The organism is Kluyvera intermedia (assembly GCF_021440345.1).
GTDB lineage: Bacteria > Pseudomonadota > Gammaproteobacteria > Enterobacterales > Enterobacteriaceae > Kluyvera > Kluyvera intermedia_A.
On sequence record NZ_JAKCNS010000048.1, the window covers coordinates 1 to 57020 of the forward strand.

The following is a 57020-nucleotide window of genomic DNA, read 5'->3' on the forward strand; positions in this document are numbered from 1 at the left end:
GAGGGCTGGGGTGAGGGTTTAGCGCGGTGCCTTACCCCCTTCGCCCGGCACAACGCAGAGGGAAAAACTACGCCTCGTCTTCACACTCCGCTTCCAGCTGCGCAAAACCGCCATTCCCTTCCCAGCCTTCAAGACGCTGATAAACCACTTCCACCGCCTCTTTAATCGCCTGGGTCATCGGGTAATAAAAACCGACGATATCCGGCTGAATGCCGAGGAAAATCACCTCCCCCACATCCTCTTTAAGCTGGTCGATAAGGTAGTTCAGCGGCATGTTGTGGGTGGTCATCATAAACATCTCGGCGATGTCGTCCGGATCGATAATCCGTATTTCGCCGGGATTGAGCCCCATATCGGTGGCATCCACCAGCAGCAGGCGCGACGGATTCAGCTCGCGAATAGCGACGATATCATTCTCCGGCGCGCTGCCGCCATCGATCACAACCCACGCCCCTTTCGGCTGGGCCGCGCACATTTCTGCCAGCAGCGGGCCCGCGCCGTCATCGCCCATCATGCTATTGCCGACACAGAGTAAAACGTCAGTCATGGTCATTCCTCAATCGTTAAAATTCAGTCGCGCAGGCGACGCACCATCAGATAGATAGCGCTCTCCTGGTGGATGGCGTGCAGCATATTGAGCATCGACTGGCTCCACTCCTTCTGCGCCGGCGTTTGTGACGCACGCGCTTTATCAAACGCGTTCGCCAGCATCGACACGTGGTTGCTGTCGATAACAATTTCGCCGTACTTCGGCACGCCTTCCATTTTTCGCCGCGCCGTACTGCCCGCCTCCAGCGTGCCAATCCACGCCAAATACTCGTCCCACGGGCAGGTCAGCGCGGCTTCGAGGCAGTCGATGACCCCGAGGTGGTGGCCAATCGCCAGGCTGTAATAAACGACCTGCTGCGCCTCATCGGGCGTGGCATCGTTCTCATCAATAAATTTACGGCTCAGTTGACTGAACACCACCTGTTCGCTCATCGAATACGTGCCTCTTCTACTACGTGACTCAGTTGCGTGACGATTTCCGTCAGACGCGGATCGTTTTCCGTGGTCAGCCATTGCTGAACCTGGGCATCGCCCTGGTTCAGACGCAGCATATAGTCATCGGCAATCTGGCGACCATAGCGGTATCCGGCCAGACGGCGCGCGGCGCGATCAATCTGCACGCGCAGCGGCTGGACCATATCCGGATGCAGAATTTCTGCCGGCTGTGCGTCCAGTTCACCCGGCGCACGGGCGTGGATTTTCTGCTCCAGCAGGCCCAGCGCCATGGCGAAACCGTACAGCGTCGCCGCAGGGGTTGGCGGGCAGCCTGGGATATACACATCGACCGGCACGATTTTGTCAGTGCCGCCCCAGACGCAGTACAGGTCGTGGAAGATACCGCCGCTGTTGCCGCAGGCCCCGTAGGAGATACAGATTTTTGGGTCCGGCGCGGACTGCCAGGCGCGCAGCGCCGGTGAACGCATGGCGCGGGTCACCGCCCCGGTAAACAGCAGAATGTCAGCGTGACGCGGCGATGGCACCACTTTGATACCAAAGCGCTCGGCATCGAACAGCGGCGACAGCGTGGCGAAAATTTCGATTTCACAGCCATTACAGCCGCCGCAGTCTACGCGGTAAACGTAGGCGGAACGTTTGATGTTTTTTAACAGCGACGCTTTCATGCTGGCGATAGACTCATCTACCGTCATCGGCACCGGCATGCCGTTGTCGTCGCGTGGCCCGATTAGGTTGCTCATCAGATAGCCCCTTTCATGTGGCGAGTCAGGTCAATACGGTCGGAAGGCACCAAACATTTCTGACGCTTACATTCCGGGCAGGTTTCAAAGCTCTCGCGGTGGTTTTCCGCGCGGCTGTCGCCATTGTGTTTGAGGAGCGCAATGGCGTAATCAATCTCTTTTTGCACCGCAAACGGACGCTGGCACACGCGGCAGTTGCAGATATCAAAGCGCGACTGCTGGAGGAAATCCTCTTTCTTCCACACCGCCAGCTCATACTCCTGCGACAGCTTGATGGCCGCCGTCGGGCACACTTCTTCGCAGCGACCGCAGAAGATGCAGCGGCCGAGGTTGAACTGCCACGCCAGTTGGTTGGTCACGCGGTCGGTTTCCACCGTCAGGGCGTTTGACGGGCAGGCGTTGACGCAGGCCGCGCAGCCAATGCACTGCTGCGGGTTGTGCTCCGGCTTGCCGCGAAAGTTTTTATCAACCGGCATCGGCTCCAGCGGATAGGAGGATGTCGTGACGCCGGTTTTTATGGCTTTTTTAATAAAGGTAAACATAGTTGCTCCCAGCTTGTGTGCGGTGTTTTACCCTCACCCTAGCCCTCTCCCTACAACGGAGAGGGGACAGAACGGCGTAGCCAGTAAATACGCACGCGCTCTGCCCTTCCCCCTCGCCCCTATGGGGAGAGGGTCGGGGTGAGGGGCCCTCACACAAAGGCCCAATTATTTCAGCGGCGAGTTCTTACGCTCGATGCTGTAGCGCTCAAGCTCTTTGTACGGCACGACCTTGCTCTTTTTCTTACGCACATCGACCACGGTCATGCGGTCGGTACAGGAGTAGCAAGGGTCGAGGCTACCGATAATCAGCGGCGCATCGGAGACGGTGTTCCCGCGCAGCATATAGCGCAGGGTCGGCCAGTTGGCGTAGGTCGCCGCGCGGCAGCGCCAGCGGTACAGCTTCTGGTTGTCACCGGTCATGCTCCAGTGGATATCGTCACCGCGCGGTGCTTCGGAGAAGCCCAGCGCAAAGCGGTTTGGAATGTAGGTGAAACCTTCCACCGCCAGCGGGCCGCCAGGCAGGTTATCGAGGCCGTAGTCAATCATGTTCAGCGCGGTGAACACTTCGTTGATACGCACTTTCAGGCGCGAGATAACGTCGCAGCCCTGCTCGCTATGCACTTCCATTGGCAGCAGACCGTAACCGACAAACGGGTGATCGGCGCGGGTGTCGCGGGCGTGGCCGCTGGCGCGAACCATCGGGCCGACGTTGCTGAAGTCACGGGCAATTTGCGGATCCAGACGGCCGATACCGACGGTGCGCTGTTCCATATTTGGCGTGCTGAGCAAAATATCCACCAGATCCTGCACGTCGCGGCGCATCTGCTGCGCCAGCTGACGAGTCTGGATCATGTCATCTTTCAGGAAGTCACGACGGATACCGCCAATCAGGTTCAGGCCATAGGTTTTACGCGCACCGGTGAGGATTTCCGCCATTTTCATGGAGGCTTCACGGACGCGGAAGAACTGCATAAAGCCGGAGTCGAAGCCGGTGAAGTGACAGGCCAGGCCGAGGTTCAACAGGTGCGAGTGCAGGCGTTCAACTTCCAGCAGAATGGCGCGGATCATCTGCGCACGTTCCGGCACCACGATGCCCATCGCGTTCTCGACGGAAGTGGTATAGGCGGTGCTGTGGGCAAAGCCGCAGATGCCGCACACGCGGTCGGACAGGAAGGTCACTTCGTTGTAACCCATACGGGTTTCCGCCAGTTTTTCCATGCCACGGTGGACATAGAACAGACGGTAGTCGGCGTCGATAATGTTTTCGCCGTCAACAAACAGGCGGAAGTGGCCCGGTTCATCGGAGGTCACGTGCAGCGGGCCAATTGGCACCACGTTGTTTTTCTTGGTGCCCAGTTCGTTGATGAACTCGTAGGTCTCGGCATCGGTCGTTGGGGCCGGGCGCTGGCGATAGTCCATGCTGTCTTTACGCAGCGGATACAGCTCGTCCGGCCAATCGTCCGGCAGCACCAGACGACGTTCGTCCGGCAGGCCGACCGGGATCAGGCCGTACATATCGCGCACTTCACGCTCGCCCCATACCGCCGCCGGCACGCGCGGCGTGACGGACGGGTATTCAAGGGTGTTAGCGTCAACTTCTACGCGCACGGTTACCCAGCATTTGGTGCCGGTTTCCATCGACAGCACGTAGTAGACGGCGTAATGACCGTTCAGCTTACGTTCATCGTTGCCGAATAACACCGACAGCCAGCCGCCCTGCTGGTAGTAAAGAAACTCGACGACTTCCGGCAGGTAGTTGACCTTCACGGTAATCGTTAACTGGTCTTTGGTCTGCCAGGCTTCATCCAGCACTACGCCAGGAAAGGCCTGGTGCAGCGCAGCGAGGTAGTGTTGACCCACTTTTTCTTCAGACATGCTCAAAACTCTCTTATCACGCCACCAGCAAGGAGACGAATGCTAAAAAGGCCAAACCGAACCCGGTCCAGGTGATGCGGCCGGTGATATCCAGACGCAGACGCGCCATGCTGTTTTCGAACAGCGCAATAATCAGCACGCCAACCACCAGCTTGACGATGGCGGCAATCACCGCCAGCACCAGACCGCCAACGCTAAAGCTGGTCATCTGGCCCCACGGGATAAAGACGCCAACAAACATTTGCAGCACCACCAGCTGTTTCAGGCTAATGCCCCACTTCAGCACGCCGAAACCGCTGCCGCTGTATTCAGACAGCGGGCCTTCCTGCAGCTCCTGCTCCGCTTCCGCCAGATCGAACGGCAGCTTGCCCATTTCGATAAAGGTGGCGAAAGCGCAGGCGCAGAACGCCAGCACCAGCGGAATGCTGCGGCTGGCCGGCCAGTGGTAGATGGCGTCGGTGATATTGCTGATATGGGTTGAACCGGCAACCAGCGCCGCCACCCACAGACCCAGCAGCAGCATCGGCTCGACCAGCACGCCGAGCATCGCTTCACGGCTGGCGCCAATGGCGGTGAACGGGCTACCGGTATCCAGCCCGGCAATGGCGAAGAAGAAGCGCGCCACGGCAAACAGGTAGATAAGCGTAATCAGATCGCCCAGACCCGGCAGCGGTGAGGCTACGGTCACCACCGGCAGCGCGGTGGCGATAGTCAGCATCACGCCAACCATCACAAACGGCGTCAGGCGGAAGACCCAGCCGGAAGCGTCCGGGCCAATGCTCTGACGGCCCAGAAGTTTGATGATGTCGCGATACTCCTGCATCACGCCCGGCCCACGACGGTTATGCAACCGTGCGCGCAGCACGCGGGTGATGCCGGAAAGCAGAGGCGCGACGGCAAACAGCACCAGCGCCTGCAATAAAGCAAATAAGACCGTCATGTTCAGGCTCCTTGAGAGATGACAATCACGACCAGCACCGCCAGTTCAACCAGCGCCAGACGGGCGAGCAGCGGTGCAGCCGCCGCGTTCTGCCAGCCCGGAACCAGGGAGACCGGGTTGAGCCACTGGCGCAATTTCAGTACCGGGGCAAAGGCCTGTTTTACCGGCATAGCAAAGCCGTGTGCGGTAATGACCATTGACTGTTCGTGGTCGTAACCACAGACCCAGGCCGCGCCGCGGGAACGGCTTGGCAGGCGGTTGCCTTTGAGCAGCGCAAGAATAATGAACGGCAGCAGCGGACAGGCAATCAGCAGCAGCGTAATCATCGGCTGAGAGACCACGGTGTGAGCGGTTTCGATAGGCAGCGGTACGGCGGTACCCAGCAGCGGCAGCAGCCACGGCGCGGCAACACCGCCGATGATGCACAGCAGCGCCATCACCACGGTGCTTGCCGCCATCAGCAGCGGCGCGCAGCAGGCGTTTTCCGCCTCTTTAGTGCGCGGTGCGCCAAGGAAGGTCACGCCATACACTTTCGCCATACACATCACCGCCAGTGCGCCGGTAATTGCCAGGCCAACGGCCAGCAGCGGCCCCAGCAGGCGGCCGACAAACGCGCCGCTATTGCTCAGTTTGAAGAAGGATTGATAGATAACCCACTCGCCGGCAAAACCGTTCAGCGGTGGCAGTGCCGCCATCGCCATCAGGCCAACCAGCATCGCCAGTGAAATCATCGGCATGCGTTTACCAATGCCGCCCAGCTTCTCGATATCGCGATGGCCGGTACGGAACCAGACCGCGCCCGCGCCGAGGAACAGCGTGGTTTTAAACAGGCTGTGGTTGAGCAGATGATACAGACCACCCACCAGACCTAGCGCCACCATCACCGGCTGTTGTAATGCCAGACCGGTAACGCCCACGCCTAAACCGAGCAGGATGATGCCGATATTTTCCAGGGTGTGATACGCCAGCAGACGCTGGATATTGTGTTCCATCAGCGCGTACAGGCCGCCGACGAAAGCGGTAATCATGCCGAGAACCAGCAGCGCAATGCCCCACCACAGCGGCTGCGAGTTGCCCAGCAGCGAAATGGTCAGGATACCGAGCAGCCCGACTTTCATCACCACCGCGGAGAACAGTGCCGCCGCCGGTGCGCTGGCGTTGGCGTGCGCCTGAGGCACCCAGCCGTGCAGCGGGATAATGCCAGCCAGCAGGCCGAAGCCGAGCACGCACAGCACCCAGATATCAGAACCGATTGGCAGCATCTGCGCGCGTTCAGCCAGCAGCGCCAGATCCAGCGTGCCGTAGCGCTGCCACAGCAGTAGGCAGGCAATCGCCAGCAGAAGAGTGCCAAGACGACCCAGTGCAAACCACAGTTTGCCGGAGGTGATGCAGCCGGTCAGGAAGGCACCGCACAGGGCCATGATTTCGGCCATCACCACCATGGAGCCAAAGCTTTCCGCAACGATCGCGCAAACGGCGGCCGCCAGCAGCACGTTGACCAGCAGGCCATTGTTTTTCACGTTCGGATGACGATGCCAGTCGATGTTGTACAGGCTCACGAACAGCCCGCACAGACCTAGCGCAATCAACCACACCGCGTTCAGCGGCGTGACCACCACGCTGTAGTGCACCAGCGACAGTTGGCCGATGACCGGAAAGGCGTGAATCAGCACCTGAATCCCGGCCAGCGCCGCGCACAGGCTACCCAGCGCACCGCCAATCCCGGCCACAAGACCGCTCAGGGATTTCTTGAACGACAGCAAAAAGGAGAGCACTGCGGCAAAAGCGAACCACGCTACCGCGCTATTGATTAGGGTCATCACGCTCATTTCACCTCTCCTTGTTGCGTCTGGAACAGCGACAGATCGCCTAAATCGGTGTGGAAGGTCAGCTCGCGTTTACGACGGCTGGCACGGGCGATGTCGGTGTTATTGACCAGGTGCAGCGCTTTCGTTGGGCAGGTTCGAACACAGGCCGGCCCTTGCTCATCGAAATGGCACAGGTCGCATTTCACCGCGATAGCACGTACGCCAGGCACCCAGTCCAGCAGCGTACTGACGCGTGCCGGAGCCGGCGGCGCAGGCAGCGCTTTCGGGGAGTTGGCATTCGCCGGGATGTCCAGTGGGCGACTGCCGGAAAATTCAATGGCGCCAAACGGGCAGGCAATGCCGCAAAGTTTGCAGCTCACGCACAGGCTTTCGTTGAGCTGTACGGCCCCATCAACGCGGGTAATGGCATTTACCGGGCAAACCCCGGCACACGGCGCGTCTTCGCAGTGGTGACACATCTGCGGCGCGGATTCTTTTTCATTGAGCATTACTCTAAGCCGCGGCATTGATTGCAGGCCGTGATGGCGATGCGTTTCCGCGCAGGCCGCTTCACAGGTACGGCAACCAATACAGACGGTAGAGTCAGCAATTACAAAACGATTCACCAGGTCTTCCTCAGGTGATAGTCATTTTTGACGAAATCATGCAGAGCAGGTGTCATTTCGACACCCGTCGACACACCGATAACTCAGGCGAGATTTGCCCGTTGAGGTTCACGTGCCAACTGGCCGAAATTGACCGGGCTGTCGCTCTCAAGCGCGGCATACAAGGTGTTGTATACCGGAGAAATTTTATCCAGGTAGTGTTCCAGTACCTGCTCGCGGTCGCGGATATTGACGGTCCCGTCGATAAAGCCGCTGGTGTTAAGCTCGGCGCGTGCAACGCACTCTTTATTCAGGCCATCACGCGTTTCTACGTAGTACTCCACGGTGTGGCTGTTAAAGCCTTCGGACAGGCTCACGGACACCACAAAGTGCTCGAACAGCACGAAGCTCAGCTCTTTCTCCGGCGCGCAGTTCATGGCGTGATGCAGACGCGCTTTTGACAACGTGATCCCTTGAACCAGAGAGTTACAGTACACGCGCCATTGATCCTGATGGCGGCGGTGACGATCGGCGATAAAGTCGGCCTTCTCGCTAATTTCCCAAATAGTCATGTCGGTTACCCGGTTAATAGAAACAAGCCTTCTAAGCACTTTTCATGCCATATTTTTAAGATGCTGATTTTAATAATTTTTATATAAATGACATGTCTGCGGTGACATGTCATTTCGTCAAAGTGACATCGTCATCGACAGTCTTTAACGCACCATTTCAATCTCTGGCATCGTTATTGCATTACGTCTGCGAGTAATGAAAACAGGAGGCGTCATGCACGAAATTACGCTCTGCCAGCGCGCGCTGGAGATTGTTGAACAGCAGGCCGCGCAGAACGGCGCAAAGCGCGTTACCGGCGTCTGGATTAAAGTCGGCGCGTTTTCTTGCGTCGAGACCAGCGCGATGACCTTTTGTTTTGACCTGGTGTGCCGCGGCACGCTGGCTGAAGGCTGTGAACTGCACGTTGAAGAGCAAGAGGCGGAGTGCTGGTGTGAAGCCTGTCAGCAGTATGTCCAGCTGGTGTCGATACATGTGCGCCGCTGCCCGCAGTGCAACAGCGACAACCTGCGCATCGTCGCCGACGACGGTTTACAGATTCAGCGAATTGAAATTGATCAGGAGTAAAGTATGTGTAGCACCTGTGGTTGTGCCGAAGGCAACCTCTATATAGAGGGCGATGAACGTAACCCGCATTCCCTGTTCCGCAGCGCCCCCTTCGCACCGGCAGGCCGTCCGGCCCTGTCGATTACCGGCGTTCGAACCCAGGAATTCCAGCCGCAGGCGGCCGATAATGGCGACCTGCACTACGGTCACGGTGAAGCCGGGACCCACGCGCCGGGCATGAGCCAGCGGCGGATGCTGGAAGTGGAAATCGACGTGCTGGATAAAAACAACCAGATTGCCGCCCGTAACCGCGCGCGCTTTGCCGCTCGCGAACAGCTGGTGCTAAACCTGGTTTCCAGCCCGGGTTCCGGTAAAACCACCCTGCTCACCGAAACCCTGATGCGCCTGAAGGACAGCGTGTCCTGTGCGGTCATCGAAGGCGACCAGCAGACGGTCAACGATGCCGCGCGTATTCGCGCCACCGGCACGCCGGCCATTCAGGTCAACACCGGTAAAGGCTGTCACCTCGATGCGCAGATGATTGCCGATGCCGCGCCGCGTCTGCCGATGGAAAGCAACGGTATTCTGTTTATCGAAAACGTCGGCAACCTGGTATGCCCAGCCAGCTTTGACCTTGGCGAACGCCATAAAGTGGCGGTGCTGTCGGTCACCGAAGGCGAAGACAAGCCGCTGAAATATCCGCATATGTTTGCCGCTGCCTCGGTGATGCTGCTGAACAAAGTCGATCTACTGCCGTACCTGAACTTCGACGTCGAGCAGTGCATCGCCTGCGCCCGTGAAGTCAATCCGAATATTGAAATCATCCTTATCTCCGCCACCAGCGGCGAAGGGATGGATACATGGTTAACCTGGCTGGAGACGCAGCGATGTGCATAGGCATTCCCGGACAAATCTCCGCCATTGACGGCGTACAGGCAAAAGTCGACGTTTGCGGGATTAAGCGCGACGTCGATCTGACGCTGGTCGGCGCGGTGGACGAAAACGGCCAATCGCGCATTGGCCAATGGGTGCTGGTACACGTGGGTTTTGCCATGAGCATCATTAACGAAGAAGAGGCGCGCGACACCCTGGCGGCGCTGGAAAATATGTTTGAAGTCGAGCCGGACGTCGGCGCGCTGTTGTTCGGTGAGGAACGGTAATGCGTTTTGTTGATGAGTACCGTGCACCGGAACAGGTGATGCAGCTTATCGCGCACCTGAAATCCCGCGCGCAGCAGCTGTCCTATACCGCCGAGCGCCCGCTGCGCATTATGGAAGTGTGCGGCGGTCATACCCACGCGATTTTCAAATTCGGCCTCGACCAGCTGCTGCCGGAAAATATCGAGTTTATCCACGGCCCTGGCTGCCCGGTGTGCGTGCTGCCGATGGGGCGTATCGATACCTGTATTGAAATCGCCAGCCATCCCGAGGTGATTTTCTGCACCTTTGGCGACGCCATGCGCGTCCCGGGGAAAAACGGTTCGCTGATGCAGGCCAAAGCGCGCGGTGCGGATATTCGTATCGTCTATTCGCCGATGGATGCGCTAAAACTGGCGCAGCAAAACCCGGATCGCAAAGTGGTGTTCTTCGGTTTAGGCTTCGAAACCACCATGCCGACCACCGCCATCACGCTGCAACAGGCAAAAGCGCACAACGTCAGCAACTTCTTCTTTTTCTGCCAGCACATTACGCTCATCCCAACGCTGCGTAGCCTGCTCGATCAGCCGGATAACGGCATCGACGCGTTTCTCGCGCCGGGGCACGTCAGCATGGTTATCGGTACCCACGCCTACGGATTTATTGCCAGCGACTATCATCGTCCGCTGGTGGTGGCAGGCTTTGAGCCTGTCGATCTGCTGCAAGGGGTGAACATGCTGGTGGAGCAAAAAATTGCCGACCACAGCTGTGTTGAAAACCAATACCGCCGCGTGGTGCCGGACGATGGCAACCTGCTGGCGCAGCGGGCGATTGCCGAGGTCTTTGCGGTCAAAGGCGACAGTGAATGGCGCGGCCTGGGGTTAATTAATGATTCCGGCGTACAGCTGACGCCAGCCTATCAATCCTTTGATGCCGAAGCGCATTTTAAACCGCAGCCGCAGCGCGTGTGCGATGACCCGCGCGCCCGCTGCGGTGACGTGCTCACCGGGCGCTGTAAACCGCATCAGTGCCCGCTGTTTGGCGCGACCTGCAATCCGCAAAGCGCATTCGGCGCGCTGATGGTCTCCTCTGAAGGAGCCTGCGCCGCCTGGTATCAATATCGCAGTCAGGAGGCAGAAGTATGAACAGCATTCAGTTAGCCCACGGCAGCGGCGGCCTGGCCATGCAGCAGTTGATCGACAGCCTGTTTATGAAGGCCTTCAATAACCCATGGCTGGCAGAGCAGGAAGATCAGGCGCGAATTTCGCTGGCCACGCTTACCGCCCACGGTGACCGACTGGCGTTCTCCACCGACAGCTACGTTATCGACCCGCTGTTCTTCCCCGGCGGCAACATCGGCAAGCTGGCCGTGTGCGGCACCGCCAACGATGTCGCGGTCAGCGGCGCCGTTCCGCGCTACCTCTCCTGCGGTTTTATTATTGAAGAAGGGCTGGAGATGGCGACGCTCGAAGCGGTGGTCAACAGCATGGCGGCTACCGCTAAAGCTGCCGATATTGCTATCGTCACCGGCGACACCAAAGTAGTGGGCCGCGGCGCGGCGGACAAGCTGTTCATCAACACCGCCGGAATGGGCTCAATTCCGTCAGACATTCACTGGGGCGCGGCAACCTTAACCCCCGGCGATGTGCTGATTGCCAGCGGTACGCTCGGCGACCACGGGGCCACCATCCTCAACCTGCGCGAACATTTGGGGCTCGACGGCGAGCTGCAAAGCGACTGCGCGGTGTTAACGCCGCTGATTCAGAGCCTGCGCCCGATTGCTGGCGTCAAAGCGCTGCGCGACGCCACCCGCGGCGGCGTTAACGCCGTAGCTCACGAGTTTGCCGCCACCAGCGGGTACGGGGTTGAAATCCACGAACAGAATTTACCGCTTAAGGATTCTGTGCGCGGCGTGTGCGAATTATTAGGACTGGACGCGCTTAACTTCGCTAATGAAGGTAAACTGGTCATCGGCGTTAGCCGGGAAGCGGCCGATGAAGCCCTGGCAACACTGCGCGCCCATCCTTTGGGCTGTGATGCCGCTATCATTGGCGAAGTCACTGAACGTCGTGGAGTACGCGTTGCCGGGCTGTACGGCGTGAAACGGACATTAGACCTCCCTCATGCGGAGCCGCTTCCCCGAATTTGTTAACAGACCTCTCAAGGTCTGAATTTTATTATTATTATTAAACCTTATGGATTTCGCGCAGCAGGAATCCGCCGCTCAGCGAAACCCGGAGCAGCCAATCCTTGCCGCGCGAAATACGGCGGGTTTTATTATTTCTTGCGCCCCATGTGGCGCATTTATAGGCAAGCAACATGTCGTATACACCGATGGGCGATCTCGGGCAGCAGGGGCTGTTCGATATTACCCGGACGCTTCTCCAACAACCCGATCTCGCCGCGCTCAGCGAAACGCTGGCACAGTTGGCGAAACAATCTGCGCTAGCGGACAGCGCGGCCATCATTCTGCTACAGCCGGGCAACCAGCGGGCGGGCTATTATGCGACGCGTGACGCCGGCATTACGCTGGCCTACGAAGACGATAATCTGTTGGCTAACGGCCCCGTCAGACGTTTACTGTCGCGTCTCGATGCGCTGCACTGTAGCTACAGCGAATTCAGCGAAGCCTGGCCGCAGCTGGCCAAAAGCGAGCTTTATTCCCCATTCGGCCACTATTGCCTGCTGCCGCTGGCGGCCGAAGGGCGCATTTTTGGCGGCTGCGAATTTATCCGCCAAAACGACCAGCCGTGGACGGAAAAAGAGTACCAGCGCCTGCACACCTTTACGCAAATCATCGCCGTCGTCACCGAGCAGATTCAAAGCCGGGTGACCAATAACGTCGATTACGATCTGCTGTGTCACGAGCGCGATAACTTCCGCATTCTGGTGGCTATCACCAACGCCGTGCTGTCACGTCTGGATATGGACGAGCTGGTAAGCGCGGTGGCCAAAGAGATCCACTACTACTTCAATATCGACGCCATCAGCGTGGTGCTGCAAAGCAACCGCAAAGGCAAGCTGAACATCTATTCGACGCACTATATCGACGTCAACGATCCGGTCCACGATCAGAGCGAAGTCAATGAGTCAGGCACCCTGACCGAGCGGGTGTTCAAGAGCCAGGAAATGCTGATGCTCAATCTCAACGAACAGGACAAGCTCGCCCCGTACGAGCGTCATTTGTTTGAGATGTGGGACGATAAAATCCAGACGCTGTGCCTGCTGCCGCTGATGTCCGGCGACAAGATGCTCGGCGTATTGAAGCTTGCCCAGTGCGATGAAAAAGTCTTTTGCGCCGCTAACCTCAAGCTGCTCAAGCAGATTGCGGAACGCGTGTCGATTGCCGTCGATAACGCCCTCGCCTATCAGGAAATTCATCGCCTGAAGGAACGTCTGGTGGACGAAAACCTGGCGCTGACCGAACAGTTGAACAACGTGGACGGCGAGTTTGGTGAAATCATCGGCCGCAGCGAGGCGATGTTCAACGTCCTCAAGCAGGTTGAGATGGTGGCCCCCAGCGACAGCACGGTGCTGATCCTCGGTGAAACCGGCACCGGGAAAGAGTTAATTGCCCGCGCTATCCACAATCTGAGCGGACGTAACGGCCGCCGAATGGTGAAAATGAACTGCGCCGCCATGCCGGCCGGCCTGCTGGAGAGCGATCTGTTCGGTCACGAACGCGGCGCGTTCACCGGCGCCAGCACCCAGCGCATTGGCCGCTTTGAGCTGGCGGATAAAAGCTCGATGTTCCTCGATGAAGTCGGCGATATGCCGCTTGAGTTGCAGCCAAAATTGCTGCGCGTCTTACAAGAGCAAGAGTTTGAACGGCTGGGCAGCAACAAGCTGATCCAGACCGACGTTCGTCTGATCGCCGCCACCAACCGCGATCTCAAACAGATGGTATTGGATCGCGAATTTCGTAGCGATCTCTACTACCGCCTGAACGTTTTCCCGATCCACCTGCCACCGCTGCGCGAACGTCCGGAAGATATCCCGCTGCTGGTGAAAGCGTTCACCTTCAAAATTGCCCGCCGTCTGGGGCGCAATATCGACAGCATTCCGGCCGAAACCCTGCGTACGCTCTGCCAGATGGAATGGCCGGGTAACGTCCGTGAGCTGGAAAACGTCATTGAGCGGGCAGTGCTGCTGACCCGCGGCAGCGTCTTGCAGCTGTCGATGCCTGAACTGGCGTTTGCCAGTGAAGAGCCAGAAGCTGCGCCGGTCGCCGAGGCGGCAAAAGAAGGTGAGGACGAATATCAGCTGATCGTTCGCGTACTGAAAGAGACCAACGGCGTTGTCGCTGGTGCCAAAGGCGCGGCGCAGCGGCTGGGGCTCAAGCGCACAACATTGCTCTCCCGAATGAAACGCCTGGGCATTGATAAAGATGCACTAATGTAATGGCTGTGGCTATACTGACCGCTGATTCGATAAACAGTGAATGGAGGCAGTATCGTATGGCAGTTTCAGCACGTAACCAACTCACCGGGATCATTAGCGCAGTCGCCACCGGCGCGGTCAACGACGAAGTCGAACTGACCCTGCCGGGTGGGGCAAAACTGGTCGCTATCGTCACTCACAGCAGTAAAGAAGCGCTGGGTCTGGCCAATGGTAAGGAAGCCATTGCCCTGATTAAAGCGCCGTGGGTGACCCTGGCGACCGAAGACTGTGGCCTGAAGTTCTCCGCCCGCAACCAGTTTGCTGGCCAGGTCACCCAGGTGACTGAAGGCGCGGTCAATGCAACGGTACACATCAAAGCCGATGCCGGTTTTGATATCGTGGCGGTGATCACCAACGAAAGTCAGCACGAGATGAAGCTGGCTGCCGGCAGCCGCGCCATTGCCTTAATCAAAGCTTCGGCCATTCTGCTGGCGACCCGCGCGTAATCTGCTCTCCGCCGGAGAAGGCATTTTCGCCGCCTCCGGCACGGTGTAGCGCCAGCTTAATGGCGCTGCGCCTATTTCTCCCCTCAGCGTTATCTGCTCAGCCGCACAGCGTTTCGTTTCTCTATTTATGAAACACCGTTTTGTGAATCATTTCGCGTTCTCCCCGTTTAATGAATGATAAATAAGCGTTTTCCCTGGGAGATGCTTATGATTCGCTTACCGCTGGCCGCCACCATGGCGCTGCTCTTTTCCGCCCAGACGGCCTTCGCCGCCCTGCCCACATTCACATTCTGGCCCGGCGGCGAAGCGCCGGGCGCGAAAAACAGCCCGGTCAGCTTCTCGTTGGTAGAGCGCAGCAAAGACCCCACGCTGCCCGACCGTGCCGTCAGCGGCATTCGCGCACCGGAAATTACCGTTTACGCCCCTGAGCGCCCTAACGGCGTGGCGCTGCTGGTTACCCCTGGCGGGTCGTACCAGCGGGTAGTGCTCGATAAAGAGGGCAGCGATTTAGCCGCCCCGTTTAATGCCCAGGGCTATACCCTGTTTGTGATGACCTACCGGATGCCGGCCGATGGCCACGCTGAGGGCGCAAACGCCCCGCTGGCGGATGCCCAGCGAGCGATGCGTACGCTGCGCGCCCGCGCTGGGGAGTGGAACATCAATCCGCATCGGATTGGCGTGATGGGCTTTTCAGCGGGCGGACACGTGGCGGCAAGCCTTGAAACGCGCTACGACGAGCCGGTGTATACCCCGCTCGATGCCATCGACAAGCACAGCGCCCGGCCTGATTTCGTGGTGCTCGGTTATCCGGTCATTTCCATGGATAAAGCCATCGCCCATCCTGGCTCACGCAAGGCATTGATTGGCGACGCGCCGAACGCCGGGCAAATCAAACGCTACTCGCCGGAGCTGAACGTAAACGCGCAGACGCCGCCAACCTTCATCATGCACGCGGTTGATGACCCGTCGGTGCCGGTGGATAACTCACTGGTGATGTTCAACGCCCTGCGAGCCCATAAGGTACCAACGGAGCTGCATCTGTTCGCCGAAGGCAAGCACGGTTTTGGTATTCGTGGGGCGAAAGGGTTGCCCGCCGCCGCGTGGCCGCAGCTGGCCATGCGCTGGATTGCCTCACTGCCATCGTCCCCTCAGGGCTAACGCGGCAATCCTATCCCGGCCGAGCGCAGCGACGCCGGGTCTTTACCCAGACAAAACTTAGATCCCACTTTTCATTTTTGATCACAATAATCCAGTAAATCGCCCCATTCTCTTCTGTCTCCCGCCGCCGCATTTGCCTACCGTAGAAGCCATAGGAAACGTCAGGTTAATCTCCCGAGGAGCCAGCACCATGAGCCATAGAATTCAGCGACTGAAAGACGCCCTGTTTGCCAATCCACGCGAAATCTCCCTCGAACGCGCCGTGTTGTATACCGAAAGCCATCGCCAGACCGAAGGCGAGCCGGTGATTATCCGCCGCGCCAAAGCCACCGCGCATATTCTCGATAACGTCGCCATCAGCATTCGCGACGATGAACTGATTGCCGGCAACCGCACCATCAAACCGCGCGCCGGGATCATGTCACCGGAGATGGACCCCTACTGGCTGCTAAAAGAACTCGACCAGTTCCCGACCCGCCCACAGGACCGCTTTAATATCAGCGACGACGACAAGCGCCTTTACCGCGACGAGCTGTTCCCGTACTGGGAACAACGCTCGATGAAGGATTTCATTAACGCGCAGATGACCGACGAGGTGAAAGCCGCCGTCAGTACGCAGATTTTCAGCGTGAACCAGACCGATAAAGGCCAGGGCCACATCATCATTGATTATCCACGCCTGCTTAATCACGGGCTTGAGGCGCTGGTCTGCGAGATGCAGGCGCATCTGCATCAGCAGCCGGATAACGTGTTTTATCACGCGGTGTTAATTCTGCTCGAAGCTTCCCAACGCCATATCCTGCGCTATGCCGCGCTGGCTGAAGAGATGGCGGCCACGTGCGATGAGCCGCAGCGCCGTCAGGAGCTGGAAACCATCGCCCAGGTTTCGCGCCATAACGCGCAGAAGAAGCCGCAGAACTTCTGGCAGGCCAGCCAGCTGTTCTGGTACATGAACATCATTTTGCAGTATGAGTCCAACGCCAGCTCCATTTCGCTGGGCCGCTTTGACCAGTACATGCTGCCGTTCTGGCAGGCCTCACTAAACCACGGTGAAGACCCGGCGTTTATGCAGGAGCTACTGGAATCATTGTGGGTGAAATGCAACGACATCGTACTGCTGCGATCCACCAGCAGCGCGCGCTATTTTGCCGGCTTCCCGACCGGCTACACCGCCCTTTTAGGCGGCCTGACCGAAAACGGGCGCAGCGCAGTCAATATCCTTTCCTTCACCTGCCTCGACGCCTATCAAAACGTTCGTCTGCCGCAGCCTAACCTTGGCGTGCGGGTCAACGAACTGATTGACCGGCCGTTCCTGCGCAAAACGGCAGAAACCGTGCGCTTAGGCACCGGCATTCCGCAAATTTTTAACGATGAAGTGGTGGTGCCCGCGTTTCTCAACCGCGGCGTGTCGCTGGAAGATGCCCGCGATTACGCGGTGGTCGGCTGCGTGGAGCTGTCAATTCCTGGCCGCACATACGGGCTGCACGACATTGCGATGTTCAACCTGCTGAAGGTGATGGAAATCGTCATGCTGGAGCACGAGGGCGATAAAGAGATCGGCTACGACAGCCTGCTGGCAAGCATTCGCCATAAAATCCAGCACTACATTAAGCTGATGGTGGAAGGCAGCAACATCTGCGATATCGGCCATCGCGATTGGGCGCCGGTACCGCTGCTCTCCTCATTCGTTGAAGACTGTATCGCCAACGGTAAGGACATTACCGAAGGCGGCGCGCGCTACAACTTCTCCGGCGTCCAGGGGATTGGGATTGCCAACCTTAGCGATTCGCTGCACGCGCTGAAAGGCATGGTGTTTGACCAGCAGCGCATGAGCTTCGACGAACTGCTGGCAGTGCTGAAGGCCAACTTCGCAACGCCTGAAGGGGAAAAAGTTCGCGCCCGCTTGATTAACCGCTTCGAGAAGTACGGTAACGACATCGACGATGTCGACAACATCAGCGCCGATCTGCTGCGTTTTTACTGCAAAGAAGTGGAAAAATATCGTAACCCGCGCGGCGGGCAGTTTACACCGGGTTCGTATACCGTATCAGCGCACGTGCCGCTTGGCTCAGTGGTCGGTGCGACGCCGGACGGGCGTTTTGCTGGCGAACAGCTAGCGGATGGCGGCCTGTCACCGATGGTCGGTCAGGACGGCCAGGGGCCGACGGCGGTGCTGAAATCGGTGAGCAAGCTCGACAACTATCTGCTCTCTAACGGCACGCTGTTGAACGTCAAATTCACCCCGGCAACGCTGGAAGGCGAGAGCGGCCTGAACAAACTGGCGGATTTCCTCCACGCCTTTACCAAACTGAAGCTCCAGCATATTCAGTTCAACGTGGTGAATGCCGAGACGCTGCGTGAAGCCCAGCAGCGGCCGCAGGATTTTGCCGGGCTGGTGGTTCGCGTGGCGGGCTACAGCGCCTTCTTTGTCGAGCTGTCGAAGGAGATTCAGGATGACATTATCCGCCGCACCGCGCATCAGCTGTGAGGTGATTGAAACGCGCGCCGACACGGCGCGCATTTTCAACATCCAGCGCTATTCATTAAACGACGGCCACGGTATTCGCACGGTGGTCTTTTTTAAAGGCTGCCCGCATCGCTGCCCGTGGTGCGCCAACCCCGAATCCATCTCACCTAAAATCGAGACCGTGCGCCGGGAAAGCAAGTGCCTGCACTGCGCCACCTGCCAGCAGGACGCCGAAGAGTGCCCCTCCGGCGCATGGGAACACATTGGCCGCGATGTGACGCTGGCATCCCTTGAGCGGGAAGTACTAAAAGACGAAGTCTTTTTCCGCGCCTCCGGCGGCGGTGTCACGCTCTCCGGCGGCGAGGTACTGATGCAGGCCGAATTCGCTACCCGTTTCTTACTGCGCCTGAAGCAATGGGGGATTCACACCGCCATCGAAACGGCCGGCGACACCTCCCCTCACCGCTTTCTGCCGCTAGCGCAAGCCTGTGATGAAGTGCTGTTCGATTTGAAAATCATGGATAGCGAAACGGCGCGGCGCGTCCTGAATATCAACCAACCGCGCGTGCTGGAGAACTTTCGCCTGTTGGTCAACGAAGGGATCCACGCGATCCCAAGATTGCCACTGATCCCCGGATTTACCTTCAACGAGGACAACGTCGCGCAGATTCTGGATTTTCTGGCGCCGTTACCGGTGAATGAGGTTCACCTGCTGCCGTTCCATCAATACGGCGAGCCAAAGTATTCGCTGCTGGGCAGCGAGTGGGCAATGGCGGGAATTAAAGCGCCGGAGCCTGAAGAGATTGCGCCTATTCAGGCGATGGTAGAACGGGCGGGATATCGGGTTGTGGTTGGCGGGTAAGCCTTTGTGCACATCGACAGCCTATGATTTGGCCTCTTCTCCCTGAACAAGGGAGAAGAGGCCGTCTGAATCTGAAGGTCATTCCACGTCCAACAGCCATTTCTGTGCCGGCGTTAAGCGGCTGGCGGTTTCCGGCGTTAGCCAACGGCGCTGATCCTGCTGGGCGGTGTCAGCCCGGTCAATATACAAACCGTGCAGCACACGGCGGCGTGAACCTTCGCGGTTGGTGGTGCCACCGTGCCAGGCGTGGGCGTTATAAATCATCACGCTGCCCGCCGGGGCTTCAAAAATCACTTCATCGGGATGCGGTAATCCGACATCTTCCAGCACCTCTTCCGGCAGCTCCGGGCGCAGATGGGTGGCCGGGATTATTCTCGGCGCGCCGTTGGCAGCGTAGAGATCGTCAATGGCCCAGATGGTATTAACCAGATGCACCTTCGGGAAGTCCGGGCGCGGCTTTTTCCAGTCGGCGTGCAGCGGCTGATGGCCGCCGTTGTATAACGCTTCGCGGGCATTGAGGCTGGAGATTTTAAACTCACCCTCAAAGATATAGCGACACGCCGAGAGGATCAGCGGATGTGACCACACCTTTTCCCATATCACACCTTTGTTCACCAGGTTGGCGACGCGGGTGGCGGTCTCCTCCTGATGGTGTTCAACCGCCAGGTTCTCCCCTTCTTTCTCTACCAGCAAGTCGATGCGTTCGCGCATCGCCGCCAGCCAGTCGGCGTCGGCCACGCCGTGCACAATCGTGTAGCCCTGGGTATCCAGTTCGTGTTTCATCGTTGCCGACAGTTCGCCGTTGGCGCCCAGTGCATCCAGCCAGAATGCCGCTTGCTTGTCCATATCGCCTCTCTTTTGTTAACCATTTCACAACATGTATGAAAAGTTACTGCACGCGGCGGCGGCATTCTGTATGAGATAGCTACACAACACTGGATTTTTGTGTACAGCAAAATAAAGTGTGATGAGATTCAAAATCCAGAATAATAACCAGGACATGAGCATGTCAGAGCAATCCCTCGTCCCCGTGCTGGAGCAGCTATTGCAACAGCAGGGAGAACTTGTCGTGCGTTTCCCGCAAACCGCCCAGCCTGCGCCAGAGCTGGCGATGAGCCTGTCATTTCCCCGTCTTGAAATTGTGCTGGAAGGTGAGTTAGCCGATGGTTGCCTTACCGCCCCACTCGGCCCGCTTCAGGCGCTGTATATTCCCGGCGGCCGCTGGAATGCTCCGCAGTGGCAGGGGCCGGCCACGACGCTAAGCATTTTATTCAGCAAGCAGAAACTGGGGTTCAGCCTGCAGCGCTTTGACGGCCAGAAATTCGTCGAGATCCGCAAGCAGCACGTCGCGCGCTTAGGACCGCGCGTGGGGTCATATCTTTTGCTGGCGCTCAATGAGCTGGCGATTCGCCCAGTGATGCCGACGGCGCAGATTGTCCTGAGCGGGCTACTCAGCCACTGCATCGATCAGCTCACCCATCTGGCGGATACGGTGAGTAAAAGCAAAGAGCTGTTTATGGCGATTCAGGAGTATATCGACGAGCACGCCGCCGAGGCGCTCAGCCGGGAGACGGTGGCGAAGAAATTCCACATTACCCCGAACTATTTGTCGCACCTGTTTCAGAAATCCAGCACCGTCGGGTTCAACGAATATCTGACCGCCGTGCGCCTGGAGCTGGCGAAGAAATTACTGCGCGGGTATGAGATGAAAATCAAAGAGATTGCCCATCACTGCGGCTTTGAGGACAGCAACTATTTTTGCCGGATTTTCCGTAAGCACACGGCGCGTTCGCCGTCGGAGTACCGCCGCCACTGCCGCACGATGTAGGCGTTATTTTTTCGGTCGATACTTTTCCGGCAGTTCCGGCACAGGACGCCGGTCGTCAATCAGATGGCGAATGGTGAGAATCGGATGGCGCCAGAGCATTCGCGGCCCCGCCCAGCGCATAATTTGCTTCATCTCTTCGCGCTTAGCAGGCTGGTAGCAGTGTACCGGGCACTGTTTACAGGCCGGTTTTTCTTCACCAAAGACGCATTTATCCAGGCGTTTATCGGCATACTCGTTCAGCGCCTGATAGTGCGCGGCATCGTTTTGCGCATCCGGGCAGCGACGCTGATACAGCGTAATCATGCTGCGGATTGTCAGTTTTTCACGGTCGATGCGTTTGCCTGCCATAGCCTGTTCCTCACCAATAAAGATGCATTAATAATACCCTTTATAAGCGTAAAACGCAGCCGCTTTATCCCGCCGGTTTGTCGACGTGGCCTAAGGTTTTTTCCGGGAAGCAGATATCGCGCACCCGCCGTTTTAGCTCCGCGGCGTCGGGGAAGCCGTCGTCACGCTTGCGATCCCAAATCAGCTCATCGCCAACGGTTATGGTGAAAATCCCCCCGGTGCCCGGTATCAACGTTACCGACGCAATATCGGTACTGAAGGTGTGCAGCAGCTCCTGCGCCATCCAGCTGGCGCGCAGCATCCAGTTGCACTGGGAACAGTAGGTGAGCGTAATTGCGGCTTTCTGCGTCATGTTGTTCTCGCAAAGGATGAAAAGCATAAGTGTAAACAAATTGTTTCATATGCCGAGATTAATTTGCAAACTTTGTTGCAAATGATAATACCTATCATTACTATTCGCACAAACAAAAAGGAAGACGTCGAATCGCTTAAGGAAAAGCAGATTTCTGGAAGTAACGAGTGAGCCAATACTAATAACGATGAAGGCATGGCAACTATGTACAAATCCATTCAATCAGAGGCGTGGTGCAAGAAAAGCCTACTGGTAACCTCTTTGCTCGCAGCGATTTATCAAACTTCCGCGGGCGCGGCTGACACACAGGACAAAACTGCCGTCGTTGACAGCGCAGAACAGATGACCGTCACAGCACCGGCACCGGTACTGAAACCGGGCAGCCAGCACGCCGTCAGCGCGCAGGAACTACAGGACAAGGGAGCCAACGATTTTGGTTCTATCATGCGTTATGAACCGCTAATCGGTGCTACCGGCGCCAGCGGCGGATCCGGTAATGGCAAAAGCGGCTTTGACCGCGGTGGCTACACTGGCTATAACATCCGCGGTCTGGAAAGTAACCGCGTCGGCATCGACGTTGACGGCATTGCCCAACCGAACGCCACTGGACGTAGCTACGTCAGCCGCGCCGGGCTGAATTCCTTCGGCATTGGCCGCGACTACATCGACCCGTACATGTACGGCAGCGTCGATATTCAGTCCGGGGCGACCGATACCGAAACCGCCAACACCTCTATCGGCGGTAATGTCTCCTTCCAGCCTAAATCGGCTGATGACTATCTGCATCCGGGTAAAACCACTGCCTTTAGCTATCGCAGCGACTATGACTCCGCCGATCGCAGCTGGCATAACGGCCTGACGGCTGCGGGTGGCGATGAAACGCTGCGCGGTATTTTTGTCTACAGCCGTCGTGACGGCCAGGAAACGACCACCAACAGCGCCAACCTTGATGCTTACCCAGCCAACTGGCACTCCGATGCGTTTATGACTTCCGGCATTTGGCAGCCAAACGATCAACATAAGCTGACCAGTACCCTCGACTACTACCATAAAACCAACCATACGCACTACGATGTCTGGGACAACGCCGGCGACAGCACCATCGGTAACGCACAGCAGACCAGCCAGACGCGCCGTTGGGGGCTAAGCCTGAAGGACGACTGGATGCCGATGAACGACTTCATCGACAGCATGTCGACCAAGGTTTACTACCAGCATACCGAAGCGCACGACCGTACCTACATGCCGGACAGCACCAGCGGCAATATGGAAACGGTATATTCCAATTACGATACCGACACCTGGGGCATGCAAACCGCGCTGGCAAAAAGCGTGGGCCGCCACGATCTGAGCGCCGGTTTTAATGCCAGCACCACCAAGACCCAACGTCCGTTTAGCCAGTCGCCGATCCCAAGCGTTTACAGCGAAATCATGCAGCCGGAAGCAGATAGCCGCGACTACACGATAGCCGGCTTCCTGCAAGATCAGATCAACTTCGATCTCGATGGGCACAACTTTGCGGTGATCCCTGGCGTTCGCGTCGTCCATCAGTCAACCAAGCCGGAGAATCTCTCCAGCCTGACAACCAACAGCACCGTGCTGACCGAATCCTCAGTGTCGACGCTGTACGGTAAAAACTCAGACACCCAGGCGCTGCCGTCACTGACTTTCCAGTACGACCTCACGCCGCGCATGATGACCTATCTGCAATACAAACGCGGCGCTGAGTTCCCGAACACCAGCCAGCTGTACGGTTCATGGAACCTCGGTTCAAGCTATGCGGGACGCGGCCAGTACGCTCTTATCGGCAATACCGATCTGAAAACCGAGACCAGCGATAACTTCGAGTGGGGTATGAAGGGCGAGGTCACGGAAGGGATCACCATGCGTACCGCGCTGTTCTACAACAGCTACAAAAACTTTATCGCCTACACCCGCTACACCCGGGCGAACAACCCAAGCCAGTTCACCAACGTACCGTCCAATATCTACACCATTTATCAGGCAGAAAACCGCGATAAAGCCTATATCTACGGCGGTGAAGTCAGCGCGAAGTTCAACTTCGGCACCTGGTTTGAACAGGTGGACGGTCTGAGCGCCACGCTTGCCTACGGATACAGTGAAGGCCAGTCGAAGTCCAGCTACTACGGTGATAAATACGTTGATCTTGATAGCGTTGCGCCAATGAAAGCCATCGTTGGCGTGGCGTGGGATGATCCAGCTAAACGCTACGGTACTGCGCTGACCGCGACCTTCGTTAAAGGCAAGCGCGCCACCACCACGAACCGTGAAAGCTATACCAACACCGGTAGCGCGCTGACGGATTCCACCAGCGAATACATGCGCGTACCGGGCTACGGTATGCTCGACTGGACAGCTTACTGGCGTGTGACCAAAAACGTCCGTCTCAACGGCGGCGTGTATAACCTGACTGACCGTAAGTACTGGGACTACCTGAGCAGCCGCAACATTGAAACGTCCACCAATCAGGACGCCAATGATAAATCGCTGGCGGTGATTCCGGGCCGTACCTGGCAGTTGGGCGTCAACGTCGATTTCTGATAACAACATAACCAAAACCTGCCCCCGGCCATTGGCCGGGGAAATAATAAGGAAGAGAGCTATGCAAAATGCACCAACCGAACTGTGGCAGCGCTATCAGACCGTCAAGACGAGCGGAGCCGCCAAATACGCCCGCGATATCGCGGCGGCAATGGGGATCAGCGAAGCCGAGCTAACCTCCGCACGCGTTGGCCACGATGCCAAACGCCTGCAGGGCGAAATCCGCGACATTTTAGGCGCACTGGAAAACGTGGGCGAAACCAAATGCATCTGCCGCAACGAATATGCGGTGCATGAGCAGGTTGGCGCCTTTACCAATCAGCAGCTGAGCGGCCATGCCGGCCTGGTGCTGAACCCACGCGCGCTCGATTTACGGCTGTTCCTGCATCAGTGGGCCAGCGTTTTCTACATCAAAGAAGCCACCGCTCGCGGTGAACGTCAGAGCATTCAGTTCTTCGACCACCATGGCGATGCCCTGCTGAAAGTCTATGCCACCGACAATACCGATATGGCCGCATGGGGCGAAGTTCTGGCACGTTTTATCAGCGCAGAAAACGCGCCGCTGGTCCTGAAAGCGAAAGAGGCCGTGACGTCTACCGCTCAGGCCGATGCGCAGACCGTCGATCAAGAGTGGCGCGCCATGACCGACGTTCATCAGTTCTTCATGCTGATGAAACGCCACAACCTCACTCGCCAGCAGGCCTTCGAACTGGTGGGCGACGACCTCGCCTGCAAAGTGCCGAACGACGCGCTGGCTCAGGTACTGAACGCCGCGCATCAGGAAGGCAACGAGATTATGGTTTTCGTTGGCAACACCGGCTGCGTGCAGATCTTCACCGGCAATATTGAAAAAGTCGTACCGATGGAAGGCTGGCTGAATATCTTCAACCCGAACTTCACTCTGCATTTAATGGAAGAACACATTGCGGAAACCTGGGTAACGCGCAAGCCAACCGTTGACGGCCATGTCACCAGTCTGGAACTGTTTGCCAAAGACGGCACCCAAATTGCTCAGCTGTTTGGTCAACGTACCGAAGGACAGCCGGAGCAGACCCAGTGGCGCGCCCAGGTTGACGCCCTGACGATAGAAGGACAGCCAGCATGAGACGCCTGCTTGCCCTGATTGCTGCGCTTCCTCTGATGGCCTTTGCCACCGCGCAGGAGAGAATTATCACCCTCGGCGGCGACGTCACCGAGATTGTCTACGCACTTGGGGCAAAGTCAGCCCTTGTCGCACGCGACAGCACCAGTCAGTGGCCGTTGGAGGCGGCCGCGCTACCGGACGTCGGTTATCTGCGTCAGCTCAATACGGAAGGCATCCTTTCCCTGCGCCCAACGCTGGTCCTCGCCAGCAGCCAGGCGCAACCGTCGCTGGTCCTACAAAAGGTCGAGGACAGTAAGGTGAAAGTGGTGAACGTGCCGGGTGGCTATGATGCCGCCGCGATAGAGGGCAAAATCAGCGTGATTGCCAATGCGCTTGGCAAACAGCCGCAGGGGGAAACGCTTCGCCAGTTGCTGCAAGCAGAATTTGCGAAGATCCCAACCCAGCCGCTGAACAAGCGGGTGCTGTTTATCCTCAGCCACGGCGGCTCCGGTGCGCTGGTTGCCGGTCAGCAAACGGCGGCGGACGGCGCGATTAAACTTGCCGGGCTGCAAAACGCCATGCAGGGGTTTGACCACTATCGCACCATGTCGCAGGAAGGGGTGATTGCCAGCCAGCCGGACCTGGTGGTTATCTCTACCGATGGTCTGCAAGGCATGGGTAGCGAAGCCTCGCTGTGGAAGCTGCCGGGTCTGGCGCAGACGCCTGCCGGTCGTCATAAACAAGTTCTGGTGGTGGACGATATGGCCCTGCTCGGCTTTGGCCCGCGCACGCCGCAGGCGCTGCTGCAGTTACGGCAAAAAGCGGAGCAGCTACCCTGATGTTCGCTACCGTCTCCCGTCAACTGTGGCTGATGGCCATTTTGCTGCTCGGCCTGACGCTGTTTGCCACCACGCTCGGCGCAATGCGCCTGCCGCTCGCCAATCTGTGGAGCACTGGCGATGAAGTGTTGCGCCATATCTGGCTCACCATTCGCCTGCCGCGCGTCCTGCTGGCATTGTTGGTGGGCAGCGCGCTGGCGCTCTCTGGCTGCGTGATGCAGGGGCTGTTCCGTAACCCGCTTGCTGACCCCGGACTTTTGGGGATCAGCAGCGGCGCGGCGCTGGCGGTTGCTTTCTGGCTGGTGTTGCCGATATCCGTCCCGGCGATTGTGGCGCTGTATGCCCCGATGCTGGCGGCGTTTATCGGCAGCCTGGCGGTGATGGCGGTCATTTTTGTCCTTAGCAAATCGGGAGACAGTTCGCTCTCTCGCCTGCTGTTGGTCGGAATCGCCATTAACGCCCTGTGCAGCGCGCTGGTGGGCATGCTGTCGTGGATAAGCAACGACGCGCAGCTGCGCCAGCTGTCGCTATGGGGTATGGGCAGCCTGGGACAGGCCGAGTGGTCAACGTTGCTGGTTGCCGCCACGCTGATTATCCCCGCATCGCTGGTGGTGTGGTGGCTTGCCACCCGTCTCAACCTGCTGCAATTAGGGGATGAGGAAGCGCATTATCTCGGCGTTAACGTGCGTCTGATTCAGCGGGTTTTGCTGCTGTGCAGCGCCGTATTGGTCGCGGCGGCGGTCGCCATCAGCGGCGTGATTGGTTTTATTGGCCTGGTTGTTCCACACCTGATGCGCATGTGGCTGGGGCCGGACCACCGTGGATTGGTCCCGGGCTCGCTGCTGGCAGGGGCGATTTTATTGCTGATTGCCGATACCCTCACCCGCACCGTTGCCGCTCCGGCGGAAATGCCGGTGGGTCTCTTGACCAGCGTGCTCGGCGCGCCGTGGTTCCTGTGGCTTATTTTCCGCCAGCAGAGGTCTGTTCATGGATAATCATTACAGCGCGCACTCGCTAGCGTTGCGCCTGGGTAAACGCCGGGTCATCGACGACGTTTCGGTAGAACTACGTCGTGGCGAAGTCACCGCGCTGATTGGCCCCAATGGTGCGGGTAAATCAACGTTGCTGCGCCTGCTGACCGGCTTTTTATCTCCCGACAGCGGTGAACGACGCATTGAAGGCCGCCCGCTTGATGAGTGGTCGGCCAACGCCCTCTCCCGTCGCCGCGCGGTGATGTTGCAACGCACGCAGCTGAACGCCAGCTGGCCTGTCGAAACGGTGATCGCCATGGGGCGCGCGCCGTGGGGGAACGAGGTGGATAGCGCGTTAATCCAACGGGTGATGGCCGAAACCGGCTGTAGCCACCTGGCGGGACGTCTTTACCCTGCTCTTTCCGGCGGCGAACAGCAGCGCGTGCAGCTGGCGCGCAGCCTGGCGCAGCTGTGGCATGACGATGGCCCGCAGGGCTGGTTGTTTCTGGATGAACCCACCTCAGCATTGGATCTATTCTATCAACAGCACCTGCTGCGACTACTGAAAAAACTCAGCCGCCGTAATGAGCTGCACGTATGCATCGTGCTGCACGACCTTAACCTCGCCGCGCTGTGGGCCGATACCATCTTACTGTTGCATCAAGGAAAACTGGTTGCTCAGGGCACACCGCAGGACGTTATTCAGCAATCCGTCATCCATCGCTGGTACGGCGCGGATATCAGCATGGGCCAGCACCCGGAAGCGGCTGTCCCACAGGTCTATCTCGCCCCTTAATCGTCCGGGCGCCTGGCTGCGCCCGATAATTAGTACCGCCAGTCATTATTTATTTTTTTATTAAGTGCAGTCTATACAGCATTTTATAAGTATGTAGAAATAAGCAATCGTGACCAATTTCACAAATGAATACATAGCTAATAGACAAATAAAATAATTACCATAATGTATGGTCTGTCTAATGGAGAACGTACATTATGAACAGCCTAAATAAAACGTATAAGATTTCAAAATGGTTTAATATTGACAATGTTATTGTCAATCACCGTCCTTAACTCCTCGAACGCCTCCGCCTTAATATCACGCCAGGCAGATTAACCGTCTGTTTGTGATACCCCATACGAATTTTATGATTCTGAGCTCGCTACAGAGATTTTCTTGCGCGTGTATTTTACATGCCTGAGTAAATTATTGCTGTGGTTCGTCAGGAGTCAGGAATTAGCATTCGTATTACGCGAAATTAATGGTTTTCATTATCGATGAATACCTGCGGGACGACTGCGTCTAAAAAAGATTAAGGATTAAGCCATGAACAATTTTAAACATCTGCCAGAACCTTTCCGTATTCGTGTCATTGAACCGGTAAAACGTACCACTCGCGAACACCGCGATAACGCGATTGTTGAAGCCGGGATGAACCCCTTCCTGCTGGACAGTGAAGATGTTTTTATTGACCTGCTGACCGACTCCGGTACCGGCGCGGTAACGCAAAATATGCAGGCAGCGATGCTGCGCGGTGACGAAGCCTATAGCGGTAGCCGCAGCTATTATGCGCTATGTAATGCAGTAAAAGATATTTTTGGCTACCAATATACTATTCCGACTCACCAGGGGCGCGGGGCCGAACAGATTTATATTCCGGTATTAATTAAAAAGCGCGAACAGGAAAAAGGCCTCGACCGTAGCAAAATGGTGGCATTCTCCAACTATTTCTTTGATACCACTCAGGGCCATAGCCAAATCAATGGTTGTACCGTGCGTAACGTTTATATTAAAGAGGCCTTCGATACTTCAGCACGCAATGATTTTAAAGGCGATTTCGATCTCCAGGGTTTGGAAAATGGTATCGAAGAAGTCGGGCCAAATAATGTCCCTTATATTGTTGCGACCATTACCTGTAACTCGGCGGGCGGCCAACCGGTTTCATTGGCTAACCTGAAGGCGATGTATAACATTGCGAAGAAATACGATATTCCTGTGGTAATGGACTCCGCACGCTTTGCCGAAAACGCCTATTTCATTCAGCAAAGAGAGCCGGGGTATCAGGATTGGACGATTGAGCAAATCACCCGTGAAACCTACAAATACGCCGATATGCTGGCCATGTCAGCGAAGAAAGATGCGATGGTGCCGATGGGCGGTCTGCTGTGTATGAAGGATGACGGCTTCTTTGACGTCTATACCGAGTGCCGCACCATTTGCGTAGTTCAGGAAGGTTTCCCAACCTACGGTGGTTTGGAAGGTGGGGCAATGGAGCGTCTGGCCGTAGGCTTATACGATGGGATGGGCCAGGACTGGTTATCCTACCGTATTACGCAGATTCAATATCTGGTTGATGGCCTGGAAGCCATTGGCGTGACCTGTCAGCAGGCGGGTGGGCACGCGGCGTTTGTCGATGCGGGTAAACTGCTGCCGCACATTCCGGCCGATCAGTTCCCTGCCCAGGCGCTGGCCTGCGAGCTGTATAAGGTTGCCGGGATCCGCGCCGTAGAAATTGGTTCATTCCTGCTCGGCCGCGATCCGAAAACCGGTAAACAGCTTCCATGCCCGGCTGAATTACTGCGTTTAACCATTCCGCGCGCTACCTACACCCAAACGCATATGGACTTTATTATCGAAGCATTCGAGCATGTGAAAGAGAACGCTGCGAACATTAAAGGCCTGACCTTCACCTATGAGCCGAAAGTATTGCGTCATTTCACCGCAAAATTAAAAGAAATTTAACCTTCAATAACTCCAATGGCTATATCTCTGATATAGCCATTTTGGATTCTGGCACCTGGCATTATTTCATTCCTGACACAACATCAACTTAATCGTTATTATTAAGGGAAGGCCATGGACGAAGATTCGAATACAAAACATTCCTCCTTCTGGGGAATTATGGTCATTGCCGGCACCGTCATTGGTGGCGGGATGTTTGCTTTACCGGTTGACCTTGCCGGAGCCTGGTTTTTTTGGGGCGCATTTATTCTAATAATATCCTGGTTCTCAATGCTTCACTCCGGATTACTCTTATTAGAAGCCAACCTCAACTATCCGGTCGGCTCCAGTTTTAACACCATCACTAAAGATCTCATCGGCAATAAATGGAACGTCGTCAGCGGTATCACAGTTGCCTTCGTGCTGTATATTCTCACTTATGCCTACATCTCAGCCAATGACGCCATTATCAGTGAAACTATCGCCATCAATGCGGGAACGCACGTTAACCCACGTATTGTCGGTATAGGCAGCGCCATCTTTGTCGCTAGCGTGCTGTGGGTCAGTTCGCTGGCGGCAAGCCGCATTACGTCCTTATTTCTTGGCATTAAGATCATCGCTTTTATCGTTGTCTTTGGTTCCTTCTTCTTCCAGGTCGATTATTCAATTCTCCGCGATATCGCCGCGCCAGAAAACAACAGCAGTTACTTTCCTTATATTCTGATGGCCGTTCCGGTATGTCTGGTATCGTTCGGTTTTCATGGCAACATTCCCAGCCTGATTATTTGTTACGGCAAAAGAAAAGATAAACTGATTAAAAGTATTATATTCGGTTCAACGCTGGCGCTGGTTATTTACCTGTTCTGGCTTTACTGCACCATGGGGAATATTCATCGCAGTAACTTTAAAGAGATTATCGCCTCTGGCGGCAACGTGGATTCGCTGGTGAAGTCCTTCCTCGGAACCAATCAGCACGGCGTGATTGAGTTCTTCCTGCTGATTTTTTCTAACCTGGCGGTGGCCAGTTCATTTTTTGGCGTCACGCTCGGGCTGTTCGATTATCTCGCCGATCTGTTCAAAATGGGCAATACGCCGTGGGGCAGATTTAAGACGCTGTTATTGACCTTCTTGCCACCGGCAGCGTTGTATCTCATTTTCCCGAACGGCTTTATCTACGCCATCGGCGGCGCCGGATTGTGCGCCACCATCTGGGCGGTCATTGTTCCCGCCTTCCTGGCGCTGAAATCACGCGAGCGATTCCCGGATAAAACCTTCACCGTCTGGGGCGGAAAAGCCATTCCTGCGGTGGTCATTGGGTTTGGCGTGATGGTGATTCTGTGCTGGTTTGGCAGCACATTGAACCTGCTGCCGCGATTTGGTTAACAAGATGCGCTCTCGCCGGGAGGCGAGAGCGGCCGATTACTTCTGAATCAGATAGCGAATGGTTGGCCCATCCTGCTGAATGTCCAGCACCGTGTAGCCATGGTTTTTGGCATCCAGCGGGATGTTGTTAATCGACTGCGGGCAGTCGCTCACCACTTCCAGTATTTCGCCTTTTTTTAGCTGTGGCATCGCCTCAAGGGTAGCCACTGCGGGATACGGGCAAGGCTCTCCGACCATATCCAGACGGTAATCAGGAACTATCGTGCTCATACGCTCTCCTTCGCGGTAACGTTAGCGGTGGCTGCCCGGCGGAAGAAGCGTTTTTCCCAACCGATAATCAGCAGCAGCGCAATCAATAACAGACCGTAGGTGACCAACAGGCCGCCCAGCGGGCCAAAGGTGGTCAGCAGGTTTACTTTATCCCAGTTGGTGGCAAGCGCCGGGGAAATGTCATCCCAGTAGTAGGCCAGAATGGTGGAGCCCACCACATTGCCGAACCCCACCCACCAGTAGTGCACCTGGCCTTCTACCGCGCGGTACATCCAGCCGGTTTCACAGCCGCCGGCTAATACGATACCGAAGTCAAACAGCAATCCGCCGATGACCGCATTTGGGCCAGCCCACATAATTTTCGGCGCCACGCCCAGCTGGACGTAGCTGAAGATACCGATGGCGCTGACCGCCATACCAAAGATAATCGCTTTCGCCATTTGCGTGCGCCCGGTAATCCACAGGTCGCGAAACGCCGAGGTAAAGCAAATTTGTGCGCGTTCGATAAGCAGACCGAAGCCAACGCCGAACAGCATCGCCAGACCCAGTTTCGGGCTACCGACCGCTGTTAATAGCGCCCAGCCAATCATGCCAACGAAAATCAGCATTCCCAAACGAAAGCGACGACGCGCCTGATCGGGGCGTTGGGTCAGCGGAGAAGCCGCGGACACTTTGACCATTTTCACCGGAATACGGAACATCGGCAGCAGTGTGAAGCGGGCACCAAACCATGACCCTATCGCCGTCGCCAGCGCAAAGAACCAGGCGTGGAGCGAGAACTGAGGGATGCCGGTAAAGAACGCGGCGAGGTTACAGCCCATCGCCAGACGCGCGCCAAAACCGGCAATCATCCCGCCGATGATCGCCTGAAAAATGCGGATACGGCTTTTAGGCAAACGCAGCTTCACGTTGTTTGCCCACAGCGCCGCGGCAAAACAGCCGCCGAACATGCCGATAATCATCATGCCGTCGATACGCGTCAGCGGTGAACCCTCAAGGCCAATCAGTTTGTAATAGCCCCAGGTTTCCGCGTGCACGCCGGTCAGCTGTAGTAGCTGCCCGCCCCAGCGGGTGAACTCGCCGGTCACGGCCCAGAAAGTGCCGGTGATGCCAAAGTAATAGGTCGCGAGAATACCGGCGGCGATCACAGCCGGCACCGGGGACCAGAATTTGATCAAGAAGGTGTGTTTGAATTGTTGCCAGGTCATAGAGATGTGCCTCTGAACTCAGAAGGATGGTAGTGCGGAAAGTCGGGGATTATAGCGGTAATATCATGCGTATTAATGACAACCTCAGTAAAAGATCGGTTAGATAAATTTATCGCGAGCACGGACCGACTGCGGACAGACAGCTTTTCATCGCGATACCGCCTCTGTTGTTTTCCTGACATTCAGACTCCGTTATCATGCAGCCTACGTACTCATGAAAAACGATTTGGATCGAATACGATCCCGCGACATCAAATGAGTCATCAAGAGAACCTTCAAGATTTCTAAGAAAATGGACATCGTAAACGGATGAGTACAATCGACAATCTCGACGCCCACACGCCGATGATGCAGCAGTACCTGAAGCTGAAAGCGCAGCATCCTGAAATTCTGCTGTTTTACCGGATGGGTGACTTTTACGAGCTGTTTTATGACGATGCCAAACGTGCATCGCAGCTGCTGGACATCTCCCTGACCAAACGCGGTGCCTCAGCCGGTGAACCTATCCCGATGGCAGGCATCCCGTATCACGCGGTAGAAAACTACCTTGCCAAGCTGGTAAACCAAGGCGAGTCCGTCGCCATTTGCGAACAAATCGGCGACCCGGCCACCAGCAAAGGGCCGGTTGAACGTAAAGTCGTGCGTATCGTGACGCCCGGCACCATCAGCGATGAAGCGCTGTTGCAGGAGCGTCAGGACAATCTGCTGGCGGCTATCTGGCAGGACAGTAAAGGTTTCGGCTACGCCACGCTGGATATCAGCTCCGGGCGTTTTCGCCTGAGCGAGCCCGCGGACCGCGAAACCATGGCTGCCGAACTGCAGCGCACGAACCCTGCCGAGCTGCTGTATGCCGAAGATTTTGCCGAAACCTCGCTGATTGAAGGACGTCGCGGCCTGCGTCGTCGCCCGCTGTGGGAGTTCGAAATCGACACCGCGCGTCAGCAGCTGAATATGCAGTTCGGCACCCGAGACCTGATTGGTTTTGGCGTTGAAGGCGCACCGCGCGGTCTGTGCGCAGCTGGCTGCCTGTTGCAGTACGTGAAAGATACCCAGCGCACTTCCCTGCCGCACATTCGCTCCATCACCATGGATCGTCAGCAGGACAGCATCATTATGGATGCCGCCACCCGCCGCAATCTGGAGATTACCCAGAACCTGGCCGGTGGGCTGGAAAATACCCTTGCGTCGGTACTCGATTGCACCGTCACGCCAATGGGCAGCCGTATGCTCAAACGCTGGCTGCACATGCCGGTGCGCGATACCAAAGTACTGACCGAGCGCCAGCAAACCATTGGTGCCTTGCAGGATGCCACGGCGGATTTGCAGCCAATACTGCGTCAGGTTGGCGATCTGGAACGTATTCTGGCGCGTTTAGCGCTGCGCACCGCCCGTCCACGCGATCTGGCGCGTATGCGTCATGCCTTCCAGCAGCTGCCGGAACTGCGCGCGCAGCTGGAGAACGTCGACAGCACGCCAGTGCAGGTGCTGCGTGAGAAAATGGGCGAGTTTGCCGAGCTGCGTGAACTGCTGGAGCGCGCAATCATCGATGCGCCGCCAGTGCTGGTGCGCGACGGCGGCGTGATTGCTCCCGGCTATCATGAAGAGCTGGATGAGTGGCGGGCGCTGGCCGACGGCGCGACCGACTATCTCGATCGTCTGGAGATCCGTGAACGCGAGCGTACCGGGCTTGATACCTTAAAAGTGGGCTTTAACGCGGTTCACGGCTACTACATCCAGATTAGCCGTGGCCAGAGCCACATGGCGCCAATCAACTACGTGCGCCGCCAGACGTTGAAAAACGCCGAGCGCTACATTATTCCGGAACTTAAAGAGTACGAAGACAAAGTTCTGACCTCGAAAGGCAAAGCGCTGGCGCTGGAAAAACAGCTGTACGATGAGCTGTTCGACCTGCTGCTGCCACATCTGGCCGATTTACAACAAAGCGCTAGCGCGCTGGCTGAACTGGACGTGCTGATCAACCTGGCAGAACGGGCATATGCGCTGAACTATACCTGCCCAACGTTTAGCGATAAACCCGGTATTCGTATTGTCGAAGGCCGTCATCCGGTGGTCGAACAGGTACTGAACGAGCCGTTTATTGCCAACCCGCTAACGCTATCGCCGCAGCGCCGGATGCTGATCATTACCGGCCCGAACATGGGCGGTAAAAGTACCTATATGCGCCAGACCGCGTTGATTGCGCTGCTAGCCTATATCGGCAGCTACGTGCCAGCGCAAAGCGTAGAAATTGGCCCTATCGACCGGATCTTTACCCGCGTCGGTGCAGCGGATGACCTGGCGTCCGGGCGCTCAACCTTTATGGTGGAGATGACCGAAACCGCCAATATTCTGCACAACGCCACCGAACACAGCCTGGTATTGATGGATGAGATTGGGCGCGGCACATCCACCTACGATGGTCTGTCGCTGGCCTGGTCCTGCGCGGAAAATCTGGCGAATAAGATTAAAGCGCTGACCCTGTTCGCCACCCACTACTTCGAACTGACCCAGTTGCCGGAGAAAATGGAAGGCGTCGCCAACGTGCATCTGGATGCGCTGGAGCACGGCGAGACCATCGCCTTTATGCACAGCGTGCAGGACGGCGCGGCCAGCAAGAGCTACGGTCTGGCGGTTGCGGCGCTGGCCGGCGTGCCAAAAGAGGTGATCAAGCGCGCGCGTCAGAAGCTGCGCGAGCTGGAGAGCCTGTCACCTAATGCAGCGGCGACCCAGGTCGACGGGACGCAAATGTCACTGCTGTCCGTTCAGGAAGAGGTTTCACCCGCTGTTGAAGCGCTGGAGGGTCTGGATCCGGACTCATTAACCCCGCGTCAGGCTCTGGAGTGGATTTATCGTTTGAAGGGCATGGTGTAACAACATCCTGCTCGTAGCCGGGTTACTGCCAGTAACCCGGCAAAACGGTGCTTGTTCACCCGAATCACGGACCTAATGGCGAAATAACGGCGAACAAAGATAAAACCGGCGCCATTTTCTATACCGAATAACAACAGATATCCCACCCCGCAATAATCATTGAAAATCAGTGAGTCAGCCGTCATTAAATTTACCATTATCATAATGAGTTAGAATTTATCAAATTGACACCCTTCTTGAAATATCCACTAACACATTCCGAAGTCAGCAAAAAATATTTTATATAAAGCTCACAATTCTTCACTGCCAAATATCCCATTCCTATTAATGGCGTAATTATTGCCTGTTCATCATATTGACCAGAGGATTCTCATCTTAAGGGGAGTGAAATGGAAGCACGAGATATGACCGTGATTGGCGACAGGTGTATGCGTGTCGATGCCATTGCTAAGGTCACAGGACGCGCGCGCTACACCGATGACTATATGATGGCCGGTATGTGCTACGCAAAGTACGTCCGCAGCCCTATCGCACACGGCTATGCCGACAATATTGATTGTGATGAGGCCAGAAGCCTACCGGGCGTACTGGCTATCTTTACCTGGGAAGATATCCCCGATATTACATTTGCCACAGCGGGCCACGCCTGGATGCTGGATGAAAGCAAACAAGACGTTGCCGATCGCCAACTGCTCACCCGCCATGTCCGCCACCACGGCGACGCCGTGGCTATCGTCGTCGCAAGAGATGAGTTGACGGCGGAAAAAGCAGCGCAGCGAGTCCACGTGGATTGGCAGCCACTGCCGGTTATTACCACCCCTGAAGCGGCCCTCGCCGCGGATGCCGTCAACATTCATCCCGGCGGTAATTTGCTCAAGCAAAGCGAAATGTCCACGGGTGACGTCCAACAGACCATCGATGAGGCTGACTACCAGATACAGGGGCGATATCAAACGCCGGTCATTCAGCATTGCCATATGGAGGGCGTCACCTGCTTTGCCTGGATGGAAGAAAATGCCCGTATCACCATTGTTTCGAGTACGCAGATTCCGCATATCGTCCGCCGCGTCGTGGCGCAATCGCTCGGTATTTCCTGGTCAATGGTTCGCATCATTAAGCCCTTTGTCGGCGGTGGCTTCGGGAATAAACAAGATGTTCTCGAAGAACCCATGGCTGCGTTCCTCACCACCAAACTTGGCGGTATTCCCATCAAAGTCTCCCTGAGCCGTGAGGAGTGTTTTCTGGCATCCCGTACCCGGCATGCCTTTACGCTTGATGGCAAGCTAGGGTTGAACCGTGATGGCACCTTAAAAGGTTTTAGCCTGGATGTTCTATCCAATACCGGGGCCTACGCCTCGCACGGCCACTCCATCGCCTCCGCCGGCGGCAATAAAGTGGCCTATCTCTATCCGCGTAGCGCCTACGCTTATCGGGCTAAGACCTGCTATACCAACCTACCGTCCGCAGGAGCTATGCGCGGATATGGCGCACCGCAGGTCGTCTTTGCCGTTGAGGCGATGCTGGATGACGCGGCGGCGGCATTAGGTCTCGACCCGGTGGATGTGCGTCTGCGCAATGCCGCATGCGAAGGTGATACCAACCCGCTGACCGGGAAAACCATCTATAGCGCCGGGCTGCCCGAGTGCCTGCGAAAAGGCCGTGAGCTGTTCGAATGGGATAAACGACGTGAGGAGAGCCTCAATCAGCAGGGACGTATTCGTCGGGGCGTTGGCGTCGCGTGCTTCAGCTATACCTCCAATACCTGGCCCGTTGGCGTGGAAATCTCCGGCGCTCGTCTGCTGATGAACCAGGATGGATGTATTCATGTACAGACCGGCGCAACCGAATTAGGCCAGGGCGCGGATACCGTATTTTCGCAAATGGTCGCCGAAACCGTCGGCGTCCCCATAAACTACATCCACGTGATTTCAACGCAAGATACCGACGTTACGCCGTTCGATCCCGGCGCATTCGCTTCGCGCCAAAGCTATGTTGCCGCTCCGGCGCTGCGCAAAGCCGCCCAGATGTTGAAAGAAAAAATCATCGACTATGCGGCCGTTATGCTCCACCAATCCGCCATAAATCTGACGCTGAGCAACGGCAATATCATTCTTATCGACGCCCCGCTGACGCCGCTCCTTTCTCTGGCAGACCTGGCGATGGATAGTTTTTATCACCCAGAGCGCGGCGGCCAGCTCTCGGCGGAAAGTTCGGTGAAAACCACCACCAACCCGCCGGCTTATGGCTGCACATTTGTCGATCTGAGCGTTGATATTGACCTGTGTAAAGTCACTATCAACCGCATTCTCAACGTCCATGATTCGGGCCGAATACTCAACCCATTGCTGGCTGAAGGACAGGTTCATGGTGGGATGGGCATGGGTATCGGCTGGGCGTTATTTGAAGAGATGATCATTGACGCTGAAAGCGGCATCGTGCGTAACCCCAATTTGCTGGATTACAAAATGCCGACGATGCCCGATATTCCGGCCCTGGAGAGCGCTTTTGTTGAGACGCTGGAGCCGCAGTCCGCGTACGGGCATAAATCGCTGGGGGAACCGCCCATTATTCCGGTCGCTGCCGCTATCCGTAACGCCGTCCGCATGGCGACAGGCGTTGCCATTAATACGCTGCCGCTGACGCCGAAACGGTTGTTTGAGTCATTCCAGCAGGCCGGTCTGGTTTAAGGATAACACCATGTTTGATATTGCAACTTATCATCGCGCCACCACGATTTCCGAAGCTATCAACCTGCTTTCCAACAACCCGCAGGCTAAATTGCTCGCAGGGGGGACCGATGTGCTGATTCAACTCCATCATCACAACGCCCGCTACCGCCATATTGTCGATATCCATGGGTTGAGCGAACTGCGCGGCATCGCGTTCACCCCGGAAGGAACGTTACGCATTGGCTCAGCCACCACTTTCACCGAACTGATCGAGCATCCGTTAACCCGGCAACACCTCCCTGCCCTGTGCGCTGCCGCGGCATCCATCGCTGGCCCGCAGATTCGTAACGTCGCCACCTACGGCGGCAATATTTGTAATGGTGCCACCAGCGCAGACTCCGCGACGCCAACGCTGATTTACGATGCCTCATTGGAAATCCACTCCCCCGAGGGCATGAGGTTTACCCCAATACAGGGTTTTCATACCGGCCCCGGCAAGGTTGCGCTTGAACAACACGAAATTGTCGCCGCGTTCCATTTTCCGGTGACCTCAGACGCCCACACCGGCAGCGCGCATTTTAAATACGCCATGCGCGATGCGATGGATATCTCGACAATTGGCTGTGCGGCGCGCTGCCGTCTACAGGGCGACTGCATTGATGAATTACGTCTGGCTTTCGGCGTGGCGGCCCCAACGCCTATCCACTGTCAGCACGCCGAGCAAACCGCGCATCATGCGCCTTTAACGCAGATGACGTTGAACGCTATCTGCGAAGCCGTTCTTCAGGACGTTGCACCGCGTTCATCCTGGCGCGCGAGTAAAGAATTTCGTCTACACCTCATCCAGACCATGACCCGAAAGGTCATTAGCGAAGCCGTCATCGCGGCGGGAGGAAAGCTGCTATGAAGCGCACTGACAGAATCGAGCTGGAATGCACCATCAACGGAATGGCTTTTGCAGCCGATATAATTCCGGGCATGCCGTTGGCAGATCTGCTTCGGGAACAGGGTTATCTGAGCGTCAAACAGGGCTGTTGCGTGGGGGAATGCGGAGCCTGCACCGTGCTGATTGACGGTATTGCCGTGGATAGCTGTCTCTATCTGGCCGTCTGGGCCGCGGGGAAACAGATTCGGACGCTGGAAGGCGAATCTCGCGGCGAGCAGCTTTCACCGATTCAACAAGCCTATGCCGAATCGGGCGCCATCCAGTGCGGCTTCTGTACGCCGGGGTTTATCATGGCCACCACGGCAATGCTGGCTAAACCGCATAATTCGCCGCTCACCATTCTTGAAATTCGCCGCGGCCTGGCTGGAAATCTGTGCCGCTGTACCGGCTATCAGACCATTGTGAATACCGTGCGGGCCTGTGAGCAAGAACAGTAATACCGCCAAAGAGACAGGGACGTCTCTTATTCATCATATTCTCAGGAGTCATCCTGCATTTATCATTATCATAATGAGAGATTCCCATCATTAGCGGGAATTCGATAAAAATAATAAAAGACAATACCTCACGTAACCAACAAATAGATCTCCCGCGCAATAAAAGCGATGTATTTCACAAAGTCGATTCAGAATTAGAAGTCACTCACATAATTCTCTTTTTATTCCATCGACCAGTAAGTGTGGTATGGACGTTGCTGCATATATCCCAATTCTAAATACGTTTCGATTTACTCACGGCCAGAAAGGCCGCTACCGATACAGGCTCTCAGTCATTTCTAAAGAGAGGAGCATAAGGACAGTTTATGATCGAACAATTTTTCAGGCCCGATTCTGTCGAACAGGCTCTTGAGCTTAAACGCCGCTATCAGGATGAAGCCACCTGGTTTGCTGGCGGCAGCAAACTCAACGCAACGCCAACGCGTACCAATAAGCGCATTGCTATCTCGCTTCACGATTTAGAACTATCGTGGGTCGATTGGGATAACGGCACATTGCGTATTGGCGCCATGACATCTCTACAGATGCTGCGCGATACCCATTTTATCTCTTCCGCACTTTACGACGCGCTGGGGTTTGTCTATTCCCGACACCTTCGTAATCAATCCACTCTTGGTGGAGAAATCGCCGCTCGCCAGGAAGAGTCCGTATTACTTCCGGTACTCCTGGCGCTGGACACCTTGCTGCTGTTTGGTAATGGCGAAACGCTGGCGCTGGAAGATTATCTGGCCCATCCGGACGACCGTTTGATAACCGAAATCGTGATTAAAGATCCCTATCGTTTCTGCGCGACGCGCAAAATCAGCCGCTCACAAGCGGGGTTAACGGTTGTCACTGCGGCGGTCGCACTCACTGAACATGACGGTGTGCGAATTGCCCTTAATGGCGTCACGCCGCACACGCAGCGCCTGCGCGATATTGAAGCGCAAAGGCTAGAAGGCAGCGCGCTGGAACAGGCCGTCGCTAGCGCAATTTTCCCACAGGCAGATCTGCGCGGCAGTATTGCCTATAAACGCTATATCACCGGCGTTGTCGTGGCAGATCTCTATGCCGACTGCCAGCAAATGGGGGAGGAAATAGCATGATGGTTCATTTTACGCTAAACGGTATCACCCAGGAAATGCGAGTCAACGTGGGTGAAAACGTGCAGAAACTCCTGTTTAAACTCGGCATGCATTCAGTACGTAACAGCGATGACGGTTTTGGATTTGCCGGCTCTGACGCCATTATTTTTAACGGCCATATCGTCAATGCCTCCTTGCTGATTGCCGCACAATTGGAGCAGGCGGTCATTTTAACCGCAGAATCATTGGGCAAATGGAACGAGCCCAGCCTTGTCCAACAGGCGATGATTGATGTTGGCGTCGTTCAGTCTGGCTATAACGATCCCGCGGCGGCACTCATTATTACCGATCTTCTCGATAGAATTGCAGCCCCAACCCGCGAAGAGATCGATGACGCACTTTCCGGTTTGTTCAGTCGGGACGCTGGCTGGCAGCAATATTATCAGGTCATCGAACTCGCTATTGCCCGGAAAGCCAATCCTGACGCCACCTCAACTATCGCCCCGACCTTCCGTCCCGATCTTAACGTGGTCGGTAAACTGCATCCTAAATCAGATGCCGCCATCATGGTGCAGGCCAAACCTTGCTATGTTGAGGATCGCGTAACCGCCAATGCCTGCGTCATCAAAATGTTACGCAGCCCGCACGCACATGCGCTGATTACGCATCTCGACGTCAGCCAGGCGGAGGCCCTGCCTGGCGTTGTTCATATCATTACCCATCGTAACTGCCCGGATATTTACTACACGCCCGGCGGCCAAAGTGCGCCAGAGCCATCGCCGTTAGACCGGCGAATGTTTGGCAAAAAACTGCGCCACGTCGGCGACCGCGTAGCTGCCGTGGTAGCCGAGAGCGAAGAGATTGCGCTGTCCGCACTCGCCCTCATTAATGTTGAGTACCATGTGCTTAAACCCGTCATGTCGATTGACGAAGCGATGGCGGACAATGCGCCGGTAGTGCACGATGAGCCAGTCATTTACGGTGTCGGAGCCCCGGACACACTGGAGGAAGATAATCAGCATGCCACCCAACGCGGCGAGCATATGATCGTTAATTTCCCCATTGGTTCGCGCCCGCGTAAGAATATCGCCGCCAGCATCCACGGCCATATCGGCGATATGGAAAAAGGCTTTGCCGATGCCGACGTCATTATTGAACGAACCTATCGTTCAACTCAGGCGCAGCAGTGTCCGGCAGAACCTCACGTGTGCTTTACGCGAATGGATGGCGATCGCTTAGTCATTCACGCGTCTACCCAGGTTCCGTGGCACGTTCGTCGCCAGGTCGCACGCCTTGTCGGCATGAAGCAGCATAAGGTTCACGTTATCAAGGAACGTGTTGGTGGCGGCTTCGGTTCAAAACAGGACATTTTGTTAGAAGAGGTTTGCGCCTGGGCGACCTGCGTGACGGGGCGTCCGGTCTATTTCCGCTATACCCGTGAGGAAGAGTTTATTGCCAATACCTCGCGCCACGTCGCCAAGGTGACGGTTAAACTCGGGGCGAAAAAAGATGGTCGGCTGACCGCCGTAAAAATGGATTTCTGCGCCAACACCGGGCCTTACGGTAATCATGCGCTGACCGTTCCCTGCAATGGCCCTGCGCTGTCGCTGCCGCTGTATCCCTGTGATAACGTCGATTTTCAGGTAACGACCTACTACAGCAATATTTGCCCGACCGGCGCTTATCAAGGCTATGGCGCCCCAAAAGGCAATTTCGCCATGACGATGGCTTTAGCGGAGCTGGCAGAACAGCTGCAAATCGATCAACTGGAAATCATCGAACGCAATCGCGTGCATGAAGGCCAGGAGCTCAAAATCCTTGGCGCAATCGGTGAAGGTAAAGCCCCAACGTCGGTGCCTTCTGCCGCCAGCTGCGCGCTTGAGGAGATCCTGCGCCAGGGCCGGGAGATGATCCAGTGGTCATCGCCAAAATCACACCACGGCGATTGGCGCATCGGCCGCGGGGTGGCGATTATTATGCAGAAATCAGGCATTCCGGATATCGACCAGGCGAACTGCTTAATCAAGCTGGAGTCTGACGGGACCTTTATCGTGCAGTCCGGCGGCGCGGATATCGGCACCGGGCTGGATACGGTTGTCGCCAAGCTGACCGCCGAAGTGCTGCATTGCCCGCTGTCTGACGTCCAGGTCATTTCCGGTGATACGGATAGCGCACTGTTTGATAAAGGCGCTTATGCCTCTTCAGGAACCTGTTTCTCTGGCAACGCGGCGCGCAAAGCGGCGGAAAATCTGCGTGATAAAATCCTGTTCCATGGCGCTGAAATGCTCAATGAACCGTTAGCCGACGTCATCATTGCGACACCGGGTGTCGTTCGCGGTAAGAGCGGTGAAGTGAGCTTTGGTGATATTGCTCATCTGGGGGAAACCGGTACGGGCTTCGGCGCTCTGTCTGCCACAGCCTGCTACATCACGCCTGACTTCGCCTTCCCCTATGGCGCAAACTTTGTCGAACTCGGAGTGAATACCCGTACCGGGGAAATTCGCCTTGATAAGTTTTATGCCTTACTCGACTGCGGCACCCCAGTTAACCCGGAACTGGCGCTGGGGCAAATCTACGGCGCCACCATGCGCGCCATCGGCCACAGCCTGAGTGAAGAGATTATCTATGATGCCCACGGCCATCCCCTCACCCGCGACCTGCGGACCTACGGCGCACCGAAAATCGGCGATATTCCACGTGATTTCCGTGCGGTACTGGTACCCAGCGATGATAAGGTCGGCCCCTTCGGCGCGAAATCAATTTCCGAAATTGGCGTTAACGGCGCGGCACCGGCTATCGCCACCGCAATTCACGATGCCTGCGGCGTTTGGTTGCGCGAGTGGCACTTCAGTGCAGAAAAAATACTGCGTGCTTTAGGAAATATATAACGACAGCGGGCCGTTTCGACGGCCCGTTTACACCCCACCGGTTTAGCAGGATGACGTGTATAGCGAATTGAGATAACGCATTCTCAGGGTCTTCTACGCCCAAAATTCGCCAATGCTTTCCTCAAAATCAGATGATCAAATTTGCTTTAGAAGGAGTGAAGGGATGTCTGATATAACTCGCACGAATGCCGACCTGATATATGAACTGGAGGATAAGCCACCATTTTACCAGGCTATTATTGGCGCAATTACGCATTTATTAGCGATATTTGTGCCGATGGTAACACCAGCCTTAATCGTTAGCGCGGCATTACAACTCTCTACCGAGACGACGGCGTATCTGGTCTCAATGGCGATGATAGCCTCGGGTGTCGGTACCTGGCTCCAGGTAAACCGATACGGAATCGTGGGCTCCGGTCTGCTATCAATTCAGTCGGTTAATTTTTCTTTCGTGACCGTGATGATTGCACTGGGTAGCAGCATGAAGAGCGACGGTTTTCATGAAGAACTTATCATGTCGTCACTGCTCGGAATTTCGTTTGTGGGCGCATTTTTGGTCGTCGGCGCTTCATTTATTCTGCCCTATTTACGCCGGGTCATTACGCCTACCGTCAGCGGCATTGTGGTTCTGATGATTGGCCTGAGCTTAATCAAAGTCGGCATTATTGATTTTGGCGGCGGTTTTGCGGCTAAAAGCAGCGGTACCTTCGGCAGCTATCAGCATATTGGCGTGGGCCTGCTGGTCTTAATTGTGGTTATTGCCTTCAACTGTTGCCGTAGCCCTCTGTTACGAATGGGCGGTATCGCGATTGGGTTATTTGTTGGCTATATCGTTTCATTATGTCTGGGTATGGTCGACTTCAGCGGTTTGAAAAACTTACCGCTCATCACCATTCCTGTACCGTTCAAATACGGTTTTCATTTCAGCTTTCATCATTTTCTGGTCGTCGGCACCATTTATTTACTCAGCGTGCTGGAAGCCGTCGGGGATATTACGGCTACCGCCATGGTCTCTAACCGCCCGATTCAGGGGGAAGAATATCAGTCGCGCCTGAAAGGCGGTGTGCTGGCCGATGGTATCGTTTCGGTCATTGCTTCAGCCGTTGGCTCATTACCCCTCACCACTTTTGCCCAAAACAATGGCGTCATTCAAATGACCGGCGTGGCCTCCCGCCATATCGGCCGGGTCATTGCCGTTATGCTGGTCATTCTTGGTCTATTCCCAGCCATCGGCGGTTTCTTCACCACTATTCCATCGGCTGTTCTGGGCGGTGCCATGACGCTAATGTTCTCGATGATCGCTATAGCGGGAATCCGCATCATTATTACCAACGGTTTAAAACGTCGCGATACCTTAATCGTTGCCACCTCCTTAGGTTTGGGACTCGGCGTATCCTACGACCCAGAGATATTCAAAATATTACCGGCCTCAATTTATGTACTGGTTGAAAATCCGATTTGTGCAGGGGGATTGACCGCCATCGTGCTGAATTTAATTTTGCCCGGCGGCTATCGGCCTGAGGAAATATTGCCCGCCGTCTCATCCGCGAAGGATACGAATTAAATAATAAAGGAATGCATCATGTCTGAAGATAATAAGATTAAAGCGGTTCGTGGAAGCTTTATTGATATCACGCGCACCATTACGCATCCGGAAGAGATCGAGTCAGCGCTGCGCTTTATTGAAGACGGCTTATTGTTAATCCGCAACGGTAAGGTTGAATGGTTTGGTGAGTGGAAAGAGGGAAAACACCTGATCCCAGAAACCATCCGCATTCGTGATTATCGCGGCAAACTGGTGGTGCCAGGGTTTGTTGATACGCATATCCACTACCCACAAAGCGAGATGGTGGGCGCCTACGGCGAGCAATTACTGGAATGGCTCAATAAGCACACCTTCCCAACTGAACGACGCTATCAGGATCTCGACTACGCTCGGGAGATGTCGACCTTTTTCTTGAAGCAGCTTCTGCGTAACGGCACCACGACAGCATTGGTCTTTGGTACCGTGCACCCACAATCGGTCGATGCCCTGTTCGAAGCGGCAAGCCATATTAATATGCGCATGATCGCCGGTAAGGTGATGATGGATCGCAACGCCCCTGAATATCTCCTTGATGATGCGCAAAGCAGCTATCAGCAAAGCAAAGAGCTGATCGAGCGCTGGCATAAAAATGGCCGACTGCTATATGCCATCACCCCTCGATTCGCCCCAACGTCATCACCTGAACAACTGGCAATGGCGCAGCGGCTGCGCGAAGAATATCCCGACACCTGGGTACACACTCACCTTTGCGAAAATAAGGACGAAATCGCATGGGTCAAAGAACTTTACCCTAATCACGATGGCTATCTCGATGTCTATCACCAGTTCGGTTTGACCGGTAAAAATTGCGTCTTTGCCCACTGCGTGCATCTTGAAGAAAAAGAGTGGGATCGTCTGAGCGAAACGCATTCCAGCATCGCTTTTTGCCCAACCTCCAACCTGTATCTCGGCAGCGGGTTGTTTAACCTGCAAAAAGCATGGCACAAAAAAGTTAACGTTGGCATGGGCACCGATATTGGCGCCGGCACGACATTCAACATGCTGCAAACCCTGAATGAAGCCTACAAAGTAGTGCAGCTCCAGGGCTATCGGCTTTCCGCATTCGAAGCCTTTTATCTCGCCACGCTAGGCGGTGCGAAGGCCTTGGGGCTGGATAATTTGATTGGCAATTTCAATCTGGGTAAAGAAGCCGATTTCGTGGTGCTCGAACCTACCGCTACGCCATTGCAGCAACTTCGCTATGACAACTCCATTTCTCTGGCTGACAAGCTGTTCGTGATGATGACGCTGGGGGATGACCGCTCTATCTACCGTACCTATATCGATGGCCGGTTGGTATATGAACGTAGCTAATTCATTTTAAACACAAAACTCACACTCTTTGAGGGCACCATTATGTCTGGAGAAATGCAACAAACTCCCGCTTCCTCATCCTTGCACGGTGCGTTAGATAACTATTTCCACATCTCAGCGCGCGGCAGCAGCGTTCGCCGGGAGATCCTCGCCGGGCTCACTACGTTTTTAGCCATGGTGTATTCGGTTATTGTGGTACCGGGAATGTTAGGCAAAGCCGGTTTCCCACCCGGGGCGGTATTCGTCGCCACCTGTCTGGTCGCGGGCTTCGGCTCGTTACTGATGGGGCTGTGGGCAAATCTGCCGATGGCTATCGGCTGCGCCATTTCGCTGACTGCATTTACCGCTTTTAGTCTGGTTCTCGGGCAGCATATCAGCGTGCCTGTCGCTCTGGGCGCTGTTTTCCTGATGGGGGTCATCTTCACGGCCATTTCCGTTACCGGCATACGCACCTGGATTCTGCGTAACCTGCCAATGGGTATTGCGCATGGCACCGGGATTGGCATTGGGCTATTTCTGCTGCTGATCGCGGCAAACGGCGTGGGAATGGTGATTAAAAACCCGCTGGAAGGCCTGCCTGTTGCCCTCGGTGCCTTTGATTCCTTTCCCGTCATCATGAGCTTACTCGGCCTAGCCGTCATTTTTGGCCTGGAAAAGTGTCGGGTTCCCGGTGGGATCCTGCTGGTCATTATCGTTATCTCGATTATCGGCCTCATTTTTGACCCTGAAGTGCAATACCATGGTCTGGTCGCGATACCCAGCCTCAGCGGGCCAGACGGTAAATCATTGATCTTTAGCCTGGATATTATGGGGGCGCTCAAGCCTACGGTATTACCCAGCGTATTGGCTCTGGTGATGACGGCGGTCTTTGACGCAACCGGCACCATTCGTGCCGTTGCGGGCCAGGCGAACCTTCTGGATAAAGACAACCAGATAATCAATGGCGGTAAAGCACTGACCAGTGACTCCATCAGTTCCGTCTTCTCGGGCCTGGTCGGCGCGGCACCTGCGGCCGTTTATATTGAATCGGCCGCAGGGACCGCAGCAGGCGGAAAAACCGGCCTGACCGCCGCCGTGGTCGGCTGCCTGTTCCTGGTTATTCTCTTCCTATCACCGCTCTCATTCCTGATCCCCGGCTATGCCACTGCACCTGCATTGATGTACGTCGGCCTATTGATGCTGAGCAACGTATCAAAACTTGATTTCAATGATTTCATCGATGCGATGTCGGGGTTGGTTTGCGCAGTCTTTATCGTTCTGACCTGTAATATTGTTACCGGCATCATGCTCGGTTTTGTCACCCTGGTCATTGGTCGGCTGGCGGCGCGTGAGTGGCAAAAACTCAATATTGGCACGGTGATTATCGCGGTTGCTCTGGTGGCATTCTACGCGGGAGGGTGGGCAATCTAGCGTCTATTCCACTCCACGCTTTATGGCGTGGAGTGGATGGAGTCGGTTAGCGCTTATCCAGCGCCAGCAGCGGCGGAATACTCGGTACCATCGGCGCATCATCAATATCTTTTTGCGTCATACGGAAGGCCTCCGGATAGTGCTCGCGGCTGGTACGGCGTAGCGGTTCAGTATCGCGCCAGGTGTACAGGCAATGCTGACACTGATAGACGGTCCAGATATCTTTTACGGGCGATTTCGCCATCACTTCAATATGTTCATCGGCGCAACGTGGACAAATCATCTTTTCCTCCTTACTTACGGTTAGCCAACATAGCGGTCAGTTTTTCAGCCCAGGCTTTGGTTTCAGGCAGGTCCTGTACCGGCTGGCTGTAGTGGCCACGATTGTCCGGCGCAACCGGCGTGGTCGCATCGATAATCATTTTATCGGTGATCCCCGCCGGGCTTGAGCCAGGGTCGAGTTCCAGCACCGACATGTTCGGCAACTGGACCAAATCGCCCGCTGGGTTAACCTTCGACGACAGCGCCCACATCACCTGCGGCAGGTTGAACGGGTCAACGTCTTCATCAACCATAATCACCATTTTCACGTAGCCCAGGCCGTGCGGCGTGGTCATGGCGCGCAGCCCTACCGCGCGAGCAAAACCACCGTAGCGTTTTTTGGTCGAGATAATCGCCAGCAGGCCGTGGGTATACATCGCATTGACCGCCTGCACTTCCGGGAATTCCGCCTTCAGCTGTTGATACAGCGGCACGCAGGTGGCCGGGCCCATCAGATAATCAATTTCGGTCCACGGCATGCCAAGGTAGAGAGATTCAAAAATGGGTTTGGTGCGGTAAGAAACTTTATCGATGCGCACCACCGTCATATTACGGCCGCCGGAATAGTGCCCGGTGAATTCGCCGAATGGCCCTTCAATCTCACGCTTACGGCTTTCAATCACCCCTTCGAGGATCACTTCAGAGCCCCACGGCACATCAAAACCGGTCAGCGGCGCGGTAGCGATTGGGTATGGGCTTTCGCGCAGCGCACCGGCCATCTCATATTCTGATTGGTCATATTTCAGCGGGGTAGCGCCCATCAGGGTGATGATAGGGTCGTTACCAAGGGTAATCGCGATCGGCAGATCTTCCCCACGCTCTTCGGCTTTATGCAGATGCAGCGCGATATCGTGCATCGGGATAGGCTGTAGACCGAGCTTACGCTTGCCCTTCACTTCCATTCGGTAGATACCGACGTTTTGCTTACCGAAGTTATCAGGATCAAGCGGATCGCGTGAGACCACACAGGCTTTATCGAGATAAAAACCGCCATCGCCGTCGTTCAGACGAAACAGCGGCAAAATATCGAACAGGTTAATCTCTTCACCATCGACGGTATTTTCAGCCCAGGCGGGATTCGCACGGCGTTCAGGTGCCACGGGAAATTTATCCCAGCGACGGATAAATTCATCAATCTGCTTTCTGACTGGCGTATTGATCGGCAGCCCCATGGATATTGCATGGTTTTGCCACGAGCCGATCGTATTTAGCGCCACGCGCGCATCGGTAAAGCCGCGAATATTATCAAACCACAGCGCTGGCGCACCGTCGCCAATACGGCCCGTCGCATTGGCAGCAGCTGCCAGATCCGGCTCGGCGTTTACCTCTTCACTGATTTTAAGCAGCTGCCCCTGCTCTTCCAGCGCCTGCAAAAAACTGCGTAAATCATCAAAAGCCATTATGCATTCTCCTGTGAATATTTATCAGCCCGTAACCCGCCCCAGCGGCGTGCTTGACGGTGTTCAAGGCCAAACTGATCCAGCACCCGCGTCACGACATGATGGGTAACATCATCAATGGTTTGCGGATGGTTGTAGTACGCTGGCATAGGCGGCACCATCGCCACGCCCATGCGCGACAGCGCCAGCATATTTTCCAGGTGAATGGTGCTGAGCGGCATTTCACGCGGCACCAACACCAGCTTGCGTCCCTCTTTGAGCACCACATCGGCGGCGCGCCCAACCAGCCCATCGGCATAACCTGCGCGGATCCCCGCCAGCGTTTTCATACTGCAAGGGATGACAATCATGCCGTCGGTACGAAAAGAGCCTGATGAGATAACGGCGGCCTGATCGGCGGGACTGTGGGAGAAATCGGCCAGCTCGGTGACTTCCCGTACGCTATACGGGGTCTCAAGCTCAATCGTCGTTTTGGCCCATTTCGACATCACCAGATGAGTCTCCACATCGGGCATGTCGCGTAGCGCCTGTAATAACGCAACGCCGAGCGGCGCACCGGTCGCGCCAGTCATTCCAACAATCAATCTCATTTTGGCCTCAATATTTGTTCGTGTACGAACATTTGTTCTGAAACTACGCCTGAACACGCCTGCTGGCAATATTGTTCGTACACGATCGCACTTAAAGCTTAAAGATGAAGGATGATAAAAGCCGCCAGGAGCGGCTATCATGGAGGATACGCATTTTTAAGATGGGGTTTTCATGGAGTTAAGAAACGAAGCATTTCACCTGCTACGCCAGCTTTTTCAACAGCACACGGCACGCTGGCAGCACGAATTGCCGGAGCTGACCAAACCCCAGTATGCGGTTATGCGCTCGATTGCCGAACATCCAGGCATTGAACAGGTCGAACTCACCGAAGTCGCCGTCAGCACAAAAGCCACGCTGGCAGAGATGCTCAGTCGAATGGAGAGCCGTAATCTGGTGAGACGCGAGCCCGATCCTGCCGATAAACGTCGGCGATTTGTGTTTCTCACGCCGGAAGGAGAGGCCTTGTTAAACACCAGAAAACCAATCGGCAACGGCGTAGACGAAGAATTTCTCGGCAGGTTGAGCGATGAAGAGCGCGCGCTGTTTACCAAACTGGTGCGAAAAATGATGGGCTAGCGGCGCGGCCTCAAAGCCATGGGGCACTTTGCCATCCCGAGCGGCAAAAGAAAAAGGCCAGTCACAGACTGGCCTTTTTGACGAATGTTCACTTACTCGCGGAACAGTGCTTCGATGTTAAGCCCCTGACCCTGCAGGATTTCCCGCAGACGGCGCAGACCTTCAACCTGAATCTGACGTACGCGTTCGCGGGTCAGACCGATTTCACGGCCCACATCTTCCAGCGTTGCCGCTTCATAGCCCAGCAGGCCAAAACGACGCGCCAGCACTTCACGCTGCTTGGCGTTCAGTTCGAACAGCCATTTGACGATGCTTTGTTTCATATCATCGTCCTGCGTGGTGTCTTCCGGGCCGTTTTCATTTTCATCGGCCAGGATATCCAGCAGCGCTTTTTCAGAATCCCCGCCCAGTGGCGTATCAACTGAAGTGATGCGTTCATTGAGGCGCAGCATCCGGCTAACGTCATCAACGGGCTTATCCAACTGTTCTGCTATCTCTTCGGCGCTCGGCTCGTGATCCAGTTTATGTGACAGTTCACGCGCGGTACGCAGATAGACGTTCAGTTCTTTAACGATATGGATTGGCAGACGGATTGTGCGGGTTTGGTTCATGATAGCCCGTTCAATAGTCTGACGGATCCACCACGTGGCATAGGTTGAAAAGCGGAACCCACGCTCCGGGTCGAACTTCTCTACGGCGCGAATCAGCCCCAGGTTGCCCTCTTCGATAAGATCCAGCAGTGCCAGACCACGATTGCCATAACGGCGAGCAATTTTCACTACCAGACGGAGGTTGCTTTCAATCATCCGGCGGCGTGAGGCGACATCGCCACGCAGAGCACGGCGAGCAAAGTAGACTTCTTCTTCTGCGGTTAATAATGGAGAATAACCGATCTCCCCCAGATAAAGCTGAGTCGCATCGAGTACACGTTGAGTGGCACCCTGCGATAAAAGCTCCTCTTCGGCGAGTTCGCTGTCACTGGGTTCCTCTTCATTCAGGACTTTTTCATCAAAAGTCTCTGCTCCATTCTCATCAAACTCCGCATCTTCATTTAAATCATGAACTTTCAGCGTATTCTGACTCATTAAGGTGGCTCCTACCCGTGATCCCCAGGCAATGCACCTTAGCATGTCACTTTTCAGGTAGCCCCTGCTGCTGCCGACGCCACCTGAAAGCGTTCATGTGAAGTACTTTGCCGAATTATCGCTGCGGTAAATACTGCAGCGGGTTGACGGATTTCCCCTTGTAACGAATTTCAAAATGCAAACGTGTCGAACTTGTGCCTGTGCTACCCATGGTAGCGATTTTCTGCCCCACCTTGATATCTTGTTGCTCTTTTACCAGCATCGTATCGTTATGAGCGTAAGCACTCAGGTAATCATCGTTGTGTTTGATGATAATAAGATTACCGTAACCGCGCAGTGCGTTACCGGCATAGACGACGCGCCCATCGGCGGTTGCGACGATTGCCTGTCCTTTACTGCCCGCAATATCGATACCTTTATTGCCACCGTCGGTGCCGCTAAAGTTTTCGATAATCTTGCCGTCAGTAGGCCAGCGCCAGGAAGAAATTGGCGAGCTGGTTGATGTACTGCTGGCAGTCGCTACGGTTGTGCTCGTAGTAGGTGCTGTTACAGGCGCTGTGACGGTAGTCGTCGTAGGCTTGTTATTAGGCAACATTTTATTAGCACTTTGTTCACCTGAATCCTCAGAATACGTAATTGTCGTAGTCGACGCAACAGCCCCGGTTGAATTTTGTGCAGGTTTTGAGACTAATCCGGAATTTCCGCTACTGGTCTGCGCACTCGCTATCGCGACCGGGTTATTACCGGTAATCGGCTGACCTGACGCATTGCCTACCTGCAGTACCTGGCCTACGTTCAATGCATAAGGTGCGGCAACATTGTTACGCTGCGCAAGGTCGCGGAAGTCGTTGCCGGTCACCCAGGCAATATAGAACAGCGTGTCGCCGTGCTTCACCGTATAGGTGCTGCCACCTGCGTAGCTGCCTTTTGGAATATCACCGTACTTACGGTTGTAGACGATATGACCATTTTCCATTTGCACCGGCTGCTGTGCGACCGGCTGAACCACGCGCTGCTGTGGTTGAATCTGCTGCGTCTGAACCGGCTGTACCGGTTGAATCTGAGGTGTGGACTGCGCCGTGCTGCCCATTTTTGGCGGCGGTGTAATCAGCATGCCGGAGCTGGTGCTGCCAGAGCCGTTGCTGTTGACGGTGCTAACGGGCGCTGGCGCATTATTCGATGAAGAACAACCGGCCAGCCAAAGTGAAATCAGTGACAATGCCACTACACGATTAACGTTAAATTTAGGGCTTCCCGCGCTCATTTATCCCCCAGGAATAGGTTAACTGCCAGTGACTTAATACCGCGCAACGCACGTCATGAACACTGGAAAACGTGTTCACCATACGCTGAATTAGGCTGAAAACCCTCAGAAAAATCCGGGTCTCAGGCCAGTTCCCCCTTCACCAGAGGGACGAAGCGAACGGCCTCGACGGTATCAATAATAAATTCGCCTCCCCGCCGATGAACGCGTTTCAGATACTGCTGATCATCGCCCACGGGTAATACGAGAATGCCGTCGTCATCCAGCTGCGACATTAACGCAACCGGAATCTCCGGCGGAGCCGCCGTCACGATAATGGCGTCAAACGGGGCACGAGCCTGCCACCCCTGCCAGCCATCGCCATGACGGGTAGATACATTATGCAAATCAAGCTGCTTCAGGCGACGCCTTGCGTGCCATTGCAGACTTTTAATCCGCTCAACCGAGCAGACATGGTGCACCAGATGCGCCAGAATCGCCGTCTGGTAGCCCGAGCCGGTGCCGATTTCCAACACTCGGGACTCCGGCGTCAGCTCGAGTAATTCAGTCATGCGCGCCACCATATAAGGTTGCGAAATGGTTTGCCCCATCCCGATAGGCAGCGCTACGTTGTCCCACGCACTGTGTTCAAACGCTTCATCGATAAACTTTTCGCGCGGTACCTGCGCCAGGGCATCAAGCACCCGCTCATCGCGAATGCCAAGCTGGTGAAGCTGGTCCAACAGACTCTGGATGCGTTTACTGACTACCATTGCGCGTCGACCCTCACCTGCTCCAGCCAATCGGACACCACTTCATGTGCGCTATGCGCAGTGAGATCCACGTGCAGCGGAGTTACCGAAACGTAACCGGCGTCAACGGCGGCAAAATCCGTATCCGGACCCGCATCGCACCGATCCCCCGGCGGACCAATCCAATACAGCGTGTTACCGCGCGGATCCTGCTGTGGAATCACTTTATCCGCTGGGTGGCGGCTGCCACAGCGCGTCACGCGAATCCCTTTGATTTGATCAAGAGGCAGATCGGGGACGTTGACGTTCAGAATACGCCCGGTGCGCAGCGGCTCGCGGGCCAGCGCCCGCAGCAGCGAACAAGTCACGGCGGCCGCCGTCGCATAGTGCTGATGGCCGTTTAACGAGACGGCCAGAGCCGGAAAACCTAAATGACGGCCTTCCATTGCGGCCGCGACCGTGCCGGAATAGATAACATCATCGCCCAGATTGGGCCCGGCATTAATTCCGGAAACCACAATATCCGGACGCGGACGCATGAGCGCATTGACGCCCAGGTAGACACAATCCGTTGGCGTGCCCATCTGCACGGCAATGTCGCCATTATCGAAAGTGAAGGTACGGAGCGAAGATTCCAGGGTCAGCGAGTTTGATGCGCCACTGCGGTTACGATCGGGTGCAACGACCTGAACCTCGGCAAATTCCCGTAAGGCTCTGGCCAACGCCTGAATTCCTGGCGCATGAATCCCGTCATCGTTACTCAGCAATATTCGCATAATCACCTGTTGTATTGATAAGTTCCCTTACCACGCTGGTTGCAAAGCTGCCTGCGGGTAGCCAGAAACGCAGTTCGACGGTGACATCGTCCCACCAGTTCCAGCTCATTTGCTGCGGATAAAGCAGCATCGCGCGGCGAGCGGCCTCAACTTTTTCGCGCTCAAGCAAAGACTGCAGCGCGGTTTCTTCAGCCAGCACGGTTTTTTCAAATTCCAGCGCATCGCGCTGAGTTCCCCAGTCGCCGCTACCCGGCAGCGCTGCGGTAATCATCAATTCACGCGCGTCGACGCGAGCCTGCAAGATTGCCTGCTCCTCAAGGCTGGCAACAAACCAGCTGCCACGCCCGGATAATTGTAGCGCATCGCCGTCAACAACTTGATTAAAGTCCGGTTTTTTTAGGCGTTCACTCACAATCTGATTAAACAACGCGCTGCGGGCCGCCGACAACCAAAAACTGCGTTTATTACGATCGCGCACCGGTGCTCCGCTTTCCGCCCAGCGCAGCGCGCCCAGCAGGTTGCTGCCGCCAATCCCGAAGCGCTGAGAGCCAAAGTAGTTAGGCACGCCACGGTCAACAATTGCCTGCAAACGGGCTTCGACTTCGTCGCGCCCTTTGATTTCGCGCAGCACCAGCGTGAACTGATTGCCTTTGAGCGCCCCTAAACGCAGCTTACGCTTATGGCGCGCATATTCCAGTACCTGGCAGCCTTCCAGCTGAAACTGGGTTAAATCCGGCATTTCTTTGCCCGGCACGCGAGCGCACAGCCACTGTTCAGTGACTGCATGTTTATCTTTTTGCCCGGCAAAGCTCACTTCACGGGCGTGTATTTTAAGGAATTTGGCGAGCGCATCGGCAACAAAGCGGGTGTTACAGCCATTTTTCAGAATGCGGACCAGAATATGTTCGCCTTCGCCGTCCGGTTCAAAACCCAAGTCTTCAACCACCAGAAAATCTTCCGGATTGGCCTTCAGGAGCCCCGAACTCTGCGGCTTATCGTGCAACCAGGTCAACTCATCAAACGCTATCATGACGTCGCCTTATTCAGCAGCGCAACCGCTTCGCAGGCAATGCCTTCCCCACGGCCGGTGAAGCCGAGCTTCTCGGTGGTGGTTGCTTTAACGTTGACATCATCCATATGGCAGCCGAGGTCTTCGGCAATAAACACGCGCATTTGCGGGATATGCGGCAGCATTTTCGGCGCCTGAGCGATGATGGTGACATCAACGTTACCCAGCGTATAACCCTTGGCCTGCACGCGTTTCCATGCCTCGCGCAGCAATGCGCGGCTGTCGGCACCTTTGAAAGCCGGATCGGTATCCGGGAACAGTTTGCCGATATCTCCCAGCGCCGCGGCGCCCAGCAGTGCATCGGTCAGCGCATGCAGCGCGACGTCACCGTCGGAGTGCGCCAAAAGCCCTTTTTCATACGGGATACGCACTCCGCCAATGATAATCGGGCCTTCGCCTCCAAAGGCGTGTACGTCAAAACCGTGTCCAATTCGCATTATGCTTTCTCCGGGTTACCCGTACGGGTGAGGTAAAATTCAGCAAGCGCCAGGTCTTCCGGGCGAGTAACTTTAATATTATCAGCGCGTCCGGCAATCAATTCAGGGTGAAAGCCGCAATGCTCTAAGGCTGACGCTTCATCGGTAATCGTTGCCCCTTCGTTCAATGCACGAGTCAGGCAATCAAGCAGCAGCTCACGTGGGAAAAACTGGGGCGTCAGCGCGTGCCACAAATCGTTACGATCGACCGTATGGGCAATCGCTGTTTTTCCTGGTTCAGCACGTTTCATCGTGTCACGAACCGGTGCGGCGAGAATTCCACCAACGCGGCTGGTTTCGCTCAGGCTTAACAAACGCGCTAAATCGTCCTGATGCAGACATGGGCGGGCAGCGTCATGTACCAGAACCCACTGCACATCTCCGGCGGCACGCAGGCCAGCCAGAACGGAGTCAGCGCGTTCGGCACCGCCATCAACGACGGTAATCTGCGGATGTTGAGCAAGAGGGAGCTGCTGGAAGCGTTCGTCTCCGGGAGAGACGGCGATAATCACCCGCTGGACGCGGGCATTAGCCAGCAGCGCGTCCACCGAATGTTCAAGAATCGTTTTGTTACCGATTGAGAGATATTGTTTTGGGCAATCCGTTTGCATGCGGCGGCCAAATCCGGCTGCCGGCACCACGGCGCATACGCCCGGAAAAGTTACGGCCATGTCGTCATCCTGGGACTGATTATCGATTAGTTTGCGTTTGCCCCGCGCTCTGGTTGCGCCTGGACGCATCCGGCACCAGACGATAAAACGTTTCGCCCGGACGGGTCATGCT

54 protein-coding genes (1 of these 54 running past the window's edge) are annotated in these 57020 nt (G+C 55.8%); 29 read left to right on the top strand and 25 right to left on the bottom strand.

Annotated elements, in window-relative coordinates:
• Nucleotides 1–67 precede the first annotated feature (67 nt).
• The 9 genes from hycI to hycA all read right to left on the bottom strand — a co-directional run bounded on the left by hycI (nucleotide 68) and on the right by hycA (nucleotide 8087).
• Nucleotides 68–547, bottom strand: coding sequence for a hydrogenase maturation peptidase HycI (gene hycI / locus LZ634_RS15105; protein ID WP_234506750.1), 480 nt, complete (start codon nucleotides 545–547; stop codon nucleotides 68–70).
• A 23-nt stretch (nucleotides 548–570) separates the two neighbouring features.
• Entirely contained in the window at nucleotides 571–981 is a 411-nt protein-coding gene (locus LZ634_RS15110; RefSeq protein WP_234506752.1) for a formate hydrogenlyase maturation HycH family protein, read from the bottom strand.
• On the bottom strand, nucleotides 978–1745 hold the full coding sequence (locus tag LZ634_RS15115) for an NADH-quinone oxidoreductase subunit B family protein (RefSeq protein ID WP_234506754.1): 768 nt from the start codon (nucleotides 1743–1745) through the stop codon (nucleotides 978–980). Before LZ634_RS15115 ends, LZ634_RS15110 begins: the two co-directional genes overlap by 4 nt.
• On the bottom strand, nucleotides 1745–2287 hold the full coding sequence (locus LZ634_RS15120; protein WP_052282189.1) for a formate hydrogenlyase complex iron-sulfur subunit: 543 nt from the start codon (nucleotides 2285–2287) through the stop codon (nucleotides 1745–1747). The genes LZ634_RS15115 and LZ634_RS15120 overlap by 1 nt, the downstream gene beginning before the upstream one ends.
• Nucleotides 2288–2452: 165 nt before the next feature.
• Entirely contained in the window at nucleotides 2453–4162 is a 1710-nt protein-coding gene (gene hycE, locus LZ634_RS15125; protein ID WP_234506757.1) for a formate hydrogenlyase subunit HycE, read from the bottom strand.
• Between the two features lie 16 nt (nucleotides 4163–4178).
• Entirely contained in the window at nucleotides 4179–5102 is a 924-nt protein-coding gene (locus LZ634_RS15130; protein ID WP_061284729.1) for a respiratory chain complex I subunit 1 family protein, read from the bottom strand.
• A gap of 2 nt (nucleotides 5103–5104) precedes the next feature.
• On the bottom strand, nucleotides 5105–6931 hold the full coding sequence (gene hycC / locus LZ634_RS15135; RefSeq protein WP_234506759.1) for a formate hydrogenlyase subunit 3: 1827 nt from the start codon (nucleotides 6929–6931) through the stop codon (nucleotides 5105–5107).
• Entirely contained in the window at nucleotides 6928–7536 is a 609-nt protein-coding gene (locus LZ634_RS15140) for a 4Fe-4S dicluster domain-containing protein (RefSeq protein WP_061284731.1), read from the bottom strand. Before LZ634_RS15140 ends, hycC begins: the two co-directional genes overlap by 4 nt.
• Before the next feature lie 83 nt (nucleotides 7537–7619).
• The gene (gene hycA / locus LZ634_RS15145; RefSeq protein ID WP_234506762.1) at nucleotides 7620–8087 is read right to left on the bottom strand and encodes a formate hydrogenlyase regulator HycA; all 468 of its coding nucleotides are present in this window, start codon (nucleotides 8085–8087) and stop codon (nucleotides 7620–7622) included.
• 214 nt (nucleotides 8088–8301) lie between these two features.
• Here hycA and hypA point away from each other — a divergent pair, with 214 nt between their 5' ends.
• From hypA to LZ634_RS15195, 10 genes are all read left to right on the top strand, one after another.
• A complete protein-coding gene (hypA, locus tag LZ634_RS15150) occupies nucleotides 8302–8652 on the top strand; it encodes a hydrogenase maturation nickel metallochaperone HypA (protein WP_234506763.1) in 351 nt (116 codons plus the stop codon).
• Between the two features lie 3 nt (nucleotides 8653–8655).
• A complete protein-coding gene (gene hypB, locus LZ634_RS15155; protein ID WP_234506765.1) occupies nucleotides 8656–9528 on the top strand; it encodes a hydrogenase nickel incorporation protein HypB in 873 nt (290 codons plus the stop codon).
• Nucleotides 9519–9791 carry a HypC/HybG/HupF family hydrogenase formation chaperone gene (locus LZ634_RS15160; RefSeq protein WP_035892574.1) on the top strand — a complete coding sequence of 91 codons (273 nt, stop codon included), beginning with the start codon at nucleotides 9519–9521 and terminating at the stop codon, nucleotides 9789–9791. The genes hypB and LZ634_RS15160 overlap by 10 nt, the downstream gene beginning before the upstream one ends.
• Nucleotides 9791–10912 carry a hydrogenase formation protein HypD gene (gene hypD, locus LZ634_RS15165; protein WP_234506767.1) on the top strand — a complete coding sequence of 374 codons (1122 nt, stop codon included), beginning with the start codon at nucleotides 9791–9793 and terminating at the stop codon, nucleotides 10910–10912. Before LZ634_RS15160 ends, hypD begins: the two co-directional genes overlap by 1 nt.
• The gene (hypE, locus tag LZ634_RS15170) at nucleotides 10909–11919 is read left to right on the top strand and encodes a hydrogenase expression/formation protein HypE (protein WP_234506769.1); all 1011 of its coding nucleotides are present in this window, start codon (nucleotides 10909–10911) and stop codon (nucleotides 11917–11919) included. The genes hypD and hypE overlap by 4 nt, the downstream gene beginning before the upstream one ends.
• Before the next feature lie 167 nt (nucleotides 11920–12086).
• Entirely contained in the window at nucleotides 12087–14168 is a 2082-nt protein-coding gene (flhA, locus tag LZ634_RS15175) for a formate hydrogenlyase transcriptional activator FlhA (protein ID WP_234506771.1), read from the top strand.
• Between the two features lie 56 nt (nucleotides 14169–14224).
• Nucleotides 14225–14653 carry a TOBE domain-containing protein gene (locus LZ634_RS15180; protein WP_234506773.1) on the top strand — a complete coding sequence of 143 codons (429 nt, stop codon included), beginning with the start codon at nucleotides 14225–14227 and terminating at the stop codon, nucleotides 14651–14653.
• Between the two features lie 207 nt (nucleotides 14654–14860).
• Complete coding sequence (locus tag LZ634_RS15185) at nucleotides 14861–15811, top strand: alpha/beta hydrolase (RefSeq protein ID WP_234506775.1); 951 nt, start codon at nucleotides 14861–14863, stop codon at nucleotides 15809–15811.
• 190 nt (nucleotides 15812–16001) lie between these two features.
• Complete coding sequence (locus LZ634_RS15190; RefSeq protein WP_234506777.1) at nucleotides 16002–18299, top strand: formate C-acetyltransferase; 2298 nt, start codon at nucleotides 16002–16004, stop codon at nucleotides 18297–18299.
• The gene (locus LZ634_RS15195) at nucleotides 18265–19140 is read left to right on the top strand and encodes a [formate-C-acetyltransferase]-activating enzyme (RefSeq protein WP_234506779.1); all 876 of its coding nucleotides are present in this window, start codon (nucleotides 18265–18267) and stop codon (nucleotides 19138–19140) included. Before LZ634_RS15190 ends, LZ634_RS15195 begins: the two co-directional genes overlap by 35 nt.
• 78 nt (nucleotides 19141–19218) lie before the next feature.
• On the opposite strand, the gene LZ634_RS15200 is transcribed toward LZ634_RS15195, so the two are convergent.
• The gene (locus LZ634_RS15200) at nucleotides 19219–19986 is read right to left on the bottom strand and encodes a phytanoyl-CoA dioxygenase family protein (protein WP_234506781.1); all 768 of its coding nucleotides are present in this window, start codon (nucleotides 19984–19986) and stop codon (nucleotides 19219–19221) included.
• A 160-nt stretch (nucleotides 19987–20146) separates the two neighbouring features.
• Here LZ634_RS15200 and LZ634_RS15205 point away from each other — a divergent pair, with 160 nt between their 5' ends.
• Nucleotides 20147–20968: a helix-turn-helix transcriptional regulator gene (locus LZ634_RS15205; protein WP_234506783.1), complete on the top strand. Its 822-nt coding sequence runs from the start codon at nucleotides 20147–20149 to the stop codon at nucleotides 20966–20968.
• A 3-nt stretch (nucleotides 20969–20971) separates the two neighbouring features.
• Here the strand turns inward: LZ634_RS15205 and LZ634_RS15210 are convergent, their stop codons facing one another.
• Together LZ634_RS15210 and LZ634_RS15215 are read right to left on the bottom strand one after the other, a co-directional pair.
• Nucleotides 20972–21316, bottom strand: a complete 345-nt coding sequence (locus tag LZ634_RS15210; RefSeq protein WP_234506785.1) for a nitrous oxide-stimulated promoter family protein — start codon at nucleotides 21314–21316, stop codon at nucleotides 20972–20974.
• Nucleotides 21317–21380: 64 nt separating this feature from the next.
• Entirely contained in the window at nucleotides 21381–21668 is a 288-nt protein-coding gene (locus LZ634_RS15215; protein ID WP_234506787.1) for a SelT/SelW/SelH family protein, read from the bottom strand.
• Between the two features lie 204 nt (nucleotides 21669–21872).
• Between LZ634_RS15215 and LZ634_RS15220 the strand changes: the two genes are divergently transcribed.
• The 8 genes from LZ634_RS15220 to tnaB all read left to right on the top strand — a co-directional run bounded on the left by LZ634_RS15220 (nucleotide 21873) and on the right by tnaB (nucleotide 31226).
• A complete protein-coding gene (locus LZ634_RS15220; protein WP_234506789.1) occupies nucleotides 21873–24230 on the top strand; it encodes a TonB-dependent receptor domain-containing protein in 2358 nt (785 codons plus the stop codon).
• Nucleotides 24231–24291: 61 nt separating this feature from the next.
• The gene (locus tag LZ634_RS15225; protein ID WP_234506791.1) at nucleotides 24292–25335 is read left to right on the top strand and encodes a hemin-degrading factor; all 1044 of its coding nucleotides are present in this window, start codon (nucleotides 24292–24294) and stop codon (nucleotides 25333–25335) included.
• Nucleotides 25332–26153: a heme/hemin ABC transporter substrate-binding protein gene (locus tag LZ634_RS15230; RefSeq protein WP_234506793.1), complete on the top strand. Its 822-nt coding sequence runs from the start codon at nucleotides 25332–25334 to the stop codon at nucleotides 26151–26153. The genes LZ634_RS15225 and LZ634_RS15230 overlap by 4 nt, the downstream gene beginning before the upstream one ends.
• A complete protein-coding gene (locus tag LZ634_RS15235; protein ID WP_234506795.1) occupies nucleotides 26153–27148 on the top strand; it encodes a FecCD family ABC transporter permease in 996 nt (331 codons plus the stop codon). The genes LZ634_RS15230 and LZ634_RS15235 overlap by 1 nt, the downstream gene beginning before the upstream one ends.
• On the top strand, nucleotides 27141–27920 hold the full coding sequence (locus LZ634_RS15240) for a heme ABC transporter ATP-binding protein (RefSeq protein ID WP_234506797.1): 780 nt from the start codon (nucleotides 27141–27143) through the stop codon (nucleotides 27918–27920). Before LZ634_RS15235 ends, LZ634_RS15240 begins: the two co-directional genes overlap by 8 nt.
• Before the next feature lie 197 nt (nucleotides 27921–28117).
• A complete protein-coding gene (tnaC, locus tag LZ634_RS22755; protein ID WP_072277192.1) occupies nucleotides 28118–28195 on the top strand; it encodes a tryptophanase leader peptide in 78 nt (25 codons plus the stop codon).
• Between the two features lie 253 nt (nucleotides 28196–28448).
• Nucleotides 28449–29864: a tryptophanase gene (tnaA, locus tag LZ634_RS15245; RefSeq protein WP_234506799.1), complete on the top strand. Its 1416-nt coding sequence runs from the start codon at nucleotides 28449–28451 to the stop codon at nucleotides 29862–29864.
• 114 nt (nucleotides 29865–29978) lie between these two features.
• Nucleotides 29979–31226, top strand: coding sequence for a low affinity tryptophan permease TnaB (tnaB, locus tag LZ634_RS15250; protein ID WP_234506801.1), 1248 nt, complete (start codon nucleotides 29979–29981; stop codon nucleotides 31224–31226).
• 36 nt (nucleotides 31227–31262) lie between these two features.
• Here the strand turns inward: tnaB and yedF are convergent, their stop codons facing one another.
• Together yedF and yedE are read right to left on the bottom strand one after the other, a co-directional pair.
• Nucleotides 31263–31496, bottom strand: a complete 234-nt coding sequence (yedF, locus tag LZ634_RS15255; RefSeq protein ID WP_234506802.1) for a sulfurtransferase-like selenium metabolism protein YedF — start codon at nucleotides 31494–31496, stop codon at nucleotides 31263–31265.
• The gene (gene yedE / locus LZ634_RS15260) at nucleotides 31493–32704 is read right to left on the bottom strand and encodes a selenium metabolism membrane protein YedE/FdhT (protein WP_234506804.1); all 1212 of its coding nucleotides are present in this window, start codon (nucleotides 32702–32704) and stop codon (nucleotides 31493–31495) included. The genes yedF and yedE overlap by 4 nt, the downstream gene beginning before the upstream one ends.
• A 309-nt stretch (nucleotides 32705–33013) precedes the next feature.
• On the opposite strand from yedE, the gene mutS reads away from it, so the two are divergent.
• The 9 genes from mutS to LZ634_RS15305 all read left to right on the top strand — a co-directional run bounded on the left by mutS (nucleotide 33014) and on the right by LZ634_RS15305 (nucleotide 47948).
• A complete protein-coding gene (gene mutS, locus LZ634_RS15265; RefSeq protein WP_234506806.1) occupies nucleotides 33014–35575 on the top strand; it encodes a DNA mismatch repair protein MutS in 2562 nt (853 codons plus the stop codon).
• 389 nt (nucleotides 35576–35964) lie between these two features.
• A complete protein-coding gene (gene xdhA / locus LZ634_RS15270) occupies nucleotides 35965–38262 on the top strand; it encodes a xanthine dehydrogenase molybdenum-binding subunit XdhA (RefSeq protein WP_234506808.1) in 2298 nt (765 codons plus the stop codon).
• Nucleotides 38263–38272: 10 nt separating this feature from the next.
• Entirely contained in the window at nucleotides 38273–39151 is an 879-nt protein-coding gene (gene xdhB, locus LZ634_RS15275; protein WP_234506810.1) for a xanthine dehydrogenase FAD-binding subunit XdhB, read from the top strand.
• Entirely contained in the window at nucleotides 39148–39627 is a 480-nt protein-coding gene (xdhC, locus tag LZ634_RS15280; RefSeq protein WP_234506812.1) for a xanthine dehydrogenase iron sulfur-binding subunit XdhC, read from the top strand. Before xdhB ends, xdhC begins: the two co-directional genes overlap by 4 nt.
• A 365-nt stretch (nucleotides 39628–39992) precedes the next feature.
• On the top strand, nucleotides 39993–40772 hold the full coding sequence (gene ygfM, locus LZ634_RS15285; protein ID WP_234506814.1) for a molybdopterin-dependent oxidoreductase FAD-binding subunit: 780 nt from the start codon (nucleotides 39993–39995) through the stop codon (nucleotides 40770–40772).
• The gene (locus LZ634_RS15290; protein WP_234506816.1) at nucleotides 40769–43639 is read left to right on the top strand and encodes a molybdopterin-dependent oxidoreductase Mo/Fe-S-binding subunit; all 2871 of its coding nucleotides are present in this window, start codon (nucleotides 40769–40771) and stop codon (nucleotides 43637–43639) included. The genes ygfM and LZ634_RS15290 overlap by 4 nt, the downstream gene beginning before the upstream one ends.
• A gap of 163 nt (nucleotides 43640–43802) precedes the next feature.
• Nucleotides 43803–45203 carry a nucleobase:cation symporter-2 family protein gene (locus LZ634_RS15295; protein ID WP_234506817.1) on the top strand — a complete coding sequence of 467 codons (1401 nt, stop codon included), beginning with the start codon at nucleotides 43803–43805 and terminating at the stop codon, nucleotides 45201–45203.
• Between the two features lie 18 nt (nucleotides 45204–45221).
• A complete protein-coding gene (gene guaD, locus LZ634_RS15300) occupies nucleotides 45222–46538 on the top strand; it encodes a guanine deaminase (protein WP_234506818.1) in 1317 nt (438 codons plus the stop codon).
• A 42-nt stretch (nucleotides 46539–46580) separates the two neighbouring features.
• A complete protein-coding gene (locus LZ634_RS15305) occupies nucleotides 46581–47948 on the top strand; it encodes an NCS2 family permease (protein ID WP_234506820.1) in 1368 nt (455 codons plus the stop codon).
• A gap of 46 nt (nucleotides 47949–47994) precedes the next feature.
• On the opposite strand, the gene LZ634_RS15310 is transcribed toward LZ634_RS15305, so the two are convergent.
• Genes LZ634_RS15310 through LZ634_RS15320 form a run of 3 tightly spaced genes read right to left on the bottom strand, consistent with a single transcriptional unit; the run spans nucleotide 47995 to nucleotide 50259 of the window.
• Nucleotides 47995–48231: a non-oxidative hydroxyarylic acid decarboxylases subunit D gene (locus LZ634_RS15310; protein ID WP_234506822.1), complete on the bottom strand. Its 237-nt coding sequence runs from the start codon at nucleotides 48229–48231 to the stop codon at nucleotides 47995–47997.
• Between the two features lie 10 nt (nucleotides 48232–48241).
• Entirely contained in the window at nucleotides 48242–49669 is a 1428-nt protein-coding gene (locus tag LZ634_RS15315; RefSeq protein ID WP_234506824.1) for a non-oxidative hydroxyarylic acid decarboxylases subunit C, read from the bottom strand.
• Nucleotides 49669–50259, bottom strand: a complete 591-nt coding sequence (locus LZ634_RS15320; protein WP_234506826.1) for a non-oxidative hydroxyarylic acid decarboxylases subunit B — start codon at nucleotides 50257–50259, stop codon at nucleotides 49669–49671. Before LZ634_RS15320 ends, LZ634_RS15315 begins: the two co-directional genes overlap by 1 nt.
• A 172-nt stretch (nucleotides 50260–50431) precedes the next feature.
• On the opposite strand from LZ634_RS15320, the gene LZ634_RS15325 reads away from it, so the two are divergent.
• On the top strand, nucleotides 50432–50836 hold the full coding sequence (locus tag LZ634_RS15325) for a MarR family winged helix-turn-helix transcriptional regulator (RefSeq protein WP_234506828.1): 405 nt from the start codon (nucleotides 50432–50434) through the stop codon (nucleotides 50834–50836).
• A gap of 92 nt (nucleotides 50837–50928) precedes the next feature.
• On the opposite strand, the gene rpoS is transcribed toward LZ634_RS15325, so the two are convergent.
• From rpoS to ftsB, 8 genes are all read right to left on the bottom strand, one after another.
• Nucleotides 50929–51921, bottom strand: coding sequence for an RNA polymerase sigma factor RpoS (gene rpoS, locus LZ634_RS15330; RefSeq protein WP_052282148.1), 993 nt, complete (start codon nucleotides 51919–51921; stop codon nucleotides 50929–50931).
• 115 nt (nucleotides 51922–52036) lie between these two features.
• The gene (gene nlpD / locus LZ634_RS15335; protein ID WP_234506860.1) at nucleotides 52037–53134 is read right to left on the bottom strand and encodes a murein hydrolase activator NlpD; all 1098 of its coding nucleotides are present in this window, start codon (nucleotides 53132–53134) and stop codon (nucleotides 52037–52039) included.
• Between the two features lie 173 nt (nucleotides 53135–53307).
• A complete protein-coding gene (locus LZ634_RS15340; protein ID WP_234506829.1) occupies nucleotides 53308–53937 on the bottom strand; it encodes a protein-L-isoaspartate(D-aspartate) O-methyltransferase in 630 nt (209 codons plus the stop codon).
• On the bottom strand, nucleotides 53931–54692 hold the full coding sequence (surE, locus tag LZ634_RS15345; protein WP_234506831.1) for a 5'/3'-nucleotidase SurE: 762 nt from the start codon (nucleotides 54690–54692) through the stop codon (nucleotides 53931–53933). The genes LZ634_RS15340 and surE overlap by 7 nt, the downstream gene beginning before the upstream one ends.
• Nucleotides 54673–55722 (bottom strand): tRNA pseudouridine(13) synthase TruD, encoded by a 1050-nt coding sequence (gene truD, locus LZ634_RS15350; protein ID WP_234506833.1) that lies wholly within the window; start codon nucleotides 55720–55722, stop codon nucleotides 54673–54675. The genes surE and truD overlap by 20 nt, the downstream gene beginning before the upstream one ends.
• A complete protein-coding gene (gene ispF, locus LZ634_RS15355) occupies nucleotides 55719–56198 on the bottom strand; it encodes a 2-C-methyl-D-erythritol 2,4-cyclodiphosphate synthase (RefSeq protein WP_061283199.1) in 480 nt (159 codons plus the stop codon). The genes truD and ispF overlap by 4 nt, the downstream gene beginning before the upstream one ends.
• The gene (gene ispD, locus LZ634_RS15360; protein WP_234506835.1) at nucleotides 56198–56908 is read right to left on the bottom strand and encodes a 2-C-methyl-D-erythritol 4-phosphate cytidylyltransferase; all 711 of its coding nucleotides are present in this window, start codon (nucleotides 56906–56908) and stop codon (nucleotides 56198–56200) included. The genes ispF and ispD overlap by 1 nt, the downstream gene beginning before the upstream one ends.
• 19 nt (nucleotides 56909–56927) lie before the next feature.
• A protein-coding gene (ftsB, locus tag LZ634_RS15365; protein WP_234506837.1) for a cell division protein FtsB crosses the window boundary here: on the bottom strand, nucleotides 56928–57020 show its end. Its footprint extends 225 nt past the window's final position; 93 of the gene's 318 nt are visible here — the last part of the coding sequence; the start codon falls outside the window, past its right edge; the stop codon is at nucleotides 56928–56930.

What these genes read in the sequence shown, in the direction of transcription:
- LZ634_RS15310 (WP_234506822.1), bottom strand. Translation starts at nt 48,231, where the DNA reads ATGATTTGTCCACGTTGCGCCGATGAACATATTGAAGTGATGGCGAAA.
- LZ634_RS15130 (WP_061284729.1), bottom strand. Translation starts at nt 5,102, where the DNA reads ATGACGGTCTTATTTGCTTTATTGCAGGCGCTGGTGCTGTTTGCCGTC.
- LZ634_RS15315 (WP_234506824.1), bottom strand. Translation starts at nt 49,669, where the DNA reads ATGGCTTTTGATGATTTACGCAGTTTTTTGCAGGCGCTGGAAGAGCAG.
- LZ634_RS15195 (WP_234506779.1), top strand. Translation starts at nt 18,265, where the DNA reads ATGACATTATCCGCCGCACCGCGCATCAGCTGTGAGGTGATTGAAACG.
- LZ634_RS15110 (WP_234506752.1), bottom strand. Translation starts at nt 981, where the DNA reads ATGAGCGAACAGGTGGTGTTCAGTCAACTGAGCCGTAAATTTATTGAT.
- yedF (WP_234506802.1), bottom strand. Translation starts at nt 31,496, where the DNA reads ATGAGCACGATAGTTCCTGATTACCGTCTGGATATGGTCGGAGAGCCT.
- truD (WP_234506833.1), bottom strand. Translation starts at nt 55,722, where the DNA reads ATGATAGCGTTTGATGAGTTGACCTGGTTGCACGATAAGCCGCAGAGT.
- rpoS (WP_052282148.1), bottom strand. Translation starts at nt 51,921, where the DNA reads ATGAGTCAGAATACGCTGAAAGTTCATGATTTAAATGAAGATGCGGAG.
- LZ634_RS15290 (WP_234506816.1), top strand. Translation starts at nt 40,769, where the DNA reads ATGATGGTTCATTTTACGCTAAACGGTATCACCCAGGAAATGCGAGTC.
- flhA (WP_234506771.1), top strand. Translation starts at nt 12,087, where the DNA reads ATGTCGTATACACCGATGGGCGATCTCGGGCAGCAGGGGCTGTTCGAT.
- xdhB (WP_234506810.1), top strand. Translation starts at nt 38,273, where the DNA reads ATGTTTGATATTGCAACTTATCATCGCGCCACCACGATTTCCGAAGCT.
- LZ634_RS15120 (WP_052282189.1), bottom strand. Translation starts at nt 2,287, where the DNA reads ATGTTTACCTTTATTAAAAAAGCCATAAAAACCGGCGTCACGACATCC.
- hycI (WP_234506750.1), bottom strand. Translation starts at nt 547, where the DNA reads ATGACTGACGTTTTACTCTGTGTCGGCAATAGCATGATGGGCGATGAC.
- LZ634_RS15185 (WP_234506775.1), top strand. Translation starts at nt 14,861, where the DNA reads ATGATTCGCTTACCGCTGGCCGCCACCATGGCGCTGCTCTTTTCCGCC.
- hypD (WP_234506767.1), top strand. Translation starts at nt 9,791, where the DNA reads ATGCGTTTTGTTGATGAGTACCGTGCACCGGAACAGGTGATGCAGCTT.
- tnaB (WP_234506801.1), top strand. Translation starts at nt 29,979, where the DNA reads ATGGACGAAGATTCGAATACAAAACATTCCTCCTTCTGGGGAATTATG.
- LZ634_RS15230 (WP_234506793.1), top strand. Translation starts at nt 25,332, where the DNA reads ATGAGACGCCTGCTTGCCCTGATTGCTGCGCTTCCTCTGATGGCCTTT.
- hycA (WP_234506762.1), bottom strand. Translation starts at nt 8,087, where the DNA reads ATGACTATTTGGGAAATTAGCGAGAAGGCCGACTTTATCGCCGATCGT.
- LZ634_RS15225 (WP_234506791.1), top strand. Translation starts at nt 24,292, where the DNA reads ATGCAAAATGCACCAACCGAACTGTGGCAGCGCTATCAGACCGTCAAG.
- hycC (WP_234506759.1), bottom strand. Translation starts at nt 6,931, where the DNA reads ATGAGCGTGATGACCCTAATCAATAGCGCGGTAGCGTGGTTCGCTTTT.
- LZ634_RS15190 (WP_234506777.1), top strand. Translation starts at nt 16,002, where the DNA reads ATGAGCCATAGAATTCAGCGACTGAAAGACGCCCTGTTTGCCAATCCA.
- guaD (WP_234506818.1), top strand. Translation starts at nt 45,222, where the DNA reads ATGTCTGAAGATAATAAGATTAAAGCGGTTCGTGGAAGCTTTATTGAT.
- LZ634_RS15200 (WP_234506781.1), bottom strand. Translation starts at nt 19,986, where the DNA reads ATGGACAAGCAAGCGGCATTCTGGCTGGATGCACTGGGCGCCAACGGC.
- ispF (WP_061283199.1), bottom strand. Translation starts at nt 56,198, where the DNA reads ATGCGAATTGGACACGGTTTTGACGTACACGCCTTTGGAGGCGAAGGC.
- tnaA (WP_234506799.1), top strand. Translation starts at nt 28,449, where the DNA reads ATGAACAATTTTAAACATCTGCCAGAACCTTTCCGTATTCGTGTCATT.
- surE (WP_234506831.1), bottom strand. Translation starts at nt 54,692, where the DNA reads ATGCGAATATTGCTGAGTAACGATGACGGGATTCATGCGCCAGGAATT.
- LZ634_RS15180 (WP_234506773.1), top strand. Translation starts at nt 14,225, where the DNA reads ATGGCAGTTTCAGCACGTAACCAACTCACCGGGATCATTAGCGCAGTC.
- LZ634_RS15240 (WP_234506797.1), top strand. Translation starts at nt 27,141, where the DNA reads ATGGATAATCATTACAGCGCGCACTCGCTAGCGTTGCGCCTGGGTAAA.
- ispD (WP_234506835.1), bottom strand. Translation starts at nt 56,908, where the DNA reads ATGGCCGTAACTTTTCCGGGCGTATGCGCCGTGGTGCCGGCAGCCGGA.
- hypA (WP_234506763.1), top strand. Translation starts at nt 8,302, where the DNA reads ATGCACGAAATTACGCTCTGCCAGCGCGCGCTGGAGATTGTTGAACAG.
- LZ634_RS15115 (WP_234506754.1), bottom strand. Translation starts at nt 1,745, where the DNA reads ATGAGCAACCTAATCGGGCCACGCGACGACAACGGCATGCCGGTGCCG.
- LZ634_RS15305 (WP_234506820.1), top strand. Translation starts at nt 46,581, where the DNA reads ATGTCTGGAGAAATGCAACAAACTCCCGCTTCCTCATCCTTGCACGGT.
- LZ634_RS15235 (WP_234506795.1), top strand. Translation starts at nt 26,153, where the DNA reads ATGTTCGCTACCGTCTCCCGTCAACTGTGGCTGATGGCCATTTTGCTG.
- hypB (WP_234506765.1), top strand. Translation starts at nt 8,656, where the DNA reads ATGTGTAGCACCTGTGGTTGTGCCGAAGGCAACCTCTATATAGAGGGC.
- LZ634_RS15220 (WP_234506789.1), top strand. Translation starts at nt 21,873, where the DNA reads ATGTACAAATCCATTCAATCAGAGGCGTGGTGCAAGAAAAGCCTACTG.
- LZ634_RS15205 (WP_234506783.1), top strand. Translation starts at nt 20,147, where the DNA reads ATGTCAGAGCAATCCCTCGTCCCCGTGCTGGAGCAGCTATTGCAACAG.
- hycE (WP_234506757.1), bottom strand. Translation starts at nt 4,162, where the DNA reads ATGTCTGAAGAAAAAGTGGGTCAACACTACCTCGCTGCGCTGCACCAG.
- LZ634_RS15320 (WP_234506826.1), bottom strand. Translation starts at nt 50,259, where the DNA reads ATGAGATTGATTGTTGGAATGACTGGCGCGACCGGTGCGCCGCTCGGC.
- tnaC (WP_072277192.1), top strand. Translation starts at nt 28,118, where the DNA reads ATGAACAGCCTAAATAAAACGTATAAGATTTCAAAATGGTTTAATATT.
- ygfM (WP_234506814.1), top strand. Translation starts at nt 39,993, where the DNA reads ATGATCGAACAATTTTTCAGGCCCGATTCTGTCGAACAGGCTCTTGAG.
- LZ634_RS15295 (WP_234506817.1), top strand. Translation starts at nt 43,803, where the DNA reads ATGTCTGATATAACTCGCACGAATGCCGACCTGATATATGAACTGGAG.
- yedE (WP_234506804.1), bottom strand. Translation starts at nt 32,704, where the DNA reads ATGACCTGGCAACAATTCAAACACACCTTCTTGATCAAATTCTGGTCC.
- LZ634_RS15210 (WP_234506785.1), bottom strand. Translation starts at nt 21,316, where the DNA reads ATGGCAGGCAAACGCATCGACCGTGAAAAACTGACAATCCGCAGCATG.
- LZ634_RS15160 (WP_035892574.1), top strand. Translation starts at nt 9,519, where the DNA reads ATGTGCATAGGCATTCCCGGACAAATCTCCGCCATTGACGGCGTACAG.
- xdhC (WP_234506812.1), top strand. Translation starts at nt 39,148, where the DNA reads ATGAAGCGCACTGACAGAATCGAGCTGGAATGCACCATCAACGGAATG.
- LZ634_RS15215 (WP_234506787.1), bottom strand. Translation starts at nt 21,668, where the DNA reads ATGACGCAGAAAGCCGCAATTACGCTCACCTACTGTTCCCAGTGCAAC.
- mutS (WP_234506806.1), top strand. Translation starts at nt 33,014, where the DNA reads ATGAGTACAATCGACAATCTCGACGCCCACACGCCGATGATGCAGCAG.
- hypE (WP_234506769.1), top strand. Translation starts at nt 10,909, where the DNA reads ATGAACAGCATTCAGTTAGCCCACGGCAGCGGCGGCCTGGCCATGCAG.
- xdhA (WP_234506808.1), top strand. Translation starts at nt 35,965, where the DNA reads ATGGAAGCACGAGATATGACCGTGATTGGCGACAGGTGTATGCGTGTC.
- LZ634_RS15325 (WP_234506828.1), top strand. Translation starts at nt 50,432, where the DNA reads ATGGAGTTAAGAAACGAAGCATTTCACCTGCTACGCCAGCTTTTTCAA.
- LZ634_RS15340 (WP_234506829.1), bottom strand. Translation starts at nt 53,937, where the DNA reads ATGGTAGTCAGTAAACGCATCCAGAGTCTGTTGGACCAGCTTCACCAG.